This is a genomic window from Burkholderia sp. Ac-20353 (genome assembly GCF_017104785.1).
Taxonomy (GTDB): domain Bacteria; phylum Pseudomonadota; class Gammaproteobacteria; order Burkholderiales; family Burkholderiaceae; genus Burkholderia.
Map to the genome: position 1 here is coordinate 1 of NZ_JAAGPL010000069.1, position 41,504 is coordinate 41,504.

General features: G+C 65.7%; 13 protein-coding genes. 11 read left to right on the forward strand and 2 right to left on the reverse strand.

Annotated features, from left to right (window positions below):
* The 7 genes from G3N94_RS20450 to G3N94_RS20480 all read left to right on the forward strand — a co-directional run.
* A partial coding sequence (locus G3N94_RS20450; RefSeq protein ID WP_205794400.1) for a filamentous haemagglutinin family protein occupies positions 1 to 8,855 on the forward strand: 8,855 nt, incomplete at its 5' end.
* Between the two features lie 80 nt (positions 8,856 to 8,935).
* Positions 8,936 to 9,406 (forward strand): DUF3806 domain-containing protein, encoded by a 471-nt coding sequence (locus G3N94_RS20455; protein ID WP_205794401.1) that lies wholly within the window; start codon positions 8,936 to 8,938, stop codon positions 9,404 to 9,406.
* 156 nt (positions 9,407 to 9,562) lie between these two features.
* A complete protein-coding gene (locus G3N94_RS20460; protein ID WP_205794402.1) occupies positions 9,563 to 10,300 on the forward strand; it encodes a TonB C-terminal domain-containing protein in 738 nt (245 codons plus the stop codon).
* Between the two features lie 17 nt (positions 10,301 to 10,317).
* Positions 10,318 to 10,854: an RNA polymerase sigma factor gene (locus G3N94_RS20465; RefSeq protein ID WP_241021973.1), complete on the forward strand. Its 537-nt coding sequence runs from the start codon at positions 10,318 to 10,320 to the stop codon at positions 10,852 to 10,854.
* An 11-nt stretch (positions 10,855 to 10,865) separates the two neighbouring features.
* Positions 10,866 to 11,873: a DUF4880 domain-containing protein gene (locus G3N94_RS20470; RefSeq protein WP_205794404.1), complete on the forward strand. Its 1,008-nt coding sequence runs from the start codon at positions 10,866 to 10,868 to the stop codon at positions 11,871 to 11,873.
* 377 nt (positions 11,874 to 12,250) lie between these two features.
* A complete protein-coding gene (locus tag G3N94_RS20475) occupies positions 12,251 to 24,913 on the forward strand; it encodes a filamentous haemagglutinin family protein (RefSeq protein ID WP_205794411.1) in 12,663 nt (4,220 codons plus the stop codon).
* Between the two features lie 108 nt (positions 24,914 to 25,021).
* The gene (locus G3N94_RS20480) at positions 25,022 to 25,897 is read left to right on the forward strand and encodes a serine protease (RefSeq protein WP_205794405.1); all 876 of its coding nucleotides are present in this window, start codon (positions 25,022 to 25,024) and stop codon (positions 25,895 to 25,897) included.
* 33 nt (positions 25,898 to 25,930) lie between these two features.
* On the opposite strand, the gene G3N94_RS20485 is transcribed toward G3N94_RS20480, so the two are convergent.
* The gene (locus tag G3N94_RS20485; protein ID WP_205794406.1) at positions 25,931 to 26,431 is read right to left on the reverse strand and encodes a hypothetical protein; all 501 of its coding nucleotides are present in this window, start codon (positions 26,429 to 26,431) and stop codon (positions 25,931 to 25,933) included.
* Positions 26,432 to 26,832: 401 nt separating this feature from the next.
* On the reverse strand, positions 26,833 to 27,099 hold the full coding sequence (locus tag G3N94_RS20490; RefSeq protein WP_205794407.1) for a hypothetical protein: 267 nt from the start codon (positions 27,097 to 27,099) through the stop codon (positions 26,833 to 26,835).
* 325 nt (positions 27,100 to 27,424) lie between these two features.
* Between G3N94_RS20490 and G3N94_RS20495 the strand changes: the two genes are divergently transcribed.
* The 4 genes from G3N94_RS20495 to G3N94_RS20510 all read left to right on the forward strand — a co-directional run.
* Positions 27,425 to 29,602 (forward strand): tetratricopeptide repeat protein, encoded by a 2,178-nt coding sequence (locus G3N94_RS20495; RefSeq protein ID WP_346778718.1) that lies wholly within the window; start codon positions 27,425 to 27,427, stop codon positions 29,600 to 29,602.
* A gap of 54 nt (positions 29,603 to 29,656) precedes the next feature.
* Positions 29,657 to 31,897 (forward strand): tetratricopeptide repeat protein, encoded by a 2,241-nt coding sequence (locus G3N94_RS20500; protein WP_205794409.1) that lies wholly within the window; start codon positions 29,657 to 29,659, stop codon positions 31,895 to 31,897.
* Between the two features lie 11 nt (positions 31,898 to 31,908).
* Positions 31,909 to 34,203 carry a tetratricopeptide repeat protein gene (locus tag G3N94_RS20505; protein WP_241021974.1) on the forward strand — a complete coding sequence of 765 codons (2,295 nt, stop codon included), beginning with the start codon at positions 31,909 to 31,911 and terminating at the stop codon, positions 34,201 to 34,203.
* 380 nt (positions 34,204 to 34,583) lie between these two features.
* The coding region (locus G3N94_RS20510; RefSeq protein ID WP_241021975.1) for a filamentous hemagglutinin N-terminal domain-containing protein at positions 34,584 to 41,504 on the forward strand (6,921 nt) is incomplete at its 3' end.

Genomic DNA, 41,504 nt, shown 5'->3' on the forward strand with positions numbered 1-41,504 from the left:
TCGTCGCACAGGCCGGTTCGAAGATCGATGTGTCGGGCGCGTCGGCGAACTTCGACCAGTTGCAGGCGAACGGCATCTATGCGTCACAGCCGGTGTGGAGCGATGCCGGGTCGATCACGCTGTCGGCAGCGTATGGCCTCTTCGCGGACGCGACGTTGGCCGGCCATGGCGGTGCGTCGCAGGCGCGCGGCGGCACGCTGACGATCCTGCCGCATAAGATCAGCAGTTCGACCGGCGCGACCGTGCTCGTCGTGCAGCAAAGCGGCACGCTGGTGCCCGCGGGGCTGGCGCCGGGCGAGGATTTTCCGACGCCGGTCGATCCGGCCACCGGGCTGCCGAGCGGTCAGCGGACCGGCGTGATCCAGTTCGCCGCCGATCGCCTGAACGGCTCGGGAATTTCGAACCTCGTGCTGGGCGACAGCACCGCGCTGACACCCGTACCGGTCGCCTTTGCCGGCGACGTCAACGTGACGGTACCGAAGGCGATCCAGATCTACACCAATCAGATCGTGGCGCTCAACAGCGATCAGTTGGGCCAGTTGACGCACGGGGTGAAGGACGCGGCCGGCAATTACTCGATTCCCACGCTCGGTTCGCTGCTGAACAGCGAGCTGACGTCGTCAACGCCCACGACGATCGGCTCGACTGTGACCCTCGACGCACCGTATGTGTCGATTGTCGGCCCGACGCTGATCAACCCGGCCGTGCTGGGTACGATTGCCGCTACTTCCGACGCGACACTGAACGTGCACGCGTCGTTCATCGACCTCGCGAACCAGTTCCAGCTGAACAACTTCGGGCACGCGAATTTCACGAGCCGCGGCGATATTCGCCTGAGCTCGACGAGTTCCGTCAACAGCGCCCTCCAGTCGGGCGATCTGTACACGCCGGGCAACCTGACGTTCAAGGCGGCGGACCTGTACCCGTCGACCGGCAGCACGTTCATTCTCGATGCGGTGGGGCCGGTCGACAGTACGACGAACAAACCGGTACCGACAACGATCACGTTCGAATCGAACGGCGCGTCGGGGGTGCCGCTGTCGGCGGGCGGCACGCTGTTGGTGGATGCGACGAACATCGTGCAGGGCGGCACGGTGCGCGCGCCGTCGGGCACGCTCGTGTTCGGCGTGGGCGACCCGACGAACGCTGCGACGCTGGCGCAGTTCAACAACCTGCCGCTCGTCGCGACCGATACGGTGCAGTTCGCGAACGGCAGCGTGACGTCGGTTTCGAACGGTGGCGCGATCATTCCGTACGGTACGACCGTCGACGGCGTCGAGTGGCAGTTCAATCCGGTGGCCGGCGCCGCGCAGCCCGACCTGAGCGCACCGCCGTCGAAGTTCATTGGTGTGAATGGCAGCAACGTGGCGCTCGCCAAGGGCGCGACGATCGACCTGTCCGGTGGCGGCAACCTGCGGGCGATCGAATGGGTGCCGGGCACCGGTGGTACGCGGGACGTGCTGTCGCAGTACAACATCAGCTACGCGAGCGGCAAGGGCGCGACGGCCGTGCCGATCAACGTGGGCGCGGGGAACGTCTACGCGATCGTGCCGGGCGCGCAGTCGCCGGTCGCCGCGTACGACCCGGTGTTTGCGCAGACGGTCCAGCCGGCGGTCAACGATAACGGCACGGCGACGACCGCGGCCGTGACGCTGGGTGTCGGCCAGGCGGGCCTGAACGACGCGATCGGCAAGGCCGTGTACCTGTCCGGCGTGCCGGGGCTGGCGGCCGGCTACTACACGCTGCTGCCGGGCAAGTATGCGACGCTGCCGGGCGCGTACCGCGTGACCGTGTCGGCCACGACCGGTAACGTCGCACCGGGCGCGAGCAAGGTGTTGCCGGACGGCACGGTGGTGACGGCAGGGTACTTTGCCGATGTGCTGACCGGTGGCCGCAGCGCAACGCCGACGCTGTTCAACGTGCAGTCGGGGCCGGTGTGGCAGCAGTACTCGCAATACACGATGAAGGACGCCAACAGCTTCTTCACGGCGCTGGCCGCGAAGAACGGCAATGTAACCCCGCCGTTGCCGAGGGACGGTGGTCAACTGGTGCTGGCCGCGACGAAGGCGCTTGCGCTCGGCGCGACGCTGAATACGGCCGCTGCCGCAGGTGGTGCGCCGGCGGAGGTCGATATTGCGTCGCAGGACATCCAGATCACCGGCAATGGCGCACCGGCGCTGGCCGGCTATCTGCAGATCAGCGGAGATGCGCTCGATTCGCTGAACGCGGGCAGCCTGCTGATCGGCGGCACGCGCGCGGCAACGACGAACGGCGTGACGATCACGCCGATTGCGAACAGCGTGGTGGTGTCGAATGATGGCAACACGTCGCTGAAGGGACCGGAAATCCTGCTGGTCACGAAGACCGATGCGAGCGGCACCGATCCGAATGCAGCGAACGGGCTGCGCGTCGATGCCGGTGCATCGATTGCGGCAACGGGCGATTACCCGGCCGCACAGGACCAGCCGCTCACGATTGCGGGCGATGGCGCGCTGCTGCGCGTGTCGAACGGCGCGATGGCGCCGCTCAAGCGGACGGGCGGCATGGGTACAGGACTGCTGACGGTTGGTGCGGGCGCCACGCTCACGGGCGGTCAGGCACTGACGCTGGATTCGTCTGGAAACCTGAAGGTTGATCCGACTGCGGTGCTGTCGGCGAAGGCGATCACGGCGGACGGCTCGGCGATCACGTTCACGAACGCAAACGGTGCAGCTGCGGCAAACCTGCCGGGCTTCGTGATCGATCCGGCGGGCTTGGCTCAGTTCGCGAATGCGCAACAGGTGACGCTGCGCAGCTATGGCGCAATCGGCTTCATCGGCGACGTGAACGCGACGTTCGGCAACAGCGTCGATCTGAGCGCGGGCACATTCACGAGCGACGGCGGGCATGTGACGCTGAACGCGCCGCAGATCGCGTTCACGAACGAGACGGGGGCGTCGAACGCAACGGCTGTGCCGGGCAACGGCACGTTGACCGTGAACGCGAAGGAAATCGACTTCGGCGCGGGCACGAAGACGGTGAGCGGATTCGGGAGCGTGTCGATGACCGCGACGAGCGGGATCGTCGGTCAGAACACGGGCACATTCGATTTCGGTGTGCTGCCGGTGACGCTAAATGCGCCCGTGTATCTGGCCGACACGAGTTCGGCATCGACCGTGAAGACGACCGGTGCGCTGATGCTGAACGGTGCGGCAGGTACTGCGCTGACGAAGAAGCCAGTGGGTGGCGCATTCAGCTTCGTCGGCGGCACGATCGCCGACAACGGCGCGACGATCACGGCGCCGGCGGGCAACGTGAGACTGGAAGCGACGAGCGGAAACCTGACGATCGGCAGCGGCTCGACCGTGAGTTCGGCCGGCGTATCGAAGCAGTTCTTCGATGTGACGAAATACGCGCCGGGCGGCGCGATCACGCTGACGGCCGACAAAGGCACGGTGGACGTGCAATCGGGCTCGACACTCGACTTCTCGGGCGCGAACGGCGGCGGCGCGGCGGGCAGCCTCACGCTGTCGGCGCCGCAACAGGTGGTAAACCTGAACGGCACGATCAAGGGCGGTGCGGCGAACGGCTACACGGGTGGCTCGCTGTCGCTCGAAACGGCCGGCGCGGTGGATCTCGATGGCCTCGCGAAGACGCTCGCATCGAGCGGCGTGAACCAGTCGATCACGGTCCACACGAAGACGGGCAACCTGACGCTGTCGGCAGGCAATGCACTGACCGCACGCACGGTATCGCTGACGGCGGACGGCGGCGCGGGCAACGCGTCGGATACCGCGAACGGCAACGTGAACGTGCTCGGCACGATCGACGCATCGGGCAACGCGGGAGGCGAGATCGACCTGTACGGCAGGAGCGGGGTGGATATCGAAGGCACGCTGCTTGCGCGCGGCTCGGATCCGACCCAGCGGGGTGGCAAGGTGAACGTCGGCACGAGCGCGGTGTTCGATCCGACGATCGTCGATCCGGCGACACACCAATCGATCGCGACCAACTCGACCTACGGCTACGAGAACATCGAGCAGGCCAACTCCGGCCGGATCGTGCTGGGCGCGAATGCGCTGATCGACGTATCGGGCGGCACCGCGGGCGGGCTGTCAGGCGGCACGGTGAATTTCCGCGCGCCGCTGCTGATGGACGGCTCGGTCAACGTCACATTGAATGCACCGTCGAAGCCGAAGTACGGGATCAAGGGTGCACGCGCGACGACACTCGAAGCGTACGCGGTGTGGAGCACGACCGACGCGAGCACCGGCGCGAAGCACTTCGACGGCATCATCGATCCGGCCGGCTGGTACGACAGCAACGGGCACCTGCTGGCCGGCACGTTTACCGCACAAGGCACCAATCCGCCGACCTTCACCTTCACGCCGAATGCAAACGGCGATGGTGGCGGCACGCTGACGAACAACGCGACCGGCGCGCAGGCGAAGCTGACCGGCAGTCAGGCCGATCTCGCGTCGCTGCACAGCGGTATCGCGGCGATCGGTTTCACGGGAATGGACAGCACGTATTTCGTGCCGACCAATCCAAACACCGATCACCAGACGTATTACGGCGGGCAGATCGTGAAGGCCAGCAACGGCACGCTGTCGATGGTGCCCGGCACGTTGATGGACTTCGTCCAGAACGGTCTCGGCGCCAATGGGCCGAAGCTGCAGGGATCGACGGCGAACATCGCGAATTTCCGGGTGGCGCCCGGTATCGAACTCGACAATCCGAGCACGGCGATCAACGGCGGCAACATCTCGATCCTGTCCAACTGGAATCTGGGCACCGGGTTGCCGAACGACAACGGAACGATCGTGCCCGTCTATCGCTACCAGCACACGATCGCACCGATGCTGACGTTCCGGGCTGCGAACAATTTCGATGCGCAGGCCAGCATCACCGACGGGTTCTTCCAGAGCCAGGTGGCGACGATCCTCGGGGCGGCGGGGAATGCGTCAGCCACCGGCACCTATACGGATGCCGCATCGCTGTACGACAGCCTGATGTCGCTCGACGATCCGGCATCGATCACGGTGCAGTTCACCGACGGGACGAGTCAATCGCTGACTTCAATCAGCAGCGACGCGACGAACCCGCTCCATGATCCGAATGTCGCGCTGAGCGCACCGCTCAAGAATCAGTCGGCCGACTACTACTCCGACTATCTGCAGTATGCGAATTCGTGGGGGACGTATTACGGAGACTGGGCGAGCGGACGCTACGCGCTCCACGTCATGCCTTGGTCCCCGTTGCATGTCGCGGCTCCCGAGCTTTCGCACTATTCGTCCTATCAGGATTATCTGGCGGCATACAACGGGCCGGGCAGCTGGTTGTGGGGATATACCCTTGCGACCATCACCGGGATAGTCCGAGACGGGGTGGTCCTTTTCCCCAAGTTCGGCACACCGACGCCGCCGGTTTTATCGTCGAGTCCTGGCGATTACGGACAATACATCTCCGTCTATAACGCCTATCTGAATCGGGTATCCCTCTTAAAATCCACTTTACCGCTCTCGCATCCGAGGTACGCGTACAGCTTCTTCTACGCGCCGACCGCACCGTTGTCGATCCCCTATACGGGGATCAATATCGGCACCTTGCCCGGCAATGTGCCAGCGAACGTCGCGACGGCCGACAACCCGCTGCCGATCAGTTTCGCGGCGCTGCTGGGCGGCCAGAGTTCGTCGTACCGGATCGTTTCCGGCGCCGACGTCGCGAGCGCCAACCCGCTCGCGGTGCAGCCGATCGCCGCGTTCGGTGCCGCCAGCGCATCGGGCGGCAACGTGACGCTGAGCCAGCATACGGCCTACGTCGATTCGAACGGGCTCACGCTGCTGCAGCCGACGACGATTCGCACCGGTACGGGGTCGATCGACATTGCCGCGGGCAGCGCTTTCACGCTCGCGGATACCACCGCGCCCGGCGTGGTGTATACGGCGGGGGCGCCAGCAAACGGTTCGCCCGGGCTGGGTCTTGTGTCGACGCTCGCGAGCGGTCGCGCCGGGTTCATGATGGCCGACATTCTGGTCACGCCAGCCGTGAATCCGGATTCGGCCGGTGACATCACGATTCACGCGCAAGGAGACATCAATGGCGTCCAGAGCGTGACCGATACGACGGGCGTGGTAACGGGCGCGGCCGGCAACAGCATCAGCCAGTATTGGTGGCAGTGGATGCAGATCTCGCCGGGCCAGACCACTACCAATGGTGCAATCACTGATCTGCTGACCCGCTCGTCGATCGACTTCGGCGCATTCGACCAGGGCGTGATGAGCGTCGGCGGCAACGTGTCGATCAGCGCGGGCGGCAACATCTCGGACCTGGCCGTGTCCTTGCCGACCACGTGGTACCTGGATGGAAACAACAAGCCCGTCACTGTCGGCGGCGGCAACCTGACCGTGCGGGCCGGCGGCGATATCCTGAGCGGCGACTATTTCGTCGCGAAGGGGGCAGGAACGATCGCGGCAGGCGGGCGCATCGGGTCGGATATCTCGGTGGCCTCCCGAGCCTTGGGCAACCGGCCGATTGCCGTATCGACGATGCTTGCTGCGCAGGACGGCGTATTCGACGTGACTGCTCGGCAAGGGGTCGATATCGGGGAAGTGCTCGATCCGTCGTATTCAACGAGTTTCACGCTGCCTGCGGGGCAACCGGCGAACACGATCCTCCTCGATTACTATTCGCGATACGCCGACAGCCAGGGCTATTCGTCGACTTCGTCGGTAAACGTGCTGTCCACGACCGGCGATGTCCGGCTCGGTACGCTCGGCAACCTGTTGACCGGCGTGAATGGGGTACTGCCCGCCAGTGTGAATCTGACGGCATTCAGTGGCGGCATCGACGTCGAATCGGGCGGCACGCTGTATCCGTCTGCGGTCGGGCAGTTGAACCTGATTGCCGATCAGTCGGTGCATCTGTCCAACGTCGCGGCGTCTGTCGTTGGGTCGGGCCTGTCCGCCAAGCTGGGCATGTCCGATGCCGATCCTTCGATGATGCCGTCGCCGACGAACCCGCAAGCAACGGTTCCGTCGTTGACGGACACGACGCTCGGCGCCCATGCGCTCGAGGCCTTGCACAGCGACGACACGACGCCTGCGCGGATCTACAGCCTGAACGGAAGCATCGTCAACGGTACGCTCAATGCGTTCGGCGGCGACGACGGTCTCTACCGGAATCTCGTCACGCTGTCGATCGACAAGCCGGCGCTCGTGCAGGCCGGGCAGGACATCGTGAACCTGGCGTTCCTGGGCCAGAACCTGCGCAGTTCCGACGTGACCCGTATCGTGGCCGGCCGCGACATCTACGACACGCCGCTCCTGTTTAATGCCGGCGCCGTGCCGGTGCTGGCACTCGGCGGGCCGGGCTGGTTCGATGTGCAGGCCGGGCGCAATATCGGTCCGCTGACGAACCGGATCGAACTGTACAACTCGAAATTCGACACCGGTTCGGTCACCCAGGTATTCACCGGCATCGATGCGGTCGGCAATGCGAACAATCCGAACCTGCCCCATGAAAGCGCGAACGTCAACGTGCTGTTCGGCGTCGGGCCCGGCGTCGATCTGTCGGGGTTCATCTCCACCTATATCGCGTCGGGCAGCGCGGTCGCGGGCGTGCCGAGCGCGACGCCGGAGCTGGTCGCGTTCATGAAGGACTACGACGCGGGGCAGATCGTCGACACCGGGTTGGCAAAGGACAAGCAGGACGCGCAGACGAAGGTGGACAAGATGACGGCCGACGATGCGTGGAAGCAGTTCCAGGCGTTGCCGACTTACGTGCAGCAGTTCTTTGCGGAGAAGGTGCTGTTCAACGTGCTGACCCAGGTCGGGGAGGACTACAACAATTCGGCGAGCCCGTATTACCAGAAGTACGCACGCGGCTACGAAGCGCTGAACACGCTGTTCCCCGCATCACTCGGCTACACGGCGAACAACCTCGGTGGCGGCAGCAACGGTGCGAACAAGCAGATGAGCACCGGCAACCTCGACATGCGCAGCACGACGATCCAGACGCAGCAAGGCGGCAACATCTCGATCCTCGGGCCGGGCGGGCAGGCGCTGGTGGGCAGCACGTCGGCGCCGCCGCAAATCGTCGACGGCCAAGGGAACGTCATCGCCGGCCCGGGCACGATGGGCATCCTGACGTTCGAGAAGGGCGACGTGAACATCTTCACCGACCAGAGCCTGCTGCTCGCGCAAAGCCGCGTGTTCACCGAGCAGGGCGGCGACATGACGATCTGGAGTTCGAACGGCGACATCAACGCGGGCAAGGGTTCGAAGTCGTCGGCCGACACGCCCGCGCCGCAGTATGTGTGCGATGCGAACCACTACTGCACGGTCGACGCGCGCGGCGAGGTGACGGGTGCGGGCATCGCGACGCTGCAGTCGGTGCCGGGCGTGCTGCCGGGCACGGTGAACCTGATCGCGCCGCGCGGCACGGTGGATGCGGGCGACGCGGGGATTCGCGCGGGCAACCTGAACGTCGCGGCGCTGCGCGTGGCGAACGCGGACAACATCCAGGTGACCGGCAAGGCGACTGGCATTCCGATGGTGCAGGCGGTGAATACGGGGGCGCTGACCGCGGCGAGTTCCGCGGCATCGGCAGCGAGCCAGATGGCGCAGGACATCGCAAGGAACAACGCGTCTGGCGGCAGCCAGCGGCGCTGGACGATCTCGGTGCAGGTCGAGGGCTTCGGGGAGCAGGGCGGCGACGACAAGCGGCGAGGCCGCGGCACGCAGCAGCTCGGCTACGACGCTTCCAGTGCGGTTGCCGTCCTCGGGGTGGGTGCAGTGGGCGACGCACAGCGCACGTTCCTGAATCCGGGCGAGCAGGCGAAGCTGGGCAGAACGATCAAGGTCGGCAGGCTCTGATGCGGGTTTGCGTCGCCGGATCCGTCTTGTGCGTATGGCGGCATTTCCGCGCGTGCGAAGAGAGCGAAGAGAGGTGAACGATGCGCAAGACCCTGGAAACGATCACCCCGCTCACGGACGCGGATCTGGCGGTATTCGACAGGATGAGGCGGTGGCTGCTCGCGCCGCTCGATGACGGCCACGAATTCCTGTACGACAGCATCAGGGGAAAGCTGCTGATCGTCCAGGCGGTCCTGCAGGCCAAACGCTTCGGTCCGCACAACGTACTCGAGCTGCAGGCGCTCGGCGTTGCGTTCGGCGATGCGCTCGCGCAGCAGCTGGATCTCACCTGGATGATTTCCGACAGCATCCAGTTCGGAAGGCGACCGGTACTCAACCTGCCGGGTACCAGCCTCGCGATCGGCGCCTTTACGGCGATCCAGAAACGCGTCGTGCAAGGCGAGCCGGTCGACGTGCGTGCGCTGTTCGACGCATTCTGCGATTCGACGGAGCGGCTGATCCGGCCCAGGCGATCGCTTTGGGGGCGCCTGTTCGGGGAGCGGCTCGCCTGATTGAAACGGCTTTGGCGAACGCAACCGGTGGGCGCAGCGGCATCCAGGCGACGGAGAATCCTGACTTGTCGCTGACACATCCCGTTTCTACGATACGGCGTCCATGCCGCGCTTCGACGCTTGCGAAGCGCCGTACTTTCTTACCGGTTTCCGAACATGACAGGCTCCCGGGCGTCGGCCGGTGCTCTGGCGCTCACCACGTGTGTCGTACTGTGGGGCGCCGTGACGATTCAACGTGCGCACGCGCAGGATGCCGGTGGCGCACCCTCCCGATCTGTCGCGACGCTTCATTTCGATCTGCCGGCGCAATCGCTCGGTTCCGCGCTGGAAACATACAGCCGCGTCACGAAGACGTCCGTTCTCGTGGACAACGAATTGCTCGCACGCCGGGTCAGCAAGCCGGTAACGGGCGAATTTTCCAGATCCGACGCGTTGAGACGGCTCCTTGACGGCACAGGCCTGAGCATGAACTTCACCAGCGAGAATGCGGCAGTGATCGTCGGAGCGCCCGCGGCGGTGGAGCCCGCGACGACATCCACTTCATCGGGCGGCTCCGCCGTCGAGTCGATTGACGGCATCAATGGCAACGTGGGCTACGCGATCATGGTGCAGGCGCGCCTGACGGAGGCGCTGTGCGCGTCGCCGGAAACCCGGCCCGGCAACTATCGGCTCGTCGTGCAGATGCGTATCGACGACTCGGGTGCGGTGAGCGCGTCGAAGCTGGTGGGTTCGACCGGCGAGCCGGCGCGGGATGCCGCGATCGGGCGCGCGGTCCGCAGCCTGGTGCTGGATTCGGGGCCGCCGACGGGCTTGCCGCAACCGGTGACGATCCTGCTGCGTCCCATTGGCGGTGCTGTCGTGTCCCATTGCTCGCTGTCCGGCGAACGGGGGTGACGGCGGTGTCGGAACAGATGCGCAGCCTGCTGATGAACCTGCTCGTTTCGCGTTATGCGACGCTCCGCAAACGGCTCGAATTCTTTCTCGGATCGCGAGACAAGGCGGCCGACGCGCTGCAGGAAACGTGGGTCCGCCTGGAGACGCTGCCCAAGGTCGGCACGGTGTCCAATGCGGATGCGTACCTGCTGCGCATGGCCGTCAACATCTCGGTCGACCAGCATCGCAAGGAGCATCGCGAAACGCCGCTCGAGGAAGCGCAGATCGACGCGCTGTTCGAAGCCGAGGACGAACTGGCGGACCCCGCGCGCATCCTGGAAGGCAGGCGGAAGGTCGACGCGCTGATCGAGATCGTGGAGGGGCTCACGCCGCGCCGCCAGGAGATCCTGCTCGCTGCCCGGGTCGACGGCCTGCTGAATACGGAGATCGCGCAGCGCATGGGGATTTCGCTGAGGCTGGTCGAGAAGGAACTGAGCGAAGCACTGAAGCATTGCAACCATCGCCTGTTGGGGATGTCCACCTCAGGGTCCACAAAGGGGCGGCGCAAATTTTGAAGACAGGCACGATGGGCAATCCGCAACCGTTTGATCAAGAGATCGAGGCGCAGGCGCGTGCGTGGCTCGTACGGATGCGTTCGGGCCATGCGACGGCCGAGGACGCGCAAGCGTTCCGGAGCTGGTGCGCAGCGCACCCCGAGCATGCGCGCATGGCCAGCGCGATCGGCGATACGTGGAACGCATTGCAGGCCGCCGGCGCGGAGGTGCGGGCAAGACGAGCGGCGGCGTCCGGGGCCACGCGTGCTTCGTCGCGCGCCACCGTGCGTGGCGGACGGCGCGCGTTCGTCGGTTTTGCGGTGGCGGCGGGCGCATCGTGGCTGGCCTTGCGGCCGCCACTGGGGATGTGGCCGGCGTTGGGCGACCTGATGGCCGATTACCACACCGGCACGGGCGAACAGCGCGAGGTAGTGCTCGAGAATCGCGTGATCGTTCAGATGAACACGCAAACGCGGATCAATCTCGTGTCGGACCGGATCGACGGCCACGCGCAACGCAGCGTCAGGCTGCTCAGCGGAGAGGCGGAGATCATTGCCGAAGGGGCAGACGCCGCGCGCGCTTCGCGTTCGGCCTCAGTCACGGTCCTGGCCGGCCCCGCACGGTTGCGCGCGGCCGTCGCGCGTTTCGACGTCCGGCATACGGGAGAGGAAGTCTGCGTCACCTGCATCGCGGGTACGGTCAGCGTCGAGCATCCGCGTCGGTCGGTAACGTTGTCCGAGGGACAGCAGCTGACCTATGGCGATCGCGCGCTGCATCTCGACACGCGGGTGGATACCAGCACCGTGACCGCGTGGCGCCAGCGGATGCTCGTGTTCAGGGCGGTGCCGCTCGCGCAGGTCGTCGACGAGATCAACCGCTATCGGCCCGGCAAGATCGTGTTGCGCAATGCGGATCTGGGCACGCGTCTGGTGCAGGCGTCGTTTTCCATCGACACGCTGAACGATGCGGGCGCGATGATCGCCCGGATTTCCGGTGCGCGTGTGACGAACCTGCCGGGGAATATCGTACTGCTCGGTTAGAGCTGGTTCGAGTTGGCCTCGGGAGGGGGCCAGCCGGGTGACCGCAATTTCGGCGTGCGGGATTCGGAGAGTTCTTCCGTCTTTGGTCATGACGCCCTCTCTTGCTCCGATTCGTTCCCGCGACAATGGCCCGGTACCGCCGCGATGGCAGGTACACGCGGCCTGTCACGTCAGTGACGTCTCATCGAAACTTCAATTCCGTCCATCCGCTTGCGTGATGCGCCGAGGCGCCGTCGGCAGCGATTCCGTTCGTCTTCGTTATCCAGCATCGGGAGAAGCGCATGAGCGCTCGTAATCTCGCATCGTCCAGCTTGACCCACAAACAGATCGGGCATGGCGTTCCACGACTGAGCCCCGTGTATCAGGCGATCGTGTTGATGATGGCGGTGGGCGTATCCGTGCACGCGCACGCGGCCGGCATCATGAATCTCGGGCAGGCGACGGCCCGTGCGTCGGGTGGCGGCGCGGGCGGCGTTGGTGGTGTGCCGGGCGTGCCGAACCTCGGCGTGTCGGCGCAGCAGGCGCTGCAGGCGAGCCAGCCGTCGATCCGCAACCTCGGGCATGCGGCGCAGGCGGTTGCCGCGCAGATCGCCGCGCAGCAGAGTGCGGCGGCTGCGGTCGCCGGGTTGCCGTCGACGGTGCCGAACGGGCTCGTGCCGGGCGGGTTGCAAGTGGCGCCGGGCATCACCTTCGTAACGAACGACAAAGGCGACCGGGTCAGCCAGAACACCGACGCGACCAATCCGCTGCTGTGGGTCAACGCAAACGAGCCGCAGCAGACGATCGACAGCAGCGGCCACGTGAACGTCGACGTGAAGCAGACCGGGCAGAACGCGGTGCTGACATGGGAGACGATGAACGTCGGCCGGCAGACGACGCTGAATTTCGATCAGTCGGCGGGCAAGCAGACGAACGGCGCGAACAACTGGGCAGTGCTGAACCGGATCAACGATCCGAGCGGTCGGCCGAGCCAGATTCTCGGCAGCGTCAACGCGCAGGGCGCGGTGTATGTGATCAACCGCAACGGCGTGCTGTTCGGCGCGGGTTCGCAGGTGAACGTGCATTCGCTGGTTGCATCGTCGCTGAACCTGCTCGACATGAAGAACCAGCCGATGCCGACGCCCGACGGGATCGCCGCGAGCAACCAGCAGTTCCTGAGCCTGCCGGTCGGCACGACGGGCGGGCTCGCGTATCCGGAGTCGGGCAGTTCGTCCGGGGTGCAGGGGGATGCCGGGGTACCGAACGAAGTGCTGGGCCTCGGCAACCGGGCGAACATTGTTGGCGCGTACCAGGCGCCGGGCGACATCACGATCGAGCCGGGCGCATCGATCACGACGCACACCAACGGCACGGTCAGCGACGGCGGCTTCGTGCTGGTTGCGGCGCCGAACGTGACGAACGGCGGCAGCATCACGGCGACGGCAGGACAGGTCGTGCTCGCGGCGGGCGTGGGTGTCAGTCTCAGGCCCAACGCGTTCGGCGCGAACAATCCGCAGATATTGCTGCCGGAGTTGAGCGGAAAGATCCTCACGACGGATCCGCAAAGCGGTGCATCAATCGACATCACGCCGACCGGCACGTTGACCAATACGGGCATCGTGCAGGCCGCGCGCGGCAACGTGAACCTGCTGGGCAGCCGCGTCGCGCAGAACGGCGTCGTGGGGGTGACGACGAGCGTGAACACGCCGGGCACGATCACGATCTCGACCGTCGACGAGTACGACTCGAACGATCCATTGGGTAACGGGTATCCGGGACAAGGGCGGGCGACGGGTGGGGTCGGCGGTGCGGACGGCGCACACAGGTCAGGTTTGCTAAGTTTCGGGCCGGAGTCGGTGACGACGGTGCTGCCGGACGACAACGGACAGACGGCGACATCGACGCCGGGGACGGTGTTCACGCCGGGCAGCATCGCGATGACGTCGGGCGCGGTGTGGTTCCAGGGCGGTTCGCTGGTCGAGGCGCCGGGTTCGCGCGTGACGGTGGCCGCGTTGTCACCGGCGATCACGAGCTATAGCGCCGACGTCAAGCAGAATGCGGCGCCGGGCCGGATCTATCTGGACAACGGCGCGACGATCGACGTGTCGGGTCTCGCGAACGTGCAGGCGTCGATTTCGCAGACGCTCGTCACGATCGGCCGGATCGGCCAGAACGAACTGGCCGATTCACCGCTGCTGCGCGACGGCTTCCTGTTTGGCTTGAAGGGCGTGGTGGTCGACAGCACGCTGACGGGCACGCGCAGCGACGGCGTGCAGTGGGTCGGCAGTCCGGTTCTGAACCTGTCGGGGTATGTGAACCTGATTCCGCGCACGGTCGACCAGCTGATGACGAACGGCGGCACGATCATCCTGTCGGGCAACGAGGTGATGACGGCCGCCGGTTCGTCGATGAACCTGAACGGCGGCTACGTGCATTACGACGGCGGGATGGTCAACACGACACGGCTCGTCGATGCGAACGGCGCGATCGTGCCGATCGGGCAGGCGAATCCGTACGACACTTACGTCGGCATTGCCGGCGAGTTCACCGAATCGCATCCGCGCTGGGGCGTGACGAAGTCGTGGTACAACCCGCTGCAAACGGGGGGCGTGTACCAGGGCGACTACATCGTCGGCGGCAACGCAGGCACGCTCGATCTCTTCGCGACCTCGGCGCTGGTGCTCGACGGCGATATCCGCGCGCAGGCATTCGGCGGATCGAAGCAGATGCAGGGCAACAGTCTGCCGTCGGGTGGCACGTTCAACCTCGGCGTCGATCCGAAGCTCGGCAGCGGGGCGCTGAACAGTCCGACATTCAACGGAAACGGGACCGACTCCGCGCCGTCCGGCGTCCTGGGGCTCACGATCCTGCAGGACCAGGCGCCGCAACTGGACGAACTGGCGTCGGGCTTTTCGATCGCTACGCCGCTCGACAAGAACGCGATGCAACAGCTTGCGAGCACCGATCCGCGCAATGTGCTGACGACGATGGTCGTGCCGGTCGCAACGCTCAACAACGGCGGCTTCGCGAACCTGAGCGTGACGCAGGACAAGACCGGCGGCAAAGGCATCGTGGTCGCGCAAGGTACGGCGCTGAACCTGCAGCCGGGCGGTTCCATTACGTTCAACAGTGCGTCGGGCGGCACGGACGTCAACGTCGCGGGGCAGTTGTCCGCGCCGTCGGGCACGATTTCGATCGCGAGCGGCGGGAACGTCGTGGTGGGGCCGCAAGGCGTGATCAGCGCCGCCGGCCAATGGGTGAACAACGACGTGCGGGTGCTGCCGGGCACGACGCCCGGCAACAGCCAGTTCATCAACGGTGGCAGCATCACGCTGTCGGCGAGCGAGGGCTCGATCGGCAGGAATGGCGTCGTCACCGATACGACCGGCTCGATCGTGCTGCAGCCGGGCAGCGTGCTGGACGTGTCGGGCGGCGGCGAGGTGCTCGCTAACGGCCAGTTGCTGATGCAGAACGGCGTGCCGATGGGGCGGGCCGGCAATGTGTCGCTGAGCACGTACACGGCGGCGTCGGGCATGCAATATGGGCACCCTGGCAGTTACAGCATTGACTTGCCCACCGCGCAGCCGACGGCCGGCATGCTCGCGCTGGGTGGCACGATCCTGAGCGAAGGCTTCTCCGGCGGCGGCACGTTGTCGCTGCAGGCGCTCGGCTTCCGGATCGGTGGCGATCCGTCGGCCGCGTCGCCGTGGGACGTGGTTTTGCCCGCGAGCTTCTTCTCGCAGCACGGCTTCGGCAAGTACGTGCTGAACGCGTACTACGACACGACGGTGGCGCCCGGCACGTCGATCGTGCTGACGCAGCAGAACCGCCTCCCGGACGTGCTGGCGCTGCAGCAGACGGGCACGGGCACGAACCTGTCGACGGCGGGCCTGACGACGAGCGGCCAGCTCGACGCATATCACCGGCAGGCGACGAGCCTCGTGCTGACGGGCGGCAACTACGTGTCGTGGGTCGGGCCGTCCAACAAGGCGCCGTCGTATCCGGGCGTGACCGGCGCAGTCACGCTGTCGGCTGGCGCGTCGATCCAGGCGGATGCCGGTGCGAGCATTGGCTTCGGTTCTCCGACGCAGGTGACCGTGCTCGGTTCCGTCTACGCGCCCGGCGGTTCGATCACGCTGAGCGCGGACGGCGGGGGCACTTTTGCACCGACGGGGCAGCTCAACGTCGGCTTCACGAGCCCGAGTCAGTCGGTCTGGCTCGGCACGGGCGCGGCGCTCGACGTATCGGGTGTCGCATTGACCAATCCGCTCGCGGCGCCGGTCAGGATGGACGGTGCGACCGTCGTGCCGACCACCGGCAAGGTGTTGCCGGGCGGTTCGGTGACGCTGTCGAGCGATACGGGCTATGTCGTCGCGCAGGCCGGCTCGAAGATCGACGTGTCGGGTACGTCGGCGCACTTCGACCAGTTGCAGGCGAACGGCACGTACGCATCGCAACCGGTGTGGAGCGATGCGGGTGCGATCACGCTGTTGGCGGCGAACGGCCTGTTCGCGGATGCGACGCTCGCGGCGCATCCGGGCGCCGCACAGGCGCGCGGCGGCACGCTGACGATCCGGCCGAGCCAGAACGACGGTTCGACGGGCACGGCGCTCGTCGTGCGGCAGGACGGAATGCTCGTGCCCGCGGGCGTCGCGCCGGGGCAGAGCTTCGCGACGGCGATCGATCCGACAACCGGCTTGCCGATCGGGCAGACGAGCGGTGTCATCCAGTTTGCGGCCGACCGGCTGAACGGATCCGGTATCGCGAATCTCGTGCTCGGCAGCAGCATGCCACCCAATCTTTCCAACGTGCAGGCAACCCCGCTCCTGTTCGCGGGCGATGTCACGCTGTCGTTGCCGGAATCCGTGACGTTGAATGCCGGGCGCGTTGCGGCCATCGGCATGGGGCAATTGTCGTCACTGCTGTCGACGCCTGCGCGCAGGGCGGACGGGACGCTCGCGGCCGCCGTCGATGGCTTGCTCGCGAAGCCGCAGCCATCGCTCGGCTCAACGGTCGAGATCGATGCGCCGTATGTTGCGATCTCGGGGCCCGTCATCCGGTCGCAGTCGTCGGCGTTCAAGCCCGTCGCTGCGCTGTCCGATGCGACGCTGAACGTGAATGCATCGTTCATCGATCTGCAGAACCAGTTCCAGCTCAACAATTTCGGTCACGCGAATCTCACGAGCCGCGGCGACATCCGCCTGAGCTCGACGAACGCCAGCCAGTCCCTGGCGGTGGGCCTGGCGCCGGGAATGCTTTATACGCCAGGCGACCTGACGTTCAAGGCGGCGGATCTGTATCCGGCGACCGGCAGCACGTTCATCGTCGATGCGGTCGGGCCGGCCGATCCGGTTACTGGCACACCCGCACCGACGACGGTCACGTTCGCGTCGAACGGCGCGTCCGCCACGCCGTTGTCGGCGGGCGGCACGTTGCTGGTGGACGCGACGAACATCGTGCAGGGCGGCACGGTGCGCGCACCGTCGGGCACGCTCGTGTTCGGCGTCGGCGATCCGACGAACGCAGCGACGCTGGCGCAGTTCAACAGCTTGCCGCTGGTCGCGACCGATTCGGTGCAGTTCGCGAACGGCAGCGTGACGTCGGTTTCGAACGGCAGATCGATCATTCCTTATGGCACGACGATCGACGGTGTCGAGTGGCAGTTCAATCCGCTCGCGGGTACGGCGACGCCCGACCTGAGCGCACCGCCGGCGAAGTTCATTGGCGTGAACGGCAGCCGCGTCGCACTCGACCAGGGCGCGACGATCGATTTGTCGGGTGGCGGCAACCTGCGGGCGGCCGAGTGGGTGCCGGGCACGGGTGGCACGCGCGACGTGCTGTCGCAGTACAACATCAGCTACGCGAGCGGCAAGGGCGAGACGGCCGTGCCGATCAATGTGGGCGCGGGGAGCGTGTACGCGATCGTGCCGGGCGCGCAGTCGCCAGTCGCCGCGTACGATCCGGTGTTCGCGCAGATGGTCCAGCCGGCGGTCGCCGAGAACGGCACGGCGACGACCACGATCGCGACGCTCGGCGTCGGCCAGGCGGGTGTCAACGACGCGATCGGCAAGGCCGTCTACCTGTCCGGCGTGCCGGGCCTCGCAGCCGGCTACTACACGCTGTTGCCGGGCAAGTACGCGACGCTGCCGGGGGCCTATCGGGTGACGGTGTCGAGCGCGACGGGCAACGTCGCGCCGGGCGCGAGCCAGGTGCTGCCGGACGGCACGGTCGTGACGTCCGGGTACTTCGCCGACGCGATCACGGGCAGCCGCAGTGCGACGCCGACGCTGTTCAACGTGCAGTCAGGGCCGGTGTGGCAGCAGTCCTCGCAGTACACGCTGAAGGACGCCAACCGCTTCTTCACGGGGCTTGCCGCGAGCAAGGGGAACGTAACCCCGCCGTTGCCGATGGACGGTGGTCAACTGGTGCTGGCCGCGACGAAGGCGCTGGCGCTTGGCGCGACGCTGAACACGGCGGCCGCTACAGGTGGTGCACCGGCGGAAGTCGATATCGCGTCGCAGGACATCCAGATCACCGGCAATGGCGCGCCGGCGCTGGCCGGCTATCTGCAGATCAGTGGTGATGCGCTCGATTCGCTGAACGCAGGCAGTCTGCTGATCGGCGGCACGCGCGCGGCGACCACGAACGGTGTCACGATCACGCCGATCGCGAACAGCGTGGTGGTGTCGAACGACGGCAACACGTCGCTGAAGGGTCCGGAAATCCTGCTGGTCACGAAGACCGATGCGAGCGGCACGGATATCAATGCAGCGAACGGGCTGCGCGTCGATGCGGGCGCGTCGATTGCGGCAACGGGCGATTACCCGGCCGCACAGGACCAACCGATCACGATTGCGGGCGACGGCGCGCTGCTGCGCGTGTCGAACGGCGCGATGGCGCCGCTCAAGCGGACGGGCGGCACGGGTACAGGACTGCTGACGGTTGGCGCGGGTGCGACGCTCACGGGCGGGCAGGCGCTCACGCTCGATTCGTCCGGAAACCTGAAGATCGATCCGACTGCGCTGCTGTCGGCGAAGGCAATCACGGCGGATGGCTCGGCGATCACGTTCACGAGCGCGAATGGCGCGGCTGCGGCAAACCTGCCGGGCTTCGTGATCGATCCGGCGGGCTTGGCTCAGTTCGCGAACGCGCAACAGGTGACGCTGCGCAGCTATGGCGCAATCGGCTTCATCGGCGACGTGAACGCGATGTTCGGCAATAGCGTCGATCTGAGCGCGGGCACGTTCACGAGCGACGGCGGGCATGTGACGCTGAACGCGCCGCAGATCGCGTTCACGAACGAGACGGGGGCGTCGAACGCAACGGCTGTGCCGGGCAACGGCACGTTGACTGTGAACGCGAAGGAAATCGACTTCGGCACCGGCACGAAGACGGTGAGCGGATTCGGGAGCGTGTCGATGACCGCGACGAGTGGGATCGTCGGTCAGAACACGGGCACGTTCGACTTCGGCGCGCTGCCGGTGACACTCGCAGCGCCCGTGTATCTGGCCGACACGAGTTCGGCATCGACGGTGAAGACGACCGGCGCGCTGACGCTGAATGGCGCGACCGGCACCGCATTGACGAAGACGCCGGTGGGTGGCGCATTCAGCTTCGTCGGCGGCACGCTCGCCGACAACGGCGCGACGCTTGCCGCGCCGGCCGGCAACCTGAGCCTGGAAGCGACGAGCGGAAACCTGACGATCGGCAGCGGCTCGACGGTGAGCGCGGCCGGCGTATCGAAGCAGTTCTTCGATGTGACGAAATACGCGCCGGGCGGCGCGATCACGCTGACGGCCGACAAAGGCACGGTGGACGTGCAATCGGGCTCAACGCTCGACTTCTCGGGCGCGAACGGCGGCGGCGCCGCCGGCAGCCTCACGCTGTCGGCGCCGCAACAGGTGGTAAACCTGAACGGCACGATCAAGGGCGGTGCGGCGAACGGCTACACGGGTGGCGCGCTGTCGCTCGACACGGGCGGTGCCGCCAACCTGGACAGTCTGGCGACGACGCTCGCTTCGAGTGGCGTGAACAGTGCGATCACGGTTCATACCAAGGCGGGCAACCTGACGCTGTCGCCGGGCAATACGCTGACTGCGCATACGGTATCGTTGATCGCCGATGGCGGTACCGGCAAGCAGGTCGACACGACTGACGGCAATGTGACGATTCTCGGGACGATCAATGCGTCGGGCGTGGCGGGCGGCACGATCCGGCTCTACGGCAAGAGCGGTGTCGACGTCGAGGGGACGCTCAGCGCAATTGCGACGACGGACGGTGGCAAGACGATCAATCCGTGGCAGCGCGGGGGCAAGGTCGAAATCGGCACGAGTGCGGTGTTTGATCCAACGATCGTCGATCCGGTGACACACGAGTCGATCGCGATCAATCCGACCTACGGCTACGAGAATATCGAGCAAGCCAACGCGGGCCGGATCATGCTGGGCTCGCACGCACTGATCGACGTGTCGGGCGGCACCGCGGGCGGGCTGTCGGGCGGCACGGTGAATTTCCGTGCGTCGCTGCTGATGGACGGCTCGGTCAACGTCACATTGAATTCGCCGTCGGAGCCGAAGTACGGCATCAAGGGCTCGCGCGCGACGACACTCGAAGCATACGCGGTGTGGAGCACGACCGATGCGAGCACCGGCGCGAAGCACTTCGACGGCATCATCGATCCCGCCGGCTGGTATGACGGCGGCGGGCACCTGCTGGCCGGTACGTTCACGGCACAGAGCACGTCGAGCACACCGGCGACGTTCACGTTCACGCCGGACGGGACTGGTGGTGGAACCGTGAAAAACGACGTGACGGGTGCGACGGCGACGGTGACGCAGGCGCAACTGCGAAGCGGCGATGCCGCGATCGGCTTCGGCGGGTTGCAGAGCATGTTTTTCGCGCCAGTCTCCGGTGGCGCGAACGCGGATCACCAGACGTTCTACGGATACCAGGGCGGCGATGCGACGAAAGCGGTGCCCGGGACACTGATGGGCTTTGTGAAGCACGGACTCGATTCGATGCCGAATCCGTTCGACGGCTCGGGGATTGCGAATGCGCGCGTGGTGCCGGGCATCGAACTGGACAATCCGGGCACGGCGATCAACAGCGGCAACATCGACGTGCTGACGAACTGGAACCTCGGTGCGGGCGCGTCGCAGGCGGATCCGGCGTTCCGGTTCCACGGCCAGGCGCCGGTCGTGACGCTGCGAGCGGAGAGCAACATAGACGTCAAAGCGAGCCTGACGGACGGGTTCTTCCAGATCGACAATCCTGTCGGAAGCAGCATCGTTGCGCCGAAACCCGTGCCGTCTACCTACAACGCTGCGAACTACGCGTGGTCGACGCAGACATTCGGCCCTTTCGGGTATGTTCTGTCGAACTACGGCTATGTCGGCCTGACCAGCCCGTACAACTGGAAGTCGGGCAATAGCGACGAGATCGCCCAGTATTACGGGATGTATATGCAGTACACGCAGTACCTGATGTCGAAGCTTTCGAACGGTGCGTGGGCTTTCATGTTCGCGGACCTCCGTCACCAGAATGCGCCGGTCGCACCCGGGCAGCCGGTCCTGTCGCTGAATGCCCCCACCGTAGCCGAGGAACAAGTCGACGCGACATGGTATCCGCGGTATCTCGCGCAGTACCAGTCCTATGTCAAGGATGTGATCGCATGGCAGGCGAGCAATTCCAGCGTCATCGCGCATGTCGACCAGCTCCAGGCACCGCCCGCCGTCCTGGTTCAGCCCATTGCCGGCGATATTACGATCCGGCCGCCGCAGACCGACAATACGCCGGCGCCGGTAGCCGCGGCGGCAAATGCACTTCCGGTGCTCTCCGCGAGCCTCGTACGAGGCGACAGTTCGTCATACCGGGTCGTTGCCGGAGCCGACCTGACGAGCACGAACCCGCTCGGGGTGAAGCCGTCGTCCAGCAGTAGCGGCAGCGTGACCCTGGACGGTCATTTCGAGTACGACAACTCGACCAACCCGAACATCAGCAATCCGAATGGCAAGGCGGTGGTGGTCCCGACGATGATACGGACCGGTGCCGGATCCATCGATGTCGCCGCCGCCAACAACGTATCGCTGTTCGATCCGGCAAGCACCCAGGACCCTCAAGCGACGGTCATCCCCGGCGTCATCTATACGGCTGGCGTACCGTCGTCGAGTGCGCCGCCATCCGCGAGCGGAACGACGACAATCGTGCAGGGCGGTGCCGCGCCGTGGCCCAATATCTTTGTCACGTCGCCCGTCAATCCGGAGGCCGCCGGCGACATTTCGATCCGCGCGCAGGGCAATATCAGCGGTCTCGAAAACGTGATCGACACGAACGGCACGATCTCGGGGCAAATGGGGACGCCAATCGGCCAGTTCTGGTGGCAGTGGATGCAGATCACGGGGAAGCCCACCGCGATCGCTACTTCAAAGGGCCTCAAGCTAGTGCCGCTCAACCGTACCTCGATCGACTTCGGCGCATTCGACCAGGGCGTCATGAGCGTGGGCGGCAACGTGTCGGTCGACGCGGGCGGCAGCATCGTCGATCTGGCCGTCTCGCTGCCCACGACCTGGTACAAGGACAGCAACGACGTGCCGGTGACGGTCGGTGGTGGCAATCTGACTGTACGGGCGGGAGGCGACATCCTGAGTGGCGACTACTTCGTCGCGAAAGGAACGGGCGCGATCACGGCAGGCGGCCGCATCGGGTCCGATGTCTTTGTTCCTTCGTTGATCGTTGCGCAGCCGCCGACGCCTGTCTCGACCCTGCTCGCGACACAAGATGGCATCCTGAACGTCAGCGCCCGTCAGGGTGCTGACATCGGCGGTGTGTTCAATCCGTCCTACATGACGCGCGGTGCACTGTCCCTCAACTACCTCCAGTACGCAGACGCACAGGGATATACGGCAAATTCCGCAGTGAATGTCACGGCGACGACAGGCGACGTGGTACTGGGCTCGGTGTATCCGAAAGACGCGATTGGCGGGGGGTACACCAACACCAAGGACCTCGGCACCTTCGACTTGTCGTTCGTTCTTCCTGCAACGGTGAACGTGACAGCGCTTGCTGGCGGCATCACAGTCGAATCGAGTGGTGAGCTTTATCCGTCCGCGTCCGGCAACCTGAGTCTGATCGCGGATCAATCGATCGACTTTGCGGTCAAGGGGACGGCGAAGTCGCCAAACGGCGACCTGCCGATATTCGGCATGTTCGACATGGATCCATCGCTGATGCCATCGGCAGCGAATCCGCAAGCCGCATTTGCGCTGTCCAGCGAAACCACGCTGGGCGCGCATACCGCGGCGCTGCACGCCGACGATACGACGCCGGTGCGCATCTACAGCCTGAACGGTGACATCGTGAACGGAACCTTGCTGACGACCGGAAGCAGTGCAGGCTTCTACGACAGGCTCACCAAGCTGTCGTTCGACAAGCCGACGCTGATTCAGGCAGGGCGGGACATCGTCAACCTGGCGTTCCTGGGGCAGAACCTGCGCCAATCGGACGTCACGCGCATCGTGGCGGGGCGCGACGTCTACGATGCGTCATACGTCGGCCTGAGTGCGGTCGTGCCCGCACTGGTGCTCGGCGGCCCCGGCACGTTCGACATCGAGGCCGGCCGGAACATCGGCCCGTTGACCAACCAGCAGCTGGTGAAGGATTCCAGGACGCTTACCGGTATCGACGCAATCGGCAATGCGAACAACCCGTACCTGCCGCATGAAAGCGCGAACGTCAACGTGCTGTTCGGCGTGGGGCCCGGCGTCGATCTGTCGGGGTTCGTCTCCACCTATATCGCGCCGGGCAGCTCGGTCGCGGGCGTGCCGAGCGCGACGCCGGCGTTGGTCGCGTTCATGAAGGAATACGACGCGGGGCAGATCGTCGATACGGGGTTGGCGCAGGACAAGCAGGACGCGCTGGCGAAGTTTGACAAAATGACGGCCGACGATGCGTGGAAGCAGTTCCAGGCGTTGCCTTCGTACGTGCAGCAATTCTTTGCGGAAAAGGTGCTGTTCAATGTACTGACCCAGGTCGGCGAGGACTACAACAATGCCGCGAGCCCGTATTACGGGAAGTACGCGCGCGGTTACGAGGCGCTCAACACGATGTTCCCCGCATCGCTCGGCTATACGGCGAACAATCTCGGCGGCGGCAGCAACGGTGCGAACAAGCAGGTGAGCACCGGCAATCTCGACATGCGCAGCACGACGATCCAGACGCAGCAAGGCGGCAACATCTCGATCCTCGGGCCGGGCGGGCAACTGCTGGTGGGCAGCACGTCGGCGCCGCCGCAAATCGTCGACAGCCAGGGGAACGTCGCGGCGGGCCCGGGCACGATGGGTATCCTGACGCTGGAGAAAGGCGACGTGAACATCTTCACGGATCAGAGCCTGCTGCTCGCGCAAAGCCGCGTGTTCACCGAGCAGGGCGGCGACATGACGATCTGGAGTTCGAACGGCGACATCAACGCGGGCAAGGGCTCGAAGTCGTCGGCCGATACGCCCGCGCCGAAGTACGTGTGCGATGCGAACCACTATTGCACGGTCGACGCGCGCGGCGCGGTGACGGGCGCGGGCATCGCGACGCTGCAGTCGGTGCCGGGCGTGCCGCCGGGCACGGTGAACCTGATCGCGCCGCGCGGCACGGTGGATGCGGGTGATGCGGGGATCCGCGCAGGCAACCTGAACGTTGCGGCGCTGCGGGTGGCGAATGCGGACAACATTCAGGTGACGGGCAAGGCGACTGGCATTCCGATGGTGGCGGCGGTGAACACGGGGGCGTTGACCGCGGCGAGTTCGGCGGCATCGGCAGCGAGCCAGATGGCGCAGGACATTGCAAGGAACAACGCGTCGGGCGGCAGCCAGCGGCGCTGGACGATCTCGGTACAGGTGGAGGGTTTCGGCGACACCGGGGGCAATGACATCGAGAAACACAAGCGGCGTGCACCGCTGCCGCTCGCCTATCAGGCCACGAGCCCGGTCGATATCGTGGGGTTCGGGGCAATTGGCCAGAATCAGCGTTCGCATCTGACCGCCGCCGAGCAGAGCAAATTGGGAGGCATTTGAACGGGGATCCCCGATTCATATTGGCACGCACGTCACGAACCTCCGGCCAGCGCTGTGCGATTGCGCACGCGGAAAACCGGCCTTCCAGCGATAATGTCCGCATTTGAAATGCTGGAAGGCAGGCGCGTGGCGAATACGGGGGAGACCATGACGATGGAGTCGGGCCGCGCTGCCAAGGACGGCATGCGTGGCAGCGCGGCGATCCGTGCCGGGCGGGGGCGGGCGTCCGCGGTGAAAGGCTTGTCTCGCGCGGCGTGGGCGGCGATGATCTTCGCCACCGCCGCAATAGCCCAGACGACACGCGAGCCGGCCATGATCGCGCCGTCGAAACAGATCGACGGGTTCGCGCTCGAAGCCAATGCGACAGGTTTTTTCGTGAATGATCAGGGCGACATGCTGACGGCGCGACATGTCGTCGAGACGTGCAAGACGCTGTTCGTGATCAAGGATGCACGGGTCGCCCGAGCGACGGTCAAGGCAGTGAGCCGCGATCAGGATCTGGCGGTGATCACGAGCACGCTCCGGCCGTTGCTGGCGGCAAGCTTCGCGACGAGCGGGACCATGAGAGGCGCGCAGCCCGTATTCGCGGCGGGCTACGAAGTGCTGCGGCACATGCCGGACCGGGCGACGGCAATGTACAACGCATTCACGCGCACCGACGCGCGGAGCGACACATCGGGCGAATTCACGCTGATGTCGTCGGCGACCAACGGCGCGAGCGGCTCCCCGGTGCTGGATCAGGCGGGGCTGGTGGTGGGCGTGATTACCGATCGGGCGACGGTGTCCGGCGACGATGCGCGTTCGGTGGCGACGCGCTCAGGCGCGGCGAGCTATGTGATTGCGATCCCGGGCGATCCGATCAAGACATTTCTGAGAACCTCCGGGGTGCCGTTCACGGAATCCGACCAGCCGCAGCTCGAGCCGATGCAGGCACACGCGCCGCGCGCGGCGACGCTGGAGGCGGGCGTGTTGTGCGGTGGCTGACATTGCCGGTTCGCAGTCGTCCGAGAGAATCGCCTAGCGTTGCGTGTCGAACGCAAGCCATGCGTGCAGCACGCTCGCCGGCATGAAAGACAACAGACCGAACGCCACGGTGACAAGTACGGTCCAGAGCGTCGGACCCAGCGGGCCCGTGATTCCGAACGTCACGCCGAGCGGCCCGGCGAACGCCTCCAGTACGCCCGTCATCCACGCCAGCAGCAGGAACAGCGCGCAGCCCACGTGCATGCCGATGCCGAGGTAATGTCGGACGATCTGCGCGGAGCCGGCGAACGGCCGACGATGGTGGCGCTGATTCGTGTGCACGATGGCGATCGCGTTGGTCATCGCGATGATGGCCATCAGCGAAGGCCAGAAGAATGGCTGGTCGCTATGCGGGTTGATCGCAAGCAGCGAGCCGACTACCCAGAAGGGCGGCGCGAGCAGCGTGCCCGTTAGCCAGGACAGGATCTGCCACGCAAGCCACGGCGAACGCCAGCGCGCGGCGCGGAACGTGAGCGAGCACGACGCGCGATGCAACCTGCCACCGGCGTTCGCGGAAGAGCGGACTGGACGTGCGGGACGTACTGGACGTACAGGACGCGCGACGTGCCCCCACCATGCCGCAATCCGTCGCAGGAATATTGAAGCGATTGACATGCGAATTCTCCGGTGCACGGTTGTGGCATCAGGGAGCGAGTAATTGGCGGACGCGACACGCTGCGACGTCGATGCGCGGGTGGCGTCAGGGACGCATGCCACTCACGATTCGCATGAGGTCGACATCTCTATAGCCAAGACGGGTTGGACATGAAAATGCCGCACACGTCGAGGTGTCGACGATGATGGCGCGCGGGCAAACGGAACGGCTAATGGCAGCGGCCTCGCAATTCGGCGAGGTCTTCACGGCGGAGCGAGGGAACGCAGGTTGAAGCCTGGCGCTAGAAATCGGTCGGGCACAGCGGAACACGCTTGCCGTCGGCAGCAAAGCCGCGGTTTGTTACGGCTCGCGAAATTCTGTCGGACTCGCGCTCGAACATCTGTTTCAGGTGCACGCCGCTGGTGTCCGTTGCACCGAGCTTGGCGCGCGCGACCTCGCGGGGAATCTCGAACGCGGTGTAACCCCATCCGAGGTGGTACGCGGAGAACCACAAGTTGCTGTCTTCCGTGATGAAGAGTGCCGTCAGCGATACGCTCGTTTCGTGCATGGTTCGGATTCGCTCATGGATGACACGATGAAATTATCCGGCTTCATCGCAATCGCGCAATATCGATTCACCAGAATCCCCCGCTGAATCAAATGTGTCGGTTCCGTGTCGACGCGAGGCTGCGCTCGCCTCGTTCACCGCGCTGGCAAAAATGGTCCGTAACATTCGTCACACGCGTGTTGCGACCCGCCCGCTAGTCTGATGCAGGAACGAGCTGCCACCCGAAGCAAACGCTTCGAGCGACAGGTGGCGTTGCGTTGTGCAACACGACGAGGGGGCAAAGATGGAGGTTGAGTACCGGCATGACGCAGGGGCAGGCGCGCCCGTGGCCAGCGCGTCCGAGAACCGCAACCGGGCGGCGAACCTGTCGCGCGCACGGGACTGGCACGCAGCCGGCCGGTTCGACGACGCGGCGCGCGAATACGAGGGCGTGCTCGCGAACGAGCCGGATCGCGCGGATGCGTTGCATCTGTTTGGGGTTCTGCAGCATCAGCGCGGCAACACGGCCGACGCGAAACGGCTGATTCGACGGGCCGTGTCGATCGCGCCGGACGCCGGCGCACTATCGGACCTCGGCGTGCTGCTGGCGGCGGATGGCGACTTCGATGCGGCACAGGCGAATTTCGAGGCGGCATTGCAACTCGATCCGCATCATGTGCAGACGCTGGTACGCCGCGGCAACGCGTTGATCGGCATGCGCCGATACGCGGCGGCGCTGGCCGATTACGATCGTGCGCTGGACGTATCGCCGCTGTTGCTGGATGCGCTGTGCAACCGGGGCGCGGCGCTGCGTGCGCTTGGACGGCTTCAGGACGCGCTCGATACGTACGAACGCGCGCTGACCGTCGATCCCCGTTCGTTCGAATCGATGTACAACCTCGGGAACGTGCTGCGGGACTTGCAGCGCCATGCCGAGGCGCTGTTCAACTACGAGCGCGCGCTCGAGTTTGCGCCGAACCATCCGGAGATCCTGTCCGTGAAGGGGCGCACGCTCGTCGATCTCGGACGCCCGAAGGAAGCGCTCGCGAGCTTCAACGAAGCGATCGCGTCGAAGCCGGATTCCGTCGAAGCGCTGTACAACAGCGCTGTCGCGCTGGAGCGGCTCGGGCGCGCGGAAGAAGCGATGCAGCGTTGCGATCGGGTGCTGATGCTCGAGCCGCGTCACGCGAAGGCGTATGCGACCCGCGGCAATGCGCTGCTGAGCCTGAAACGGCACGACGACGCGCTCGCCGACTATACCCGCGCGCTCGACATCGAACCCGGCGCGGTGGACGTGTTGTGCAATCAAGGCACTGCGTTGCGCGAGCTCGAGCGTCATGACGCGGCGTTGCAGAGCTATGACGCCGCGCTCGCCTCCAACACGGAGTTTGCGGAGGCCTGGTGCAATCGCGGCAACGTGTTGCAGGATCTGCATCGTTATGACGCCGCGCTGGCGTCGTTCGACCGGGCGCTCACGATCAATCCGAAGTACGCGATGGCGTGGTTCAACCGGGGCAGCGTGCTGCTCGAGATGCTCAGGTTCGACGACGCGCTGGAGTCCTTCGATCGCGCGATCGCTTTCGAACCAAACTACGTCGACGCGCATTTTGCACAGGGTTTCATCCACTTGCGACGAGGCGACTTCGCGCGCGGATGGCCGAAGTACGAATGGCGGCTGCGCGATCCGAAATCCGAACATCATGACCGCGTGTTTTCCCAACCGCGCTGGACGGGAGGCGAGTCGCTCGATGGCCGCACGATCCTGATTCATGCGGAACAGGGTTTCGGCGACACGATACAGTTCTGCCGCTATGCGGAGCGCCTGGCCGATGCAGGCGCGCAGGTCGTGCTGGAAGTGCAGCCGGCACTTCGCTCGTTGATGGCGTCGCTGCGTGGGCCGGTGCGCGTGATCGCGCGGGGCGAGACGTTGCCGGCCTTCGATTTCCACTGTCCGCTGCTCAGCCTGCCGTTCGCATTCCAGACGGATTTGCCAGCCATTCCGGCCAGCACGCCGTACCTTCACGCGGATGCGGGCCTGATCCAGAAATGGGAAAACACGCTCGGTGCGCGGCGGAGCCTGCGCGTGGGCCTCGCATGGTCCGGCAATCCTGAACACCGCAACGATCGCAACCGTTCGATCGGCCTTGCCGACCTGATGCCGTTGCTCGATCTGGATGTCGAATGGATCAGCCTGCAGAAGGTCGTGCGCGACCGCGACGCGGCGCTGCTCGAACAGAGCCCGATCGACAGCTTCGATGCGGATCTGCGGGATTTTTCGGATACCGCGGCGCTGGTTCGGTCGCTGGACCTGGTCGTTTCGGTCGATACGGCTGTCGCGCATCTGGCCGGTGCGCTCAACCGTCCGGTCTGGATACTCGTGACCCATCTTTCCGAATGGCGCTGGATGAGCGAGCGCAATGACAGTCCGTGGTACCCGAGTGCGAGACTGTTCCGGCAACCCGCTCCGGGACGCTGGCAAGACGTGATCGAATCGGTGCGAGCGGAGATCGCCAGTCTGATCTAGCCGGATCAAAACGGACGCAAAAGCAGGACGCAAAAGCGTCCAGGAGAGAAACAAATGGGGTCTCGGGTGGGTAGCGGTTCGCAGCGCGAAGCGCGTCCGCGGGCGGCGTCGACAGCGGTCGACGGTGCGTTGCAACGCGCGCGTGCGTCTCATGAGCGTGGCGCGCTGCTGGACGCGGAACGAGGGTATCGCGAGGTGCTCGGCGTCGATCCGGATCATGCGGAGGCGTGGCATCTGCTGGGCGTGCTGCACTTTCAGCATGGTCGGATGGGCGAGGCCGATACGGCGATGCGGCGTTCGATCGAGCGGATGCCTTCGGCGCTCGCGCTGGCCAATCATGCGTCGGTGCTCGTCAGTCTCGGCCGCCGGGACGAAGCGCTGACGCGGCTCGATGCCGCGCTTGCGCTCAATCCTGCGCACCTGCGCGCGCTGCTGTTGCGGGCGGGGGTGCTGGCGGATCTGGGGCGTCATGCCGAAGCCGTCGCGGCGTACGACCGTTTGCTTGAGCTCGCGCCGACGCTGATCGAGGCGTTGTGGCGGCGTGCTGCCGCGCTCCAGGCGTTACAGCGTCATGTGGAGGCGCTTGAATCCTGCGATCGGGCGCTGGCGGTCGATCGCAAGTCGTTCGACGCGCATCGGCAGCGTGCGCAGATACTGCGCGAGCTGGGCAGGTTCGACGAGGCGCTCGAGCACTATGCGCGCGCGCTGGCGGTTACGCCGAACAGCGCGGAGATGCTGCTGATGCAGGGGATGACGCTGGCTGATCTCGGTCGGCTCGATCAGGCGCTGGCCAGCCTGAATGAAGCGATTGCGGGGCAGCCGGATTTTGTCGATGCGCTTTACAACAGCGGGGTGATGCTGGAACGTGTCGGCCGTTACGAGGATGCGCTGTCGCGCTGCGATCGCGTGATCGCGCTGGATGCGCGGCACGCGGGGGCGCTTGCCAACCGGGGGAATGCGCTGTTTGGGCTCGCGCGTTATGCGGAGGCGCTGGCGAGCTATGACGCGTCGCTGGACGTTGCGCCCAAATTCGTTGAAGTGCTGTGCAATCGCGCCAGAACGCTGACACGCATGCGGCGTGAGACGGAAGCGCTCGAGAGTTGCGATCGGGCTATCGAGATCAACGATGCTTATGCACTGGCGTGGTTTACGCGCGGTCGCATATTGCAGCGGCTGCACCGCTACGACGGCGCACTCGCCAGCTACGATCGCGTACTCGCGATCGACGTCGCTGACCAGTTGGCCCACTATCAGCGCGGTAATGTGTTGCGTTCGATGATGCGCCACGAAGAAGCGCTGATCGCATACGACCGCGTGGTGGCGCTGGACCCGGAGAACATCGCCGCGAACTTTACGAAGGCGTTCGTTTATCTGCAGATGGGCGATTTCGAGCGGGGATGGCCAGCCTACGAATGGCGCTGGCGCGAAGATCAGGTCGGTGCGCACAAGCGGGCGTTCGCGCAGCCGCTATGGCTCGGGAAAGAAACGATCGATGGCAAGACGATCCTGCTGCACGCGGAACAGGGCCTTGGCGATACGCTGCATTTCTGCCGTTATGCGAAGTTCGTCAAGTCGCTCGGCGCCCGCGTGATCATCGAGGTGCAGGGCGCACTGAAGTCGGTGCTGGCGGATGTCGAGGGTGTCGACGAGGTGGTCGGCTATGGGGAACCGTTGCCGCCGTTCGACGTCCACTGCCCGTTGCTGAGCTTGCCACTCGTGTTCCAAAGCGATCTTGCGTCGATTCCGTCCGAGGTGCCGTACCTGCGGGCACGGCCCGAGAAAATCGAGAAGTGGCAAACCCGGTTGGGCGAGCGGACCCGCGCGCGTGTCGGCATCGCATGGTCGGGCAACCCGAACCACCTGGACGATCACAATCGCTCGATCCTGCTCGAACATCTGTTGCCGTTGCTGACCGACGAGGTCGAGTGGATCAGCATCCAGAAGGTGGTGCGCGACGAGGATCGGCCGGTGCTGGAAGCATCGCGTATCCGGCACTTCGGCGACGAACTCGGATCGTTTTCCGATACGGCCGCACTGATGGAGTGCCTCGACTGCATCGTGAGCGTGGATACGTCGGTCGCCCACCTGGCCGGCGCGTTGGGCAAGCCGTTGTGGATCATGTTGCCGTACCTGCCCGACTGGCGCTGGCTGCTCGATCGCGACGACAGTCCGTGGTACCCAAGCGCACGGCTGTTCAGGCAGTCGCGGGCGGGGGAATGGAGCGACGTGTTCGACCGGATCGGGGCGGCATTGCGGTCCGTGGCGAATGCGGCGCCGGCTGCATTGCCGACGTGAACGGGTGAGCGATGGAGCGCGAAAAGAGGCATGAGGATCGGGCGCGCGGCGGGCGCACTGCGGAATCCAGCGCGGACGTGATGGACGTGACGGGTGGGCGCGCCGCCGTGATGGGTGCGGCGATACGCCATTCGCTGCAAAAAGCGCGAGCGTTGCTTGAGCGTGGCGAGTTCGCGCAGGCGCAGCAGCTCTATCGCGGCGTGCTCGCGATGGACCCGGAGAATACCGAAGCATTGCTGCTGCTCGGCGCGGCCTGCGATCAAAGCGGCGATTGTATCGAGGCGGAACGCCTGATGGCTCGCGCGCTGCGGTCCGAGCGGCGTTACGCATGGGCGTTCGCCAACTACGGCCTGGTGCTCGTCAAGCTCGGGCGCCACGAAGCCGCGCTTGTGCCGCTTCGGGAAGCGCTGCGTCTGGACGGGCGGCATCCAGCCGCGCATGTCAGCCTCGGCAATGCTCTGCTCGGGCTCGAACGCCATGCCGATGCGCAGAAGGCCTATGAGCAGGCGTTGGCGATTTCCCCGGGGCTCGCGGAGGCATGGAGCAACCGGGGCAACGCGTTGCGCGCGCTCGGCCGCCCTGCGGATGCCCTGATCAGCTTCGATCGCGCGCTGGCGATTTCCCAACGCGATTTCGCGACCCATACCAATCGCGGTCACGCGCTGCGCGATCTTGGTCGGCACGACGAGGCGTTGCGCAGTTACCGTCTTGCGCTGGTCATTCGGCCGCGCATGCCCGAGCTTCTGTCGCAGTGCGGGATGATGCTTCTGGCGCTCGGAAACGATGCGCAGGCGCTGACGTTTTTCAACCAGGCGCTCGAGGTGAAACCGGACGACGTCGACATCCTCTACAAAGCCTCTGTTGCGCTTGACCTGCTGCACCGCCATGAGGAATTGCTCGAGCATTGCGATCGCATTCTGTCGCTCGCATCGGATCATGCGGGAGCATGGTTGGGACGGGCGAATGCACTGCACGGATTGCGTCGTCACGCTGAGGCGGCTGACGCCTATGCTCTGGCGCTCACCCATGATCCAAACCTGCTCGCTGCGCTAAGCAACCAAGGGGTGGCGTTGCGGATGCTGGAGCGCTATGCCGATGCCCTGGATAGCTACGACGGCGCCATTGAGCAGATTGGAGCAAATGCGCAACTGCTGATGAGCCGTGGGCATACGTTGCAGAAACTGGGGAGATACGACGACGCGCTCGCGAGCTTTGCAGAGGCGGCCGCTGTCGAGCCGGTCGACGCCAACGGTTGGGCGCTGCGGGGGGCAGCATTGCAGCAACTGTGGCGTTTCGACGACGCAATCGACTGCTACCGTCAGATGCAGTCGTTGGAGCCCACCAAAGGCGCGGGACATCACGAAGAAGCGTACTGCCGTCTGCTGATCGGGGACTTCTCCGAGGGGTGGAAAAAATATGAATACCGCTGGGTGGATGCGGTTGCCGCCCGCTCTCGCCGTCACGCGAACCGGCCGTTCTGGTCGGGGCGGGAGCCGGTTGCCGGCAAGACGATCCTGCTCCATTCGGAGCAGGGCTACGGAGATACGCTGCAGTTTTGCCGCTACGCAAGGCTTGTCGAAGCGCGTGGCGCGAATGTCGTGCTTGAGGTGCCGCCAGCCCTGAAGGAGCTGTTGTCGTCGCTGCAGGGCGTGCCGCAACTTGTCGCAATGGGTGAACCGCTGCCGGCCTTCGACCTGCAGTGTCCTCTGCTGAGCGTACCGCTGGCTTTGGGTACAGATCTGGAAACCATTCCGGGACATACGCCCTATCTGCATGCGGACCTCACGCGTGTGCGCAACTGGCAGCGCCGGCTCGAAGGGCGGGGGGCGTCGGGGCAACTCAAGGTGGGGCTCGCGTGGTCGGGCAATCCCTCGCACAACAACGACGTGAATCGGTCGATCGCGTTGGCGGCGCTCGCGCAACTGTATGGGCAGCGCGCGACGTTTGTCAGTCTGCATCAGCAGGTGCGCGAGCGCGACGCAGCGACGTTTTCGGAAAGCGGCATGCTCCATTTCGGTGCCGATCTGCAGGATTTCGCGGATACGGCGGCATTGATCGCGTGTCTCGATCTGGTCATCTCGGTCGACACGTCGGTGGTGCACCTTGCGGGTGCGCTCGGCAAGCCGGTCTGGGTGTTGTTGCCGCGTGTGCCCGACTGGCGCTGGCTGTTGAAGCGGGAAGACAGTCCATGGTATCCGACGGCGCGGCTGTTCCGCCAGGACAAGCCGGGCGACTGGCCGGCCGTGATCGAGCGTGTCGGGCAGGCGCTGGCGCAGCACATCGATGCAACGAAGGTTTCGGGCTGAAGGCGGCCTGGTGAACAGGGCTGGCTGAATCGTCCGGATTCGGACGGCCCGAAAAGGTACGGACCTTTCCGGACGGCCAAAATCGTTCGTAACACCCGAAACGCATCTGCCACGTCAAGTCCGTACCTTTTGCATATTTGCCGGCCGATTCGGATGGGTGTCGTCGGGGCTGAGTTTACGGGCCGCGCGATGGATGCCTGTCGGATGCGGCGCTCCATTCATTGTGTTCGGGATAGTCAACAATGGCAGCACGTGTGCGCGTACAACGAGCGGTTTTCCACTCACAGGCGGGTTTGCGATCGAACGTCCGGCCGCTGTGTCAGGCAATCGCGTTGATGCTGGCGGCGGTTGTGCCGGCGCACGCGCACGCGGCGGGCATCATGAATCTCGGACAGGCGACGATGCGCGCGTCGGGCGGCGGCGCGGGGGGCGTTGGTGGTCTGCCGGGCGTGCCGAATCTCGGGGTGTCGCCGCAGCAGGCGCTGCAGGCTAGCCAACCTTCGATTCGCAACCTTGGGTATACGGCGCACGCGGTTGCCGCGCAGATTGCCGCGCAGCAGAGTGCGGCCGCTGCTGCGGCGGCGCTGCCGTCGACCGTGCCGAACGGGCTCGCGCCGGGCGGGCTGCAGGTCGCGGCGGGCGCGACGAACGACCCGAACAATCCGGTGCTGTGGTTCAACGCGAATGCGCCGATGCAAAGCGTCGACGCGTCTGGACACGTGAATGTGGACGTGAAGCAGACCGGGCAGAACGCGGTGCTGACGTGGGAGACGATGAACGTCGGGCGGCAGACGACACTCAATTTCGACCAGTCGGCGGGGACGCAGACGAACGGGGCCAACAACTGGGCAGTGCTGAACCGGATCAACGATCCGAGCGGCCGGCCGAGCCAGATTCTGGGGAATATCACTGCGCAAGGGGCGGTGTATGTGATCAACCGCAACGGTGTGCTGTTCGGTGCGGGGTCGCAGGTGAATGTGCATTCGCTGGTGGCGTCGTCGCTGGATCTGCTGAACATGAACAATCATCTGGTGCAGACGCCGGATGACGTGGTCGCGAGCAACAAGCAGTTCCTGAGCATGCCGGCCGGTACGACTGGCGGCCTGGCGTATCCGGAATCAGGAAACTCGAACGTCGGTGGCGTGCAAGGTGCGACCGGGGTACCGAACGAAGTGCTGGGTCTCGGCAACCAGGTATCGGTCAGTGCGTCGAACCCGTACTCGATGCCGGGCGACGTCACGATTGAGCCAGGCGCGTCGATCACGACGCACACCAACGGGACAGTCAGCGACGGCGGTTTCGTGCTGGTGGCGGCGCCGAACGTGACGAACGGTGGCAGCATCACGGCGACGGCCGGGCAGGTCGTGCTGGCCGCCGGCATCGGCGTGAGCCTGAGGCCGAATCCAGGCAATCCGCAGGTGCTGCTGCCGGAGCTGAGCGGTCAGCTGGTGACGGGCACGGGCGCAAACCAGACTGACGTTACGCCGGCTGGTACGCTGACCAACACCGGGATAATTCAGGCGGCGCGCGGGAACGTGAACCTGCTGGGCAGCAGCGTGGCGCAGAACGGCGTGGTGGGCGTGACAACGAGCGTGAACACGCCGGGCGCGATCACGATCTCCACCGTTGACGAGTACAGTTCGAACAATCCGCTGGGGCAGTCATATACGGGTGGGCAGCCCGTTACCTCCTTCGGCGCGAACGCGGGCGCGGCTGACACGCATCGTGCGGGCTTGCTGACTTTCGGTCCGAACGCCGTGACGACGGTGCTACCGGACAACAATGGCCAGACGGCGACGTCGTCGCCGGGCACGGTCTTCACGCCCGGCAGCATCACGATGACGGCGGGCTCGGTCTGGTTCCAAGGTGGCTCGTTGATCGAGGCGCCGGGCTCGAGCGTGTCAGTCGCCGCGCTGACTCCCGGGCAGCTGTTTAATGGCGAGCCGCTCTTTCCATCCCGGCCGCCGGGCGACACCGCATCGCAGGGCCGCATCTATCTGGACAGCGGCGCGACGATCGACGTGTCGGGTCTGGCAAACGTCGAGTTGCCGATCTCGAGCATCCTGGTCACGATTCCGCGCGTGGGCCAGAACGAGCTGGCCGATTCGCCATTGCTGCGCAACAGCTTTCTGTTCGGGCAAAAGGGTGTGGTGGTCGACAGCACGCTGACGGGCACACGTAGCGACGGCGTGCAGTGGGTCGGCAGCCCGATCCTGAACCTGTCAGGCTACGTGAACCTGATGCCGCGCACGGTCGACCAGCTGCTGACCAACGGCGGCACGATCATCCTGTCGGGCAACGAGGTGATGACCGCGACGGGTTCCTCGATGAACCTGAATGGCGGGTATGTTCACTACGACGGCGGGATGGTGAGCACGACGCGCCTCGTCGATGCGAACGGGGCAATCGTGCCGATTGGTCAGGCGAATCCGTACGATACCTATGTCGGCATTGCCGGCGAGTTCACCGAATCGCATCCGCGCTGGGGCGTGACGAAGACCTGGTACAACCCACTGCAGACCGGTAGCGTTTACGAGGGCGACTACATCGTCGGCGGCAATGCGGGGACGTTGAAGCTGTTCGCGACACGGGCGCTGGTGCTCGACGGCGATATCAGCGCGCAGGCGTTTGCCGGGTCCAAGCAGGCGCAGGGCAACAATCAGCCCACGGGCGGTACTTTTTCGTTGGGGGCGGGCGCATTGCTGACGCAGGGCGATACGTCCACCAGCGGCGAGTCGGGTCTGGTGATTCTGCAGGACACGGCACCACAACTCATTAGCCTGTCGCCGGCGTTTTCGATCGATACGCCGCTCGATACGACTGCGCTCGGCGCCCTGTCGAGCACCGATCCGAACAACGTGCTGGCCACGACGGTGGTACCGGTGAGCACGCTGAACACGGGCGGGTTCGCGAAGCTGAACGTCACCGAAGACAAGACGGGCGGCAAAGGGTTCGTGGTGGCCGACGGCACGCAGCTGAAGCTTCAGCCCGGCGGTAGCGTCAGTTTCAACGCGCCGGCGGGCAGCGCGCTGGTGGCCGGGTCGCTGGTCGTGCCGTCGGGCACGATTTCGATCTCGACCAGCGGAAACATCACAGTGGGCCCGAACGCGCTGATCAGCACGGCGGGCCAGTGGGTCAACAACGACGTGCAGACGGCGGCGGGCACGATGCCGGGCAATAGCGCGTACCTCAACGGCGGCAGCGTCACGCTGTCGGCTGCAGGCATTAATCTGCAGTCGGGCAGCGTGATCGACGTATCGAGCGGGGGCGAGCTGCAGGCGAACGGCCAGCTGCTGATGAGCAACGGCGTTCCGATGGGCAAGGGCGGCAGCCTGTCGCTGCTCGCCTATGCGTCGCAGCTCGGGTTTCCGGCGCAATTGCCGACGGACCCTCGCCTGAAGATGGACGGGACGATCCGCAGCTTGGGCTTCGCGGGAGGTGGCACGTTGACGCTGCAGGCGCCGGGTTTTCAGATCGGCGGTGATCCCGCGTTGGCGCCGACATGGGCGATGGCGCTGCCAGTCGACTTCTTTGCGCGGCAAGGCTTCGGCAAATACGTATTGAACGCGCTGTTCGATGCGAGTATCGCGCCGGGAGCAACGGTCACATTGACCCAGCAGAACTTGATTCCGGACGTGCCGGCGTTGCAGCGGGCGGCGAGCGGCGCCGATCTTTCGGCTGGCGGTCTGACGACGACGGGGACGCTCGACGCCTACCATCGTCAGCCGACGAGCGTCGTGATGACGGGTGGCGGCTATCTGGCCTGGCAAAGCAACGGACAGGCCGGCGTGACGCAGCCGGTCCCCGACTATCCGGGGGTGACCGGTGGCGTGAGCGTAGGTCAAGGTGCGGCGATCGTCGGCGACGCGGGTGCAAGCGTCGGGCTTGGCTCGCCCGCGCAGGTGACGGTACTCGGTTCGATCATCGCGCCGGGCGGTGCGATCACGCTGAGCGCGGACTCGGCGCTGGCGGGGCAGTACGAGCAGGCGGGCCAGTACGCCGCGACTGGCGCGTTCACGAGCGCGGGCAAGTCGGTGTGGCTAGGGCCGGACGCGGTGCTGGACGTGTCGGGTGTGGCGCTCGCCAATCCGCTCGCCGTGCCGGTCAAGAACGGGCTGACGACGATCACGCCGAACATGGGCAAGGTGCTGCCGGGCGGCGCGGTGGCGATCTCGGACGATTCGGGATATGTGGTCGCGCAGACGGGGTCGCTGATCAACGTGTCGGGAGCAGCGGCGAACTTCGACCAGTTGCAGGCCAGTGGCCGATACGCGTCGCAACCGGTGTGGAGCGATGCGGGCTCCATTACGCTCGCTGCATCGAGCGGATTGCTGTTCGACGGCACGCTCAAGGCGCAGCCGGGTGCGGCCCAGGCGCAAGGCGGTACGCTGTCGATCGTGCCGGTGACGAACGGTGTGCCCAGTGCGTTCGAGGTGGGCGGCGCCACGGTCGCGCTGCCGGGGGCGACCGCGCTGGTGATCCAGCAGAGCGGGAATCTCGTGCCGGTTGGACTCGCGCCCGGGCAGGACATCATTGCAGCGGCCGGCGCACTGAGCGGCAGCGGCAGCGCGATCGTCAGCACGGCAACCGGCGTGCTGCAGTTCGCGGCGGATCGGTTGGCTGGCTCCGGTATCGCGACGCTCGTGCTGGGCGCCAGCGTATCGACGACACCCGTGCCGGTCGCCTTTGCCGGTGACGTCAACATGACGGTACCGAAGGCCATCCAGATCTACACCAATCAGATCGTGGCGCTCAACAGCGACCAACTGGGCCGGTTGACGCACGGCGCGAAGGACGCCGCCGGCAATGATTCGATTCCCACGGTCGGTTCGCTGCTGAACGACGAGCGGACGGCGCAGCTGCCGACGATGATTGGCTCGACCGTGACCCTGGATGCGCCGTATGTCGCGATTGTCGGCCCGACGCCAACCAACCCGACGCCGCTGGGCACCATTGCTGCCGTATCGGATGCGACGCTGAACGTGAAGGCATCGTTCATCGACCTCGCGAACCAGTTCCAGCTGAACAACTTCGGGCGGGCGAACTTCACGAGCCGCGGCGACATCCGCCTGAGTTCGACGACGCCGATCAACAGCGGACTACTGTCCGGGGCGCTGTACACGCCCGGTAACCTGACGTTCCGGGCGGCAGACCTGTATCCGGCCACGGGCAGCACGTTCATTCTTGACGCGGTGGGGCCAGCCTCGACGACGATCACGTTCGAATCGAACGGCGCGTCGGGCGTACCGTTGTCGGCGGGCGGCATGCTGCTGGTGGATGCGACGGCCATCGTGCAGGGCGGCACGGTGCGCGCGCCGTCGGGCACGCTGGTGTTCGGCGTCGGCGATCCGTCCAGTACGGCCACGAAAACCCAGTTCAACGGTCTGCCGCTGGTCGCGACGGATTCGGTGGCGTTCGCGGACGGCAGTGTGACGTCGGTATCGAATGACGGTTCGATCATTCCGTACGGCACGACCGTGGACGGCGTCGAGTGGCGGTTCAATCCGTCAGCGGCGACGGCGGCCCCCGATCTCACTGCGCCGCCGTCGAAATACATCGGCGTGAATGGCAGCAGCGTGGCGCTCGCCAAGGGGGCGACGATCGACCTGTCGGGCGGCGGCAACCTGCAGGCGGCCGAATGGGTGCCGGGCACGGGCGGCACGCGGGACGTGCTGTCGCAGTACACGGTCAGCTACGCGAACAACGCGACGGGGACGGCGGTGCCGGTGAACGCCGGCGCGGGGAACGTCTACGCGATCCTGCCCGGCGCGCAGTCGCCGGTGGCGGCATACGATCCGGTGTTCGCGCAGACGGTCCAGCCGGCGACGAACGCGAACGGTACGGTGGGCTCGCAAACGCTCAGCGCGGGCGTGGGCCTGGCCTCGCTGACGAGCGCGGTGGGGCAGGCCGTGTACCTGTCCAGCGTGCCGGGGCTGGCGCCGGGCTACTACACACTGCTGCCGGGCAAGTATGCGACGTTGCCGGGCGCGTACCGCGTGACGGTGTCGGCCACGAGCGGCAACGTCGCGCCAGGCGCGAGCCAGGTGTTGCCGGACGGTACGGTGGTGACGGCCGGGTACTTCGCCGATGCGGTGACGGGCAGCCGCAGTGCGACGCCGACGCTGTTCAACGTGCAGTCGGGGCCGGTGTGGCAGCAGTACTCGCAATACACGCTGAAGAGGGCGAACGACTTCTTCACGGTGCTGGCGGCGAAGAACGGCAACGTGACGCCGCCGTTGCCGATGGATGGCGGGCAACTGGTGCTGGCCGCGACGCAGGCGTTGGCGCTCGGTGCGACGTTGAACACGGCGGCCGCTACAGGCGGCGCACCGGCGGAAGTCGATATCGCGTCGCAGGACATTCAGATCACCGGCAATGGCGCACCGGCGCTGGCGGGCTATCTGCAGATCAGCGGGGATGCACTGGAATCGTTGAACGCAGGCAGCCTGCTGATTGGCGGCACGCGCGCGGCCACCACGAACGGCGTGACGATCACGCCGATTGCGAACAGCGTGGTCGTGTCGAATGACGGCAACACGTCGCTGAAGGGGCCGGAAATCCTGCTGGTCACGAAGACCGATGCGAGCGGCACGGATCCGAACGCGGCGAACGGGCTGCGCGTGGATGCCGGCGCGTCGATCACGGCAGCGGGCGATTACCCGGCAGCACAGGACCAGCCGATCACGATTGCGGGCGATGGCGCGCTGCTGCGCGTGTCGAACGGCGCGATGGCGCCGCTCACGCGCACGGGCGGAACGGGTACGGGCCTGATGACGGTCGGTGCGGGTGCGACGCTCGCGGGCGGTCAGGCGCTGACGCTGGATTCGTCTGGAAACCTGAAGGTCGATCCGACTGCGGTGCTGTCGGCGAAGGCAATCACGGCGGATGGCTCGGCGATCACGTTCACGAGCGCGAATGGCGCGGCTGCGGCAAACCTGCCGGGCTTCGTGATCGATCCGGCAGGGCTCGCGCAATTCGCGAATGCGCAACAGGTGACGCTGCGCAGCTATGGCGCGATGGGCTTCATCGGCGACGTGAACGCGACGTTCGGCAATAGCGTCGATCTGAGCGCGGGCACGTTCACGAGCGACGGCGGGCATGTGACGCTGAACGCGCCGCAGATCGCGTTCACGAACGAGACGGGCGCGGCGAACGCACCGGCTGTGCCGGGCAGCGGCACGTTGACTGTGAACGCGAAGGAAATCGACTTCGGCACCGGCACGAAGACGGTGAGCGGATTCGGGAGCGTGTCGATGACCGCGACGAGTGGGATCGTCGGTCAGAACACGGGCACGTTCGAC

What these genes read in the sequence shown, in the direction of transcription:
- G3N94_RS20500 (WP_205794409.1), top strand. Translation starts at nt 29,657, where the DNA reads ATGGGGTCTCGGGTGGGTAGCGGTTCGCAGCGCGAAGCGCGTCCGCGG.
- G3N94_RS20465 (WP_241021973.1), top strand. Translation starts at nt 10,318, where the DNA reads ATGCGCAGCCTGCTGATGAACCTGCTCGTTTCGCGTTATGCGACGCTC.
- G3N94_RS20505 (WP_241021974.1), top strand. Translation starts at nt 31,909, where the DNA reads ATGGAGCGCGAAAAGAGGCATGAGGATCGGGCGCGCGGCGGGCGCACT.
- G3N94_RS20455 (WP_205794401.1), top strand. Translation starts at nt 8,936, where the DNA reads ATGCGCAAGACCCTGGAAACGATCACCCCGCTCACGGACGCGGATCTG.
- G3N94_RS20460 (WP_205794402.1), top strand. Translation starts at nt 9,563, where the DNA reads ATGACAGGCTCCCGGGCGTCGGCCGGTGCTCTGGCGCTCACCACGTGT.
- G3N94_RS20470 (WP_205794404.1), top strand. Translation starts at nt 10,866, where the DNA reads ATGGGCAATCCGCAACCGTTTGATCAAGAGATCGAGGCGCAGGCGCGT.
- G3N94_RS20490 (WP_205794407.1), bottom strand. Translation starts at nt 27,099, where the DNA reads ATGCACGAAACGAGCGTATCGCTGACGGCACTCTTCATCACGGAAGAC.
- G3N94_RS20475 (WP_205794411.1), top strand. Translation starts at nt 12,251, where the DNA reads ATGATGGCGGTGGGCGTATCCGTGCACGCGCACGCGGCCGGCATCATG.
- G3N94_RS20480 (WP_205794405.1), top strand. Translation starts at nt 25,022, where the DNA reads ATGCTGGAAGGCAGGCGCGTGGCGAATACGGGGGAGACCATGACGATG.